The following is a 57671-nucleotide window of genomic DNA, read 5'->3' as shown; positions in this document are numbered from 1 at the left end:
TTGCACATTGCCAACTATGGGACCGATCTGAGCCGCTATGACCCGCCAGGTCCGTCAGACTTGGCGTTCGAAGGGCGTGAAATTTTTAAACGTGCCGTAACGGGTATGAGTGTCGCATGTGACGATGTACTCGCTCAGGCGAACTTGTCGCTGGATGATATCGACGTGCTGGTTCCACATCAGGCCAACCTGCGGATCATTCAGGCAATCCAGAAAAAACTGGATATTGCAGACGATAAAGTCATGGTGAACATCGATAAGTATGGTAATACCTCAGCCGCGACCATTGCCATCGCCTTATGTGAAGCCGTTGAACAAGGCCTAATTCAGCCTCATGCAAACATAATGTCAGCAGCCTTTGGCGCGGGTCTTACCTGGGCAGCCAGCTACATTAAATGGGGCGAGCGCGTAACACCACTGGCGCACTGTGATGAAACCCTGCCAACTTGCGAGCACTCCGGCATGGAACTCATCGCCGATGCCGTCAAGGCATGTCAACAGTAAAGGTCAGCCTCCTTTACAGGGCCAGTTAAGCGTTCGCGCCCAACTGGCCGCATCTACTCGACCCTAAACACCCGCCGATGGTAAACTCCCCCCACAATTTACCCACTTACCGGTCTGAAACTTACTAGCAAGCGTCCAGACTGGAAGACAATAGCTCAAATAAGGGGAACCCGGTGTTTAAACCTCATTCCGACATTGCCAATTTGGCACCTCAGATTGTATGGCAATTCTTTGACCAGATCTGTGCAATTCCACACCCGTCAAAACATGAAGAAGCGTTAGCCTCCTTCATTGTCGACTGGGCGACATCTCATGGCCTGGCCGTGCGCCGTGATGATACCGGCAACGTATTCATTAAAAAGCCTGCGACTGCTGGCATGGAAAGTCGAAAACCCGTCGTTCTTCAGGCACATATCGACATGGTGCCACAGAAAAACGACGACACTGATCATGACTTTACCAAAGACCCTATTCGCCCTTATATCGATGGTGAGTGGGTTACGGCTGAAGGCACAACTCTGGGCGCTGATAATGGTATGGGTATGGCGTCTTGCCTTGCCGTACTGGCTTCATCGGATATTCCACATGGCCCTCTGGAAGTTTTACTGACCGTAGACGAAGAAGCAGGAATGTCTGGCGCGTTTGGTCTTGAAGCTGGCTGGCTGGAAGGCGACATTCTGCTGAATACTGATTCTGAGCAGGAAGGTGAAATCTATATGGGCTGTGCCGGTGGTGTAGATGCCAGCATGACAGTCAATGTTGAGCGCCAACCCGTTGCAACCGGCCATCAGCTTGTAGAAGTCAGTTTAAAAGGGCTTAAAGGCGGACACTCCGGCGTCGATATTCATACCGGTCGCGGCAACGCCAATAAATTGCTGGCAAGGGTACTAAAGCATCATCTGAATGATGTGGACTACAACCTGGTCGCTTTTAAAGGTGGCTCACTGCGTAACGCCATCCCGCGTGAAGCTTATGCGACGATTGCCATTGCACCGGCGCAGCGCAGCATACTGGAACAGCGCCTGAGCGAATTCCAAACTGTGCTGAGTAACGAGTTGGGTGCCATAGAAACAAATCTGGCCTTTGCCGTAAATGACACAGACACCACCCTCGACGCCATGTCTGCAAACTCTCAGGATACTTTGTTGGCTCTGCTCAATGCCTGTCCGAATGGTGTTGTCCGTATGAGCGATGATATTCAGGGTGTTGTAGAAACGTCATTGAACCTGGGCGTGATCACCACTGATGCAGATAAAGTAGAAGTGCTTTGCCTGATCCGCTCTTTAATTGACTCAGGCCGTACAGATGTCGAAGGCACACTGAGTTCACTTGCAGCGTTGGCTGGTGCTAGCATCGAGTTTTCAGGTGCTTACCCTGGCTGGAAACCAGACCCTAACTCTGATCTGGTGCATATTTTCCGTGATATGTATGAAGGTATCTATGGTAACAAGCCAGATATCATGGTGATCCACGCGGGGCTGGAGTGTGGTCTGTTTAAAGAACCTTACCCGAATATGGATATGATCTCATTCGGTCCAACGATCAAATTCCCGCACTCTCCTGACGAGAAAGTGCATATTGCATCGGTTGGCCTGTATTGGCAGCAAATGCAGGCATTACTGCAAAATATTCCTGAGCGAGACTAATCCCGCTTAGTGAGTAAATCAGGCACCGAAAGGTGCCTGATTTATATTATCCCTGATGTTAACCCTGACAATGAACTGTGGCCTGCTTATTTCCCGAAGGCTTTAAACTGATTGTTGAGCGATGCCATCCATAAATAGACTGGCCGCCGAAAAATCGCTGTTCTGATTATTGGTACCCTGCCAGGTTGTGGTCCAGCCAACCGGCAATTTGTAAGCTCCAGAATTGCTTAGATAAATGAGGTAGTGCCGAAGACTCTGGCTCAAGCGGTGCCAGTTCAGCTCATTGCGACGTAAATACAGACAAAACAGTACTCAGAATAAGACTCTATCCTGCGACACTCTATAACTTTTTAAAAATTTAGCAAGCTAGCCTGTCCGCTTTTCCCCGTTTAGAGACATTAAAAAAGGGCCATCACGGCCCTTTTATCAATTTAACAGCTTATGACGCATAGCGCTGTTCAAGGTACGCAAAGGTGGCTCTTAAGCCAAGTCCTTCGCCGCCAACAGGTCTGCCCGGAAGCGAGCGTAAGTTCCAGGCCATCACATCAAAATGTACCCAAGGAGTCTGTTCTGGTTCAACAAACTCTTTCAGATACAGAGCCGCGGTAATAGAGCCACCAAACGGGGTTGACCCACAGTTCGCCATGTCAGCCACATCGCTCTTAAACAAAGCTTTATATTGGTCGAACAAGGGCAGCTGCCAGATAGGATCCTGAAGTGCGTTACCTTGTGCAATCATGGCATTGGCCACATCCTGATCGGTGCTGTAGAAACCTGGTAATTCTGTACCCAACGCAATTCGGCATGCACCAGTCAAGGTCGCAAAGTCGATTAACAGATCAGGCTGTTCCGATTGAGCTTCCGCCAGTGCATCACACAGTACTAAGCGACCTTCTGCGTCTGTGTTGTCAATTTCTACCGTCAGACCTTTACGCGTCTGGATAACATCTCCGGGGCGAAATGCGTTACGCGACACTGCATTCTCAACCGCGGGGATCAACACACGCAACCGAACTGGTAAATTGGCCGCCATGATCATATGAGCGAGGCCCAGTACGTGAGCTGCGCCGCCCATGTCTTTTTTCATGTTACGCATGCCAGATGCCGGCTTCAGATCCAGACCACCCGAATCAAAACAGACGCCTTTACCAACCAAAGTCAGCTTAGGTGCGTCCTCATTACCCCAATTCAAATCTAACAGCCGTGGCTTGTTTTCACTCGCTCTGCCAACCATATGGATGGTTGGGTAGTTGTTTTCCAGCAATTCATCACCCACAATCTGAGAAAACTGCGCGCCAAATTGCGCAGCCATCTCAATGCAGATCTCTGCCATATGCTGAGGCATCATGTCTGCAGCCGGGGTATTGACCAAATCTCTGACCAGATAAATAGCGTCGGCCTGATCCTGCAACTTTTTCAACATGACTTCTGACTCAATGGCCAGTTTGGCACTAGGCGCAGAAGCCTTCTTGTATGCGTCGAATGTATATGCGCCGAGTAAGTAACCAAGTGCGGCTTGTTCTACAAACGCCTCATCGCCTTGAAAAGCATAAGTGCCTTGCGGCAGCTGAGCGGGCAGTTCACCTGCCAACCACATATCATCGAGTGACTCAGTCAGACACAGTACGGCGCTGAGTTCGCCACTTTGAATATCTGGGATCAGCAGGGTTTTTTGTGCTTTATGCCTGGTCGCCAGCGTGATGTTTTTGGCTTGTGGTGCATTTTCCTCTAACCATTCGCCTAGCTGACTTTCCTTTATAAAATGTACCGGTATTCCTTGTGATGAGTGAACAAGTAAATGACTCATACGTGCCTCTTGAATTACATAAACCTGACAAGAGAATACCAAGGTGGGAAAAATATTTCACTCACTGGATGCATAAAGCTAGGTAAAAAGATTATATTCAGGGCGCAATTCTATTTTTGGTTTTTATCGCGTTATTTTTCTTTGCTTTTTGGCTTTTTATTCAATGAGAAAGAACTCGGCAACACATCAACCCCTAGCCATTGCCCGAGCTTAACAATCAAAGGGATGGTAACAGGCGCAAAAGGCAACAGAGCAAAGACACCAAGACCCAGCCCTTTTAAAATATCGACAAACTGTTGGTTTGCCGCAGACAGCTCTTGTTTAGACACCCCGCCTTGCGGATAACGTTTATAAATATCCAGCATTTCACGTGTTTCTTGTTTTTCCTGAGCCAACGCAAGCTTTAGGCCAACAAGCGCACGTCTAAGCCTTAATTGTTGGCGTTTTTTACCGATCCTTGCGACTCGAATTGGCGCTTTATGTACTACTTTAATTAATCGCATTCTCATACTTGGGGGAACCTTAGTACCCCCAATACTAGCAGAAATAAAAACGTGGCGTTAGCACGCTTAGAGAGACAACCACGCTGTCACATTTTACAGACAGAGTGAAACCTCACCACTCAATGCAGCTAACAAGATGAAGCTTTTAACAAGGCATGTTTTGAGTATCCCACCCAAGAATCACAGCAAAATACGCAATAATGCGAATTTAGTGAGTTTATTTCAACTTACTCAGTACCTAAAAAAACCACGGGAAAGCTCATTTTTTGCACCACAAACAAAAAGTTACTGGAAAATTTGACCTTGTAAAATTCACTGCTACCTTTAACTGTGCAGTGAACATATTTGCAATTATCTTTAATGGTGAGTACACACCTAGTTAAAAAACTAGATGCAAGTTATGTATATTGTGAATTATGACAACATATAATATCTGGGGAAACAGGATGAAACTACAAACACATGCGCTAAGTCGTGCGATTAAATTTGCTTTGGCGTCAACTGCAACAATGGGATTGGCTGTCACCAGTGTTCAGGCAGAAGAGGCTGACGCTGGCGCCGAAAACAAAAAAATTGAGAAAATTGCGGTTGTAGGCTCCCGCGCAGCACCGCGTTCCGTGGGTGATTCACCCGTACCAATCGACATTATTGGTGGCGACGACCTGAGTAAAGCAGGTGGCGACGACATGCTGGAATTGCTTAAAGGCTCGGTGCCCTCACTGAACGTTCACGCTAACCCAATTAGTGATGCAGCCAGCTTGGTACGCCCAGCTAACCTGCGTGGTCTGCCGGCAGACTCAACTTTAATATTACTCAACGGCAAACGCCGTCACCGCTCTTCTGTTATCGCATTTTTGGGCGGAGGCATTAACGACGGTGCTCAGGGCCCGGACATTTCCGTTATCCCCAGTATTGCACTTAAGCAAGTTGAAGTTTTGCGTGATGGTGCTGCTGCACAGTATGGTTCCGATGCCATCGCAGGGGTACTCAACTTTGTACTTAAAGATGCCTCTGAAGGCGGCAGTATCTCCGTCAAACAAGGGCAATACTATGAAGGCGACGGTGATACAACTACGGTAGAAGGTAACATAGGCCTGCCGTTCACAGATCAAGGCTTCGCAAACTTGAGTTTCCAGTATAAAGAAGCCGACCCAACCAGTCGAAGCGTGCAACGGCCGGATGCGCAAGCCTTTATGGATGCCGGTTTAGAAGGAGTGAGAGATCCGGCTCAGGTATGGGGTGCGCCAGAAATCAACGACGACATCACCTTGTTTGGTAATGTCGGACTTGAGTTGACCAACGACTCACAGTTTTACATGTTTGGTAACTATTCAGAGCGGGATGTGAAAGGCGGCTTCTACTATCGTAACCCAACTACACGCCCACAGGTATATGGCGGTGTGATCCGCAACGTTAATGGCACGCCGACCCGACGTCACCCAACTGATGAAGCACAGCAAGCTGCTTGGGATGCAGCGACGCCAACGGTTTTAGTGGGTTCATTAGACGGCTACGACCAGCAAATCAGCTGTCCGGTTGTAGAGTTGCAGGCTAACGGCTTGCCGGATCAGGCTGCTCTGGACTCGCTTGCCGCAGCAAACTGTTTTGCGTTCAACAACATACTGCCTGCCGGTTTCACGCCTTTCTTCGGTGGTAACATCACTGATACGTCTCTCACTATTGGTACCAAAGGTGAGTTTACAGACGGTTTTATGGAAGGAGCATATTATGACTTCAGCGGCTCAGTAGGCCGTAACGAATCTCGTTACTTCATTACCAACACCATCAATGCCTCTATGGGTCCAGACACGCCAATGGAGTTCAGCCCAGGCAAATACATTCAACTTGAAAAGAACTTCAACGCTGATTTTTCAAAAGGTTATGACTTTGGCCTGGCTTACGATGTCAACGTGGCAGGTGGCCTGGAGTGGAAAGAAGAAACCTTCGAGGTTATCCCAGGTGATGAAGCTTCGTTTATCGCAGGGCCTTTGACACAGCAAGGTTTCGGCATAGGTTCCAACGGTTTCCCTGGCTTTAAGCCCTCACAAGGCGGCGAGTTCTCACGTCGTAGCTACGCAGCCTATATTGATATTGAAACGCCGTTTACCGAAGAGTTCCTGATGGGCTGGGCACTACGCTACGAGGACTACGATACCTTTGGATCAACAACCAACTACAAGGTAACCTGGCAATATCACGTTACAGAGGACCTTGCACTGCGTGGTTCACTTAGCACAGGTTTCCGTGCCCCCACAGTTGGTCAGGCTAATGTTAGTAACGTTCAAACTAACCTGAGCAGCGGTGTACTGGTCGACTCTGCGCTATTACCGCCCACCAACCCAGTTTCACAGCTACTTGGCGGTAGCGAATTACAACCAGAGGAATCACAGAGCTACACCTTTGGTGCTGTCTATCAGTCGGGAGATTTGTTCCTGACCATAGACTACTACAACATCGAGGTTGAAGACCGTCTGAGCCAGTCGAACAAAATCGATTTAACTCTTGAACAAAAAGCGGCATTGAAAGCGGATGGCGTTCCAAATGTAGATAGTCTGGCACAGGTCTCCTTCTTTACTAACGACTTCGACACCACAACTCAGGGTGTAGATATAGTTGCAAACTATTCTATGGATCTGTTAGGTGGCTTTGCGACATTCAGTGCTGCATATAACTGGAATGAAACGGAAGTTGATAAGTTCTCAGACATTACCGGTGCCTTCAAGGTAGCGCGTTTGGAAAAAGACTTACCACAACACAGAGCGACCTACACCTGGACGCAACAGTGGGAAGACTTCTCGGGCTTCATTCGTTACAACTATTATGGTGAGTATCAGGGTGTACACGTAGACTATGATGCAACTGCTATCATGGCCGATCCTAACTTCACATTTGACGCTGAGCTGACTTATTTTGCTACCGAAAACATCAGTCTGACTGTCGGTGCAAACAATATCTTTGATCAGGATGCTGAGAAAGTGGTCGACTTCCTGGAGGACGGTGCCACAGAACTGACTCCTGCAAACAATTGGGGTGGTATCTACTACGAAACTTCACCATTTGGGATCAATGGCGGCTTCTACTATGTGAAAGCAACCTACACATTCTAACGACTTACTGTAACCCAGAAACAAAGGGGGAAGTAGCTATAGCTATTTCCCCTTTTTATTTCTATCATGTATGCAAAACTTTTTTAAAACCACATGCTACTGCTAGAAAGAGCCTCAGAATTACTCGAAGAAAATCGCTTACGCGAAGCCGAGTTCATGTTCAAACAAGTCCTGAAACAGAATCCCAAAAATGGCAAAGCCTTGTTTGGCCTTGGCAGGATCTGTATGCGATTAGAGCAATATGACAACGCCATATACTATTTGAAGCGCGCATGCGAACATTTACCCAAAATGCTCGATCCGTTATATGCTCTGGCCGATGCGTTTATTGCCGTCGGCTCGCCCGTTGATGCGAAAACCGTACTCGAATATACGTTGAGCGTTGCGAGACATAATGCACAGGCCCATTATCATTTAGGCCAGTTTTATCTGGACTATGGCTTTATTGACAATGCTCGCAATGTTTTCGAGGCAGGCTTATCCTGCCCTCATTCGGCGATTACCGTATTTATGATCCACGAGTTGATCACACTGACCGAGGGCGAGAAGCTCAATGACTATCTGGCACTGTTAGATTCACTGGATACCGATATCGACAATCCCAGGGTACATATAGTTGTTCATTACGCTAAAGCAAAGGCCTACGAGAAATTATCAGATGTAGACACTGCGTTCAGCCATTATCAGCAAGCGAATTCAGCCCAACTCCAAATGTGTGATTTCCACACATCTGCCATGCAACCTTTCTTCGAGTACCTAAAGCAGATATTTGACCAAGACTTCTTTGGCAAATCAGCGGATAAAGTAAAAGCAACTTTTACACCCGTGTTTATCGTCGGCCTGCCTCGGACTGGGTCTACCTTGCTGGAACAAATGCTGATCCAACATTCGCAAGTAGGCTCAATGGGTGAGAGTACGGTGATCAGTGACGATATTGTGCCCTACCTGAGTATGCGTAACGAAGCCCCGTTTCCAGACTGTGTTAAAACACTCAGCACCTCTATGCTCGATCATTGCCGTAATTTGTACGTTGATGAAATTAAGCGACATCGTGTGGCTGAAGAAGCCGTTATAAACAAGTTACCGGCCAATTTTCAGAATATTGGCCTGATCTACAGAATGTTTCCTGACGCTCGTTTTATACATATGACCAGAGAGTTTATGCCCAATGCCTGGTCGGTCTATAGCAATCATTTTGCCGAAGATGAGCCCTACTTCTGCTCTTTGCAGGAATACCAGCTATACAGCGATATGACCGATGATGTGATGTCGCATTTTAAAGCTATGTTGCCTCGTAATATTCACACTATAAGTTATGAAAAGCTACTTGAGGAACCCGAGCGAGAGATTAGAAAGGCATTGAATTTTATGTACCAAAAATACGAGCCTGAGTGTATGGAGTTCTACAAAAGCCACAAAGTGGTCACAACACTGAGCAAGGCACAGGTTCGCAAACCCTTGAATTCTGCGCCTCTGATAAACTGGAAAAAATTCGAGCCACAGATAAATAAGGAACTGGCGATGGAGCAACCTGGTGCTAAGTCGCCTGTGTGATCAGGCTTCTTTGTATTGTTCAAACCAGGCCAACAGGTCTGAAAACTGATCCTGACGCGCACCACTATGGGTCAGCATATTGATGTGATCATAATCATGCTGATGACCATAGCGCCGGCCATACACTTTGATCTCCTGAATCCCAGTGCCTGACTCAGCCATAAACTTTTTAATGTCAATGGGCTGCGCAAGTGCCTTATCTTTGACTCCTGCTATATGCAAAGTCGGCGGTAGCGCACGGTCCTTAAGTGCTGCCGCATAGTCAAAACCATCATCACTATCAACCCAGGGTTTTCGCTTTGCCCACTGTACGCTTTGTGCGTGAGACTTACGCGTCTCATTGTCCGACCCCCATTTAAGCCGCCGAGCCGGAAGATAGCCATGCTTTTTGACCTGCCAAAACGCCAGTGTGTACCAGATCAGATTGGCTTTGAGCAACTTTTCTGGATGGCGATTATACAGGCTACGTTTTGTCCCAAAGTAAACACAAGCACTGACATGTTCGCTCTCTTGCTCAAACCGAGCCAGTACACTGTTTAGCAGCACGCCCCCCCAGGAGTGAGCAACCCAAAACTGTGGACGTTTACCTGTTACTTTTGTGATATATCGCAAAATGGCGGGAATATCCTCAATGATAGATTCAGTCTGCCCATGCCTGTCTTCCTTGCTGATGGCCGGCTTGCTGTCTCCTCTGCCGCGCAAATCAGCCACAAAGCACTGATAACCCTGCTCTGCCAGAAAAGGGGCAAGCCCTTTATTACTATGGGTGTAAAAAATCTTTCCGTTCTCTACGGCACCGTGCAACATCAACACCGCCGGCCCCTTTGCCTGCTCATGGTAGATATGGCGAAGATGCAACCGGTGTCCATCAGACACTGACACATAGAGAGAGTTTTGCTTGATCATGTGAGATAAATTCATCATTGTTTAAACTCATCGTACCAGCCAGTCATAGTCATCGCAAGCACGCCGGCTTGTACCTGATGCCTGCTTACTTCGGTAAAGTAGCGGCGCGAGCAGCAGAATTTAGATATAATGCGCAATCCACCAAGTAAGAGAATTGACACATACCCAATGCACGTCAGAAATAAACACCGACAGGGCTACGATTTCGCCCAGCTTTGTATTGCAAACCCGGCATTAAAGCAGTACCTCATCACTAATCCTCGTGGAGAAGACACCATAGACTTTGCCGATCGAGCGGCTATCATTGCGTTAAATCAGGCACTTCTTTGCTGTGACTATGGCGTCAAGTTCTGGCAGCTACCAGAGCCTTTCCTGTGCCCGCCGGTGCCCGGACGTGCAGATTATATTCATGCCTTGGCGGACTTACTGGCCGATGATAATCAGGGGACTCCCCCGACGGGTAAACAGGTCCGCTGCCTTGATATTGGTACTGGTGCAAACTTGATCTACCCCTTGATAGGTCAGGCAGAATATGGCTGGCAATTTACGGGTTCCGACATCAACCCGATGGCAGTGTCGGTGGCGCAGACCATAGCCAAAGCAAATGGGCTGGGCATTAAAATCAAACAGCAAAAAGATGAACGTGCGATTTTTCGCGGGGTTATCTCTGCAAAAGATTATTACCAGCTGACATTGTGTAATCCGCCGTTTCATGAGAGTGAACAAGCAGCACAGGCGGGCACGGCGAGAAAATGGCGTAACTTAGGTAAAGTACCACAAAACGCTAAATTGAATTTTGGTGGTCACGCCCCTGAACTCTGGTGCCCGGGTGGCGAACTGGCGTTTATCAAAACCATGATCGAAGAAAGTCAGATGTTCGCAGAGCAGGTAGGCTGGTTTACTTCACTGGTGTCCAAAAAAGACAACCTGGCGGCGTTAAAAAAAGCCCTGCAAGCTGTCAAGCCAAGCGATATCAGAGTTATCGAGATGCAGCAGGGCCAGAAGGTCAGCCGCTTTATCGCCTGGCGCTTTTAAAATCAGGGCAGTGCTCAAAGCTTATTGAGCTCTGCCTTGTAATGTTTGCGACAAACAGATACATAACGATCATTGCCACCAATTTCAACCTGAGCACCATCCGCAATCGCGCGTCCCGAGGCGTCTAGTCGTAACACATGGTTCGCCTTACGGCCGCAATGACAAACTGTTTTGAGTTCAATTAGTTTATCCGCCCAGGCGAGCAAGTACTGTGCCCCTTCGAATAACTCGCCACGAAAATCGGTTCTTAGCCCGTAGCAAAGTACGGGTATACCCAATAAATCGACTACATCGGTCAACTGTGAAACCTGCTGCTTACTTAGAAACTGGCTTTCATCCACCAGGATACAGTCCAGCGATTGCTCATCATGGTGTTTGTTGATTAGGCTTAACAGCTCCGTGGCTGGCTCATAAGTATGCGCGTCAGCTTCAAGGCCAATACGAGAGGCGACTTTGCCTACACCAGCGCGGTCGTCAAGTGCCGCGGTAAGTATAAACGGATTCATTCCCCGTTCTCGGTAGTTAAATGCAGACTGCAAAAGCGTCGTGGATTTACCAGCATTCATTGCTGAATAGTAAAAGTATAATTGCGCCATGGTTTATGTATCAGCCGCTAAAAATTCGCGATAGTCTACCCAAACTGCCACAGATTAGCCAGCTTACTCAAACACATGCCATAACGGCCGCGAAGGCAACTTACTGCTATCTTGTGCATCACCGGGATAACTTTGCCTGTTTATATACGCAATATAAATATGATGAAGCTCAGTGGTACTCAACGAGGACCACAGGGCAAGTGCCGTGTCACTATGTTGCTCTCTGAACTGTTTGGAAAACGTAAGATAACCAAAACTGATGTCTAAAGGTGGATAAACGGCTTCTAATTGGCGACGATAAGGGAATGCAGATACCGCTTTGCCATCGACCTGGCACAAGCCAAAGGTACCGTGTACTTTGCCCTTTAGCACAAGCTCAAAGGCATCACTTTGGGAGTCGGTATTCAGTATGGTGTATTTATCACTGCCAACAGAGTCAGCCACCGAGTAACCCCTAGGCACAGCAAGATTAATCGGATAGTGCTGGGTGCTCATGGCTGTTTTCAATTGTGTCATGCCAACCAAACAGGTTCCCAGCCGACTGATTGAGCTAAGTGTGTTCGGCGACCCGTCTTCATTAAGCGGGTAAGACAAAAAAGACTCCCGAGCAGGACGATAGCTGGCGATAACCGCATCCACCCGATTTCGTTTAATTTCATAAAGGCAACGCTGCCAGGGTTTACGGACAAATTCAAATTGCACACCGCCAACCCGAGTCTCAAGCAGGCGTAAAATCTCAATGGTCGCTCCCGGGTTTTCTCTGGGTACATCCAGCCCATTGCCCAAAAAGAAAGGTGGGATATGCTTATCCTCATAACACAATCTGACAGACACTTTTGCGTTGGCCTGGTGAGAAACAAACAAAAACAACAAAGAGAATAAAATAAATCGCATTAAAACTGACTTTAAGTCGGGCTTTCTCTTAGTATATAACCCACCTGATGGCTTGGCTACGCGGCGCAAACATTACTGGGTAATTTTTATCCCCTCATGGGCAAGCAACCATGATTTTCTGTCCAATCCACCGGCATACCCTGTTAGTTTACCATTTGCGCCTATGATCCTGTGGCAAGGAACAATAATGCTAATTGGGTTCTTGCCATTTGCCGCACCAACGGCCCTGACGGCTTTGGGATTGTTTAGCGCTGTTGCCATCCAGCCATAGGTATTGGTTTCACCAAAAGGAATATCACACAGCAATCGCCAAACGGCCTGCTGAAAAGGAGTACCTTGCGTATCCAACATGACTTCAAAGCGTTTACGTTGACCATCAAAGTACTCCGTTAATTGAACACATGCTTGATCAAGGTGCGAGTTAGTCCCTTCTGGCAATCGTGTTTTGGGCGCAAAGCCGACATAGGAAAGCCCCTTATCACTCGCCTGTAAAGTGATCTCGCCTACCGGGCTTGTCAAATGTGTTTGAACCATCATAGTTTTGCTCCACTGAAATCATGCTGGCTTATGCTAACTGCTGCCATAACTGAAAAGTAAGATAACTTCTGAACGGGGCACAACCGGATACGTCTATCTGCCCCACTCGGTCAATCGCTTTTTGTACTCCTAAATCACCACCCAGATAGATATCAGGTGCGCTCAGACCACGCATTTTAGCGTAGTCTACGGTCCAGGGCCCTATTCCTTTGATTGCTAGCCAAGATTCGGGTGTACAGTCGGGCTCGGATGCGTAGTGCTGCGCCAACGCAATAATAGCGAGTTTACGACGTGCGGGCATTTTAAAAAATGTCAGTTCAGATCCTGCTATCGCCTGCGGACTTGGAAAGTGAAACGTGCCGTCCGCCTGCTGGTTGCCAAGCTGCTCCACCAGTTTGATCATCAAGTTCTTTGCTGCAACGACACTGATCTGCTGGCCCAGTATTGCCCGAATACCGGCCTCAAAAGGCGCCCATATCCCGGGTAGCCTGAGGCCGTCTTCCAACGCCATATCGGGACATTGCTGGCGTAAGTGCGATTTAATAAACTCAGTATCAGCATCCAGGTCTAGTACGCGACGAATATTACTCACAACCAGAGGCAACCCTTTGAGATCATTGATCTCAATACTGACCTTAAAACGATTGTTTTGCGCGTCAAACCTGGCCGTAAAGCGGCCTTGATAATCACCCAACATAAAGTTACGTCCATACGCCTTATCATCTAACCATTCAAGCGGTGTTACCAGCCGATGTGCCAAGAAACCTCTCAGAGCAGGCCAGTTATAAGGCGGACGAAATGACATCATCAATTCAATCTGGCGACTCGCCTGAGCACCATGACGCAAGCTCGACGGGGTGATCTGATAAAGCCTGCTGAATGCATCGTTAAAGCGCCGCTGGGAGTTAAACCCGCAGGCGTACGCTATCTCAGTGACAGGTAAGCTTGTTTGCTGTAACAACTGTTTTGCAAGATCGCATTGCTTATAAAGCGCATATTGTTTTGGCGCTATCCCATAATACTGCTGATATAATTTACTCAGGTAACGCGACGTTATTCCAAGCTTTTCTGCCAGTTGTTCTACACTCCCCATGCTCAGGAAGCCACTATCTATCAAACGCTTAGCCCTGACAGCTGTGGTTTGTGTCCCCAACCACGCATAGCTCCCTGGCGCACTATCAGGTCGGCACCGGATGCAAGGTCTGAAACCGGCCTGCGCCGCACTATGTGCATGCTGGTAATATTCAACATTGCCCTCTTTCGCTGCGGGCGCAGGGCAGATCGGTCGACAGTAAATTCCGGTACTCTTAACAGCGACATAGAATAAACCGTCAAAGCGGGCATCCCGGCTTTTACGCGCATTGGCGCATACTTCTGAAGACAACATGTCATCACTCTTCTTTGCAACTCACACCCAGTGTAGCCGAATCATGCTGCTACACTCGCCATATTCGGAACTCAATAAGCAACCGCAGTCTGCGATAATTATGATGCCATTATGCGCGCACTAGCCGCTAATTTATAGGTGTGATCGGGTATCACATTGCATATTGCCAAACTCTGTAAATCATCGGCAGCAAAACACACCGCTAGCCTATTGCATTTGATTGCTATTTAAAGTCCAAAAACTGAACTGGAATGAGAATAATAATCAATTTTTAATATATTGATTTATATAGCTTTTTTGTTGACATGTGAATTTATATACGTACACTGGCGACAATTTAGAACGAATTGAGGTGACACATATGCAAGGCAAGCAACAGGTAATCGATGCATTCAACGCGCTACTGGCTAACGAATTGGCGGCCATTGATCAGTACTTTATTCATTCTCGTATGTATGACGACTGGGGACTGAATAAGCTTTACGAGCGTCTTAATCACGAAATGGAAGAAGAGACCACCCATGCGGACTGGCTGATCAAGCGTATCTTGTTCCTTGAAGGTGTCCCAAATATGACTAAACGCCGCGATCTGCTGATCGGTAGCGATGTCAAATCCATGATGGAAAACGACCTCAAGCTCGAACTGGAAGTGGTAGAAAGCGTGAAACACGCGATCAAAATCTGCGAACAGGAGCAAGACTACCAGTCAAGAGCGGTTTTGGAAAAGCTACTGTTTGATACAGAAGAAGACCATGTTTACTGGTTAGAACAACAGATCGGGCTGATTGACAAAATCGGCATCCAAAATTACCTGCAATCTCAGCTGGCATAAGGAATCATAATGAAAGGCGATAAAGCAGTTATTAGTGCACTCAATACCGTGTTGGCGAACGAGTTAGTTGGTATTAACCAGTACTTCCTGCATGCACGTATGTTTAAAGATTTCGGTTTCACTCAGCTGGACAAAGCGGATTACAAAACCTCAATCCAGAAAATGAAAAATGCTGACCGACTAATAGAGCGCATCTTGTTTCTTGAAGGCTTACCAAACCTGCAAGACCTGGGTAGACTCAAAATTGGTGAAAACAGTGAGGAAATGATTGCGGCCAATATGGCTTTTGAGCAAGCGTCTTTAGGGGATTTGGTTGACGCCATCGCCTTGTGTGAAGAAAAGCAGGACTACATCAGCCGAGAAGCACTGGACAATATCCTCAATGAGCAGGAAGAGCAGATAGACTGGCTGGAAACTCAGCAGCATCTCATTAAAGTCACTGGCATTGAAAATTATCTCCAGACTCAAATGTAATACTAAAAAAGGGCCATAAGGCCCTTTTTCTCGAGAATGCTATTTTTATATCGGGTATTAAGCAACCTGCTCGGTGACATCGACGATATCAATCAGCTTTTCGTTCAGTATTTTCTTCGCACAGTTGCAGCACTTACCGCACTGTGAACCTACACCCAGCTCTTTGCTCAAATCGCGCATTGACCTTGCACCATCATCAATTGACTCGGCGATTTTTTTATCCGTGACACCGTGGCAAATGCAGATATACATAACTGAAAACCATTCTCAATAACTTTAACTGAGTACAATTTTAATCTAAACAAAAATGGTTATCAACAACAAATGCAGAAATAATGAGAATAATTCGTAGTTGCATTGAAGCGTGTTCTGATACACCTTTCAGTTCAATGGTTTATAATTGCGTTGTGGCAGGTTTTTTTTGTCAAAAAAGAGCTGTATGGCAGCATTTTTACGAAATCCCATTCTGCTCATCATATAAATTGGTATAATTAGCATAATCTGAGCAAAGTATGACTCAGCGAATGTTACTGCACAAAAACGTGAATGGACTGCTCACTGATGTGCGCCCAGGAACGTGTGAATGAACAACTGGTTCAAAGCAGTTATATTGTCCTTTTTATTTATGTGGCACGGTGTGGTTGCACAGCCTTATTATGCGAATCAGATCAGCCGACTGTCAACGCAAGAAGGACTATCCCAGTCCAGTGTCACCGGGTTTGCACAGGACAAATACGGCTATATCTGGATAGCAACCCGACAGGGCCTGAACCGCTTTGATGGTAACCAGTTTAGTGCTTTTCATGGCCAGAAAACCTTCTCTGGTAGTGACATTATATTGATCCGATTGTTAGATAATGACCAGCTTTTTATATCAACCGTCCAGTCAGGGGCCTTTTTACTCAATACCAATACGTTTTCCCTGATTAAGTTATTTTCCCAGGATAGTCGCCAGGGTATTGCGCCAGATGCCGCCGTCGGTGCAGTGACCCAATTTGGTAACAACTACGTCATTGCCATTGAAAACGTGCTGTATCAGATAGATACCAATACCTACACTTCGCAGCGCCTGGCGACCCTACCAAATGGTGCTTATATTCGAACTTTGCTAGCATGGCACGATACATTACTCGTCGGCACAGAAACGGGTCTCTTTCAGTTAAGCAATAGCCAGCTCGTTTCACTCAGTCATTTAGGTCACACCAAAAAGTCGGAGCTTAACAGCAATGTAAAACTGTTAAAGCCAGATCCCGCGTTGGGATTACTTGTGGGTACTGTGGAAGGCTTATTTGTCGTTCCCTCCAAAGACAAACAGTTACAAACCGAGCAGGCATACCAGCTGGTTCCAGAGCTGAATATTTGGGCACACGAACAGGGCCCTTATGGGGAGTACCTGGCAACAGACTCAGGGTTGTTTCTTGTAGACCGCCGCAACCACGCCGCCAGTAAGATATTTTCGTTTAGTGACAGTCGCTATCTGACTCCACAAAACACCATTCCAGCCATGCTATTGGATGACCATGGCAACGTATGGATGGGCTCCAACAATAGCGGCGCATTTATTTGGCCAACATCGGCTTACCGCTTTAAGTTACTGGCTTTTCACGAAGACAACTTCAACAATAACATCTGGGCCATACACCAGGACAACGACGGTTCGCTCTGGCTCGGGAGTGATGACGGATTGCATCATTTTTCAGCCAATAATCACACTAAACTAACGCAAAGTTATTTTAGAGCTGTTAATCACAAACCTGCTTATGGCAGTCATGCTGTGTATAACATCTATACCTCGCCTTATTTGGCAGACAATATCCTCCTGCTCGATACCAGATCAGGTGTTAAGCAGTTTGATATTAAAACCGGGCGGGTATCCAACCTGGCCGTATCTGGTACACATTCCCCTGTGGACGACTCGGAGCACCTTGTTGGCTCGTTTATGGTTGATCAACGTACTCTGTTGTTTCATACACATCACAATATTTATCTATATGACCTGGCACTGCAATCCATCACAACACTGAGTGAATTGGAAGCTCAACTCGATACCCTGCAGAGCCTGTTGTTTTTACCTGCCAGACCCAGTAAACCAGATGAACTGCTGTTTAGTACGCCCGAGGGGTTACTGAGTTATAACAGACAGAGTCACCAAGTGAGCACTATCTGGCAATCTAATAAAAAGTCGGGTAATGCATACCCCGCAGTAAACGACTGGGAGCAGGACAGCCAGGGGCGGCTTTGGCTGGCAACCAATAGTACGGGGCTAGTAGGCCTGGATACCAGCAGTTATCAACCCATTATACATATCACCGAAAATCAAGGGCTGCACTCGAACACCCTGTATGAGATTGAGCGCGATCTGCACAATAAACTATGGGTTAGCAGTCAAAGTGGTCTTTATTCTCTCAACCTGGCATCACTGCAACTCAACCATTATGACCACAGAAATGGGCTGGTCACCAATGAGTTTAACTTAGGCGCAAGTCGGGCCTTGCACTCGGGAGAACTTGTATTTGGTACACCCAATGGCGCCGTAAAGTTTAATCCCGACGCCTTTATCTTATCCGCCGAAGAGGAAAAAATCAGGTTTTCTAATGTACAAGTGATGTCCAGGCCCTTTCTGGTGTCACCGGCACAACTGCATGATCAGACTTTGCAGTTCGAATATGATGATATAGGGTTTCGATTTGAGTTTAGCCAGTTTAACCTGTTCGGCGTGCGGCAGCACTTTATTAATGCACGTCTGTCTGGTCCTGTTTCTGTCGACATCCAAAATATCAAAAATAACTATGTGTTTTTTAATAGCTTAAAGTCAGGTGAATACACGCTGTCGCTGTCGGAGTACAGGCCTGGAAGCGATGAAGTGCTCTCGAACTCTCAGCTGAACTTTCAGGTTAAACATGCCTGGTGGAACACACCGCAGGCAATAACAAGCTATTTGCTGTTTACCATAGGCTCTCTCGCGATTATCTATCGCAGACATCGCCTGAAGCAACGCGCTTTGCGGCAGACGTTTGATGAACTTGCCAATGCAAAAGCCCAGATAGACTTAGCGCTTAAAAAAACACAGAGCGGATTATGGAGTATGGATATCCAGACTCAGCAAATCTCCTTGCTCGGCAACTCGAAAGGTCCGAGTCAACGTAAGCCTCTATCTCTGGCGTCTTTCTTTGACAAGGTTCACCCACAGGATCGAGAAATGGTGCGACGTCAGTGGGCACGCTTTCTCGCCGCACCTGACAGCCAACTTTCTATTACGTACCGAATATATTCGCAACAACAAGGCTGGCTTTGGTATCACGATATCGCTAAAGTCAGTGAGTGGGCTCCCTCGGGAATGCCGCTAAAAGTCTCGGGGGTTTACAGCAATATCACTGAGCACAAAGCAAGTCAGCTGAATGCTGCCATGTTTGCGCAAGCCCTGTCCCAGATCCAGGATTGGTTATTGATTCTGGATAATAATCTACAGCTATTATCCGTAAACCAGAGTTTGTCCGCCGCATTTGCCCTCGGCGATCAAGACCCCCAGAAACAACTAACCCGCTCAAAATTAGCAAAATTACTGGGCCGACAGCAACTCAGTCAGTTGCTCGCCGTACTGCGAAAAATACAAGCACGCGAGAATATCAAGCAGGAAGTGGACATCACCTTTGATGATGAACGACAAAGCACAGTTCAGCTCAGTATTAACGCGATTGCCGATGAGCAAGGTGATATTGAGTTTCTGGTCATCGTTGGCTCGGATTTATCACAACAAAAGCAGGCACAAAGTGAGCTGCGTTACCTGGCTAATTTTGATGCCCTGACCGACTTGCCCAATCGTAACCTGATGCTACAACACATTGAGTTCGCAATTTATAATGCGACCAAAAATAACACCGGGTGCGCTTTGTTGTTTATCGATCTCGACAAGTTCAAGCCCATTAATGACGCCTATGGCCACTCTGCCGGAGATCAACTCCTCATCGCAGTCACTAAAAGGATCAACAGTGTACTGACGCAGCACTGTATACTGGGGCGGCAAAGTGGCGACGAATTTATTGTGTTGGTTAAGACCTTCGAAGACATTGCGCAAGTCACAGAACTGGTACAGCAGATGATCAACACTCTGTGTAGTAAATACGACGTGGATGGTATTTCAATGAGTATTTCGGCCAGTGTGGGGGTCGCTATCTTTCCATTCGATGAGCAAACTGCCGAAGGCTTACTGCGCAACGCGGATATCGCCATGCTCAGTGCTAAGCAAAGTGGCAGAAATAACTTCAAGTTCTTTACTAATGAGATGAACGCTCACCTGAGCAGAAAACTGAGTCTGGAGGCGGCTCTCAAAGAAGCTGTAGAAGAAAACCAGTTCTATAACCATTATCAGCCAATCATGAATACGACAAATCACTCTCTGACGGGGGTGGAACTCCTGATGCGCTGGCAATTAGATTCAGCGCCAGTTTCACCAGCTGAATTTATTCCCATTGCAGAGGATGTTGGCTTAATTGAGCGAATGACAACACAAGCCCTGCGTAATGCGCTGCAAGAGCTGGCTCCGTTTTTTCAGCAACAGAGTTCATTTTATCTGTCGCTGAATTTGTCACCTCAGCACATAATGCGTGATAATCTGGCAGCATCACTGAACAGCATTATCGCTGAGTTTGACCTGAGTAATCATCAGCTCAAGTTAGAGATCACCGAAACCAGCTTTCTGGCCGACAGGCATAAGGCCAGTAAAACCCTTTCTGAGCTTAAAAAGTTTGGTTTTACACTGCTTCTGGATGACTTTGGCACAGGCTATTCTTCTCTTACTTACCTGAGCCAGTTTCCTATCGATATTATCAAAATTGATCAAAGCTTCATTCGCACCCTGGAAACACATCCTCACAATCGCTCGATTGTGAAAACCATTTATATGCTTGCTCAAAATCTCAATATGGCCTGTATTGCCGAGGGCGTTGAAACCGCTCAACAACTCAGCTTTCTCAGGGATTTAGGATGCGAGTATATGCAGGGGTATTATTTTTCAAAGCCGCTTAGTGTAAAAGGGCTATTTGAAAAGTACCCACCCGATGTTGCACGAGTGAGTTAGATGACGGGCATACAATTGTATGCCCGAACAGGACTTGATTGTTTAACCCTGCCATCTCAGCAGGCATTGATACAGCGCGTCGGGCTCAATGGGTTTAGAAACGAAGTCATCCATACCTACCTGCAGGCATTTAACCCTGTCTTCGTTAAATGCATTGGCTGTGATAGCCACAATGTAGGGTGTGCCATACAGATCCGGGTTTTGTCTGATCCGACGCGTACAGTCAAAGCCATCCATATTTGGCATCTGACAGTCCATCAACACCAGAGGAATATTATTCCCTTTCAGCAGAGCCAGTGCATCCAGGCCATCATTTGCCTTGGTCAGGCTACACCCTGTATGATCCATAAGCTTAGCGGCAACGATCTGATTTATGGGATTATCCTCAACCAATAAAACATTTACCCCGCGTAAATTTGGTGCATTAACCTGTTGTTTTTCTTCATGCTGAGCTTCTCCTGGTTCAGCAGGAATAATCACAGAAAATGTACTACCCTGACCTGAGGCACTTTCCACCTCAATAGAGCCGCCCATGGCTTCTACCAACCGCTTGCAAATCGTTAACCCCAGACCCGTTCCACCGTATTTACGCGTGGTAGAGACATCTGCCTGGATAAACTCGCCAAACAGCAGCTTTTGTTTTTCCTTCGCAATACCAACGCCAGTATCTATGATGGCAATATGTAAAGCACCATTAATATATCGAGCATTCAGTTTAATACTGCCCTGCTCCGTAAACTTCCCCGCGTTGCTAAGCAAATTATTAATAATTTGCGTAATACGCAGCTCATCCAGCAACAGATATTCAGGTACAGAGGCGTCTACATCAGAACTAAACGATACCCCTTGCTTAACACCTGTTTTGCAAAATGAGGTTGTCAGAGCATGCAATACCTTATGAAAGGCAACATCCTGCTTGTCTAACTCTAGTGCTCCGGCTTCTATTTTTGAATAGTCGAGAATATCATTCAATATTAACAATAAGTTATGTGCCGACTGGTAAATAATCTGCAACGACTCAGCGGTAGACTGATCGAGTGTATTGCGCTGCATATCCGCAGTCATACCAATGATGCCATTGAGTGGCGTGCGAATCTCATGGCTCATGTTGGCCAAAAACAAACTCTTAGCAGAGCTGGCTTTGTTTGCCCGGTCAAGCGCATCAATCAGCTCTTCCGTTTTCTCCTGAACCTGCGTCTCTAACTGGGCATTAAAGTTTGTCAGCTGGGCATTAAGAGATTGATTTTCCTGATTCGCTTTTTGCAGCTTTTTAAAACTCATTGAGAGCTTAAATGCCAGTTGGGTAAATTGCTGTTGTAATGTAATGACTTCAAGAAAAGTCGCTTCTTCTTTGGGCGACAAGTCATCATTACGACTGGCAGGGTCAAAACTATTGAGCCGGCTACTCAAGTCATGCATTGGGTTAATCAACATGCGGGTCAGCTTACTCACCAGTACACTGCTGAGCGCGATAATAAACAAAGCAAGGAAGAAAGATTGCCCCCAGGCAGATGCAACCGCCATATTGACGTACTTGCGCTCAATTAAACTGATGACCTGCCAGCCAAACTGCTCGGAGCGAACGCTTCGCCGGTAAAACACTTCCTCTGTTTTACCGATATACAGGTTTTGATTGTCATTGGTTAACGTGTCCAATGTGGCGTCATTGATCTCATCGAGGGTATTAAAGTCAGACTTTAACGAGCTAAACACTACCTTATTATTGCTATCGAGTATCATCAGGTGCCCCATATGAGACAACACTCGAGGGATAAACTGCTCAAATGTATTAAAAAATACCGAGCCTTCCACTATTCCGTCAAACTCGCCTTGTTGATAAATAGGCGCCGATATCGCCACTATCGAATCATCACCAAAGCCTCTGCCACGGAATATCCCGGAAACGAATCCACCTGGGTAGTAAGGTGCCTGGATAAAATACTGACGATCGGAAACTGCGGGGACTTCCCCTGCCAGGCTCGTTCTTAGGGTGTCTGGATAAAAGTGAGTAACCAGCCCGGACTGCTCTGCCGTAATCGCTGTTCTGATATTAGGATAAGACTCGACCAGCCGGGTGATCGTCTGCTGCTTGTCCAATCCTCTTTCAATATTGTAGGCAGCATCGGCCAGCGCCCTGCGATGATTTCCCAAAAAGCTGTCTATGCGCTGTGCGGTTGTATTTGCCACGTCACTCAGCTGTGCCCTGACCTCATATTCAATGCGCTCATAGTGACTGTTAGTCAGCATAATCGTGGTGACCAGAACCACCAGAATGATAAGGTGGCTGATCATATAATTTAAAATGCGATACAAGGGCTTGGCTTGCCAAAGTTGTTTGAACAAAAACAACGACAGCAAATCAACAATAACCAGACAGATTGCGGCATTGATAAAATACTTAGCCAGTGCAGTCATGATCACAAGCAGATTGAGATCCAGGGCAAACTTGCCGAACAGGAAGAGCAGCGGGACACCAAATAGCACCCAAAATGCTAACCCCCGCATAAACAGAGGTTTATTGGGCCTGACACAAAACACCTGTAACCAGGCAATCTCTAACAGAAACACCATAGAGGGCCAACAGTGGCCCCAACGGTAAAATATAAACGCCGCGCCGATTGCTACGCACAAGAGCGCGTAGCGCCAACCTAACGACATTAATGCAAGAATTACAAACAGTTGCCCGAGCAAAAACTCGGAGCTATCCAGGAACCATAAAGGTAACAGGTTTGCAAACCCACCTAACAACCCGAGCAAAATCGCAATTGCTACCTTAGGTAATGCGTTAATTTTCTCAAACAATACTCAGGCTCCTCTGGCTCTAAACACTTTCATGCAGCTGTATAATACCAATTTCACTCAATACCTGGTCAATTTGAAGGAGCAAATATGACGCTAACGGTGTTAAAAATTTCTCATTTAGAACAACTAAATAGCAAAATTTTTGCCTGGTTATCGAGCATATTTTCTCGCCTCAAAATAGACCACTTAATTAAGCAAATTGGTATAAACAACCGCTTGCATCTATTCAAAACAAATGTCGCCTGATTGACGCTGACTTATGATTTAAATTTTACTGATACTGTTAAAAAGTAAAGGAAAAACTGAGTTTTGCCAAGTTTAGTGGTCGGGACAATCGTGGCTTTCTATTTGCAGAACACATTGTTTCACCGCAAACCCACTCATTAGGGTCCGCTCGACTTCTAAACGACAAGCCTCGTCGTGCATTTCATTGGTACAATGATGTTTCAGCACAATATGCGCACCAACCGTCAACTGGTTATCCAGCATAGTCACCGTGACATTATGAACGCTGTCGACATGCTCCGTTGACAGGATTGACTGTTCCAGTTTTTCAACATCGGGTAACAGCTGCGCTTTTTCTCTCAGCCCCTGAATGCAAGTATAAATAACCTTAATTCCGGTAAACAAAACAAACACCGAAATCAGCATACTAGAGACAATGTCAATGACTTCCCAGTTAGTTAGGTGAATAAGTACACCCGCGACAAAGGTAGAAATGGTGGAGAGTAAGTCAAAGAAGGAATGTAAAAACACCGCGTAAACATTGATGCTATCCTTGCGCCCTTTATATAGCACCCAGGCAGATGCACCATGGAACAAGAACCCAACCGCTGCAATACTCGACATCGCAAACGCATTGACGTTCAAATCATGACCTTGACCATGATGGCCAAGCCGCTCACTGCCTTCAAGCAGGATAATCACAGCGATGGACAAGTACAGCAGACCGTTAAGCAGACCGCCGGTATACTCGGCTTTCTTGTAGCCATCGTTGTATGTTTTAGCGAGTTTAATAGCAATAGTCGAAGCCAGTAGCGCAATAAACAAAGAGCTATTGTGCACAAATAGGTGCCCAGCATCGGCAAGTACCGCCAGCGAGTTGGCGTAATAAGCGCCAATAACCTGAATGATCATAAATGTACAGGTGAGTGCAAGTGCGATAAGAAGTCGATTACGAGACGCTTGGTGTGTAGTCAGATCGGTCATTCGAGCAGTTTAATGCCTTATAAAAAACAGCAGGGGAAATGATAAAGAGTCGCAATTGTACCCTGAATTCAATGACTGCGCATCAAAAATGTCTGTGCTGCGCTATATTTCAGGCACTGAGCCGCTTGTGGTGGTCACCATAGGCTAAAACGGCTTGTTCAAATAAGCGAGTTTGCTCATGGCTAAACTGACAGCGTGTATATCTGAGTATATCCAGTGCGACTTCATTCACAGTGCAACAATCAGCCGGCCGGGTTGGGCTAAACTCAGCCTCATCAGGAAAAACTGCAACCCAGCGTACGCCAAACGGCGTATTGAGTACACTGGCCAGTGTTGACGCACGTTGTGCCGCAGCAGAGAGTGGATTCGGCAGATAATGTGTTTTGTTTTTGTAGCGACAAGGCCAAACCTGACTGTCCGTTTCTACCGCAATAAGCCCCTTTTGGTCGATTACCACAATAACGAACACACCAAAAGGCGATAACACAACACAGTCGAGGGACAGCGCTTCTAACTGGTTCGGATATAGATGGCGGCTGAGGATAGTATAGTTTTTTGCATCTAGAGAGGTTGCCAGGTTTTGATAGACCTGCCATTTATGTTTTGCAGACTGCTCTTTGTCAGAGTGACGCTGTCGTACATACAAATATCGCCCCAGCGCCCATAACAAATAAACACAAAAACATAACGCAATCAGATTTAAAGCTGTGAAACTTGATACCTGCTCCATAACAGGTTGTACAGCAGTATCTGGCATGGCCGTTACGCCACAAACCACACTACCGATAACCCACAAGCAAGCCAAAATCCATCTATTCATGCCCTCACCTTAATTTAGCGTTGAGCCAATGCGTTAAGCGTCCACGCCTCCAAAATACCGTCACTACTTAGTGTCAGAAGTGAATTTCTATCGGCCGCATACATATCTATGATAGTGGCGCCATCGTGCACAAAGTTAATTTGCCATGTTCCAAGCTCTTCACCATTTTTTGTATTCCAGATACTTAAATGAGACTTAGACGACGACGTTGCCAGCAGTTCACTGCCTCTGATAAACAGAGCCTTACGAAAAACTTTAAACCGCGACATATACTGTAATTCACTGATACTCTGTCCGTCGGTCAGCGATGTAACCACTTGCTCATTCAAGGCATCGGAGGCAAACAGTGCCGAGAAATCATCACTGACAGCAACGCTGGTTACTCTGTGATTAAACTCTTTCATAAAAATAGGCTCTGCTGAGCCAAATTTCCACAGTGCCAGCTTGCCATCTTGTGCACCGGTAACAAATAGCTCTCCTTTTTCGTCCCAAAACACATGCTGAACTGGCCGGGAATGAGGTGCGAAGCGGTTATTTATCTGTGTATGTAAATCCGCCATATTGATGGTGCCGTCTGCCATAGCAACAATGGCCTTGTCATTTTTAGGCGAGATGGCCATGGCAGTGATCACTGCGCCAGGAGTCACACCACCAAAAGCAACTTTAGTCACCAGTTTACCTTTATCAAGCGACCAAAATGCCAGCTCAGTCTCACTGGCAATCACCAGCATCTGCAGGTCTTCAGACAGTGCCACATCTCGCACAAACCCGGGGGTTTTTGCTTGCGGTACGGTAAATTCCACATGCTGGGTAGCGACATCCCACACCTGGATTTGCTTTTGATTGTCAAACGTAACAAGTTTACTGCCGTCCTTTGAAAAATGGCCCAGTGCGATGCCACTTTCATTTAACCTGCCAACGTTACCCTTACTTAGCTGAACCTCTTCACTGCATGCACTCAAAAAGACTACACACAATGTCGCCAGCAACACCCTTAACCACATAATTTTACTCGTGACACCACAAAAAACGCCATTATACGTGCATTAAAAGAGAGTAAAAAGTACACATATAGATTGCCTGCAAAGAAACTCGCCTGTACGCCTACATTAACCAAAGCGAGACTCTGGCTCCATTACATCTCAATAACACACCACTCGAGGAATCAACAGCAAGAACCGCACCACTCACTGGCGGCCATTCACTAAGGTGCTGATCTGCCATAATTCAATAAAACCATCACTGCTCAGGGTGAGTAGTTCGCCGTGTGAATTGGTATGCATATCCAGTATTGTCGCGTCCCGGCTGTGTGCTTTGATAAAATAGGCGCCAATTTCCTGTCCATTTTGAGCATCCCATAGCGTCCACCAGGCTTTTGAAGAACCGGTCGCTAAATAGCGTTCATCATCACTGAATGCTGCGGCACGAAACCATCTGAAACGTTCCGGGTAACTCAGGCTGACGTCATACTCTGTGCCAGAATATAGCGAAAAAATACGCTGCTCATTAAGTGCATCGGATGCAAATAACCTGCTATTGTCATGGCTCTGTGCAATGCTGGTGATGCGGCGATCAAAAGAAAAGCCGCGCTTGGTTGCCAATGTGTGAGCATCAAACAGCAGCACCTGACCATCGTGACCCGCGCTCAGCAGAATCTGGCCCTGCGCACTCTTCGCGACATGTATCACTTTGCTGTTGTGGAGCTTGGCTTTTTTAACCAACTGATTGTCAAGATCCAGTAAATTAACGGTGCCATCGTTTAGTCCAACCAATAGATGATGTGGGCGAGTATATAAACGCAGTGCCGACACTTTTGCCAGCTCATCGCTGGGGTAAACAGTAACGGTTCCCAGCAGTTTTCCTTGCTCAATGTCCCACACTTCAACAAACTGACGAAAACCGATGGCAATTTGTGAGTTATCTTCACTGAGACTGAATGCCTGAATATTGCCCTTTGCAGCATCGCTGGCAGGAACGGGATCGGCTAGCTGAAACAAACGCATTTGCGTTGCAACGTCAAAAACGGCAAGTTTATCTCCAGGGTCATGTAGTACGGCATAACGACCGTCAACAGAAAACTGACCCTGAGCCCCGCTTTGATCTAAATTGACCAATTGAGTGTCATTGTCCTGAAGCGGTTCCTTACATGCGGTCAAATTTATGACGATAGCCATACACAAACCAACAAAGAGTTGTTTTGCTAATTGAGTCACCAGCCTCACCTCCTGTTAACGTGTAATGTGCTGTAATGTACAAATATTATACAGCACTATAAATTTTGACCTGCCTGCCGTGAACTGGTTCATTTGGCAACGTCTCTTATTTCCCCTGGCAGCGAGGTTTGCTGCCAGTCTTTTGCATCTGGGACTATACTTATATTGGTAAGCATAAACACATTGCCAACTTGGGAGAATAAACTGATTGCCGACTGTTAGGGGTTTCTCAACTTAGCGCAACTAAAGAGTCAATTTTGTCAGGCTATCGCCCATAGTGTATGGCATCTCAAGACTGGTTTTTATGTATGCGAATTAGTTTTAACTTTAAATGCTAATTCAGGAGGTTTCCATGCCCAGCCCCCCAAGGCGCACAGCCAAAGGTCATGTTTCTGATCATGGTGCCGCAATGAATAAGGCGCTTAGCGCTGACAAACGTAAAAAATTTGCCGAGAAAGCGAATCAGGCTTATGAAAAAAAACACCCAGAACAAACTAATATAAAGAAGGAAATTGCCAAAAACAAGGCGGAGAGAGAAGCTAAATCAATCGTTTACAAACTTGAGTTTGTACTGTTTGTTATTGTTCTGGTCGCCATTATTGTGCGCATTGTGTTTATGGATTAAGCAAGTAAAACGGGTCATGACAGCCGCCACATCATGACCCGTGAACGCTAATCTTCCAGCAATCGGTATAACCGGCTGGTCACCCCATTGGTCCAGCCGAAGCCTTGCTGTACCAGATATTCACCACCACCTGCGCGTACCCCAGGTTCAACCACGTTATACTTTTCCAGCAGGCAAGCGTGTTGCTCAAAGTCGCGCTCCAGCATAGCCAGCCAGCGTCTGGCCACTGTGACTGCCAGCTTCACATAACCATAATTCAGCATGCCTTTCACCGCAAACCATTGTAAGGGTGCCCAGCCATTTGGGCTATCCCACTGTTGCGCTGTATTGGTTAGCGTAGTCACCAGCCCCCCGGCTTTTAGAAAATCCAGTTCCAGCCTCTGCACCATAGACTCCGCCTGCAACTGACTTGCCAGTCCCAAAAACATAGGTACCACTCCAGCCAGCGACATCACCTGACTACGTGTTTGCAAAGCAATATGATAATCCATAAACCAGCCCTGCTCTTTGTCCCATAAATAGGCCTGGATGAGCCGCTTGCGTTGCTGGGATAGTTGCAGATAGCAGGCGCTCTGTGCGCTGTTGCCGAGCGCTGCGTAACATTCACTGAGCTGCCATTCCAGCTGTTGCAACAGGGCATTTAAGTCAACGGGTATGCGCTGAACCGTATTAATACTGCAAAGCTGCTCAGGATCGTCCAGCCAGCGGCTGCTAAAATCCCAACCCGACTCACACGCGGCGCGAATATTACGATAAAACAACGCGCGATATTCAGGCTCCAGCATACTGGCCGACTCAATATCCTCCTTGTAGGACTCAGGCCTTGGCTCCGCACAGTCATCCCAGAAGCGATTCATTACTCCGCCACATGGCATGCGCACGACCCTGCGGCTTTCAGTCAGTTCATCATTCAGTTGGTCGCTGTCAGCCATCCAAAAACTATGCTCCTTTTGCAGTGCATCAGTCACTTTACGCAACCATGCCTTGTCCTGATGATGCGTTTGCCAGAGTAAAGACACCATCAATGCAGTCACGGGCGGCTGTGATCGACTGGTGTAGTAGCTGCGGTTACCATTTGGCACATGGCCAATACGTTCAATCAGACTGACAAAGTTATCCAGCATATTCGACACTTGCCCGACGTGGCCAGCATCCATCAGACCCAAAGCCGTAAAATAACTGTCCCAGTAGTAAATTTCGTTAAAGCGACCACCCGGAACCGTATAGCTCGCGGGCAAATCAAGCAATGACGACGCATTACCCGTCTGAGGGTCACGCGCCAGACGTTGCCATAGCTGGCCGATATAGTCTTTGACCGAGGTGGCTTGGAGTTCAGTCAGTTCAGGCTGTGGCGCAAAGTCAAAATGACGTGCAACAAACTCAGTCAGTTCTTGAGGGCATTCGCTGTCATACAAGGCACAGGCCTGCTCCCAGCTCTGTTTTGGAATGGCATCTGCAAACTGTTTGCTATCCGAAAAAATGCCCTGCATCTGCACCGCTTTAAACAAGTTTGATTGTTCAAACTGCATCTATAACTCCTAGAGTGCGCAAGCGCTGGTCTGTGCCTTTGCGCGTCGCTTAAACAAAAATAACGTAACGGCAATACCGCTCATGGGGATCAAAGACAGATAAAACGCCTGCTGGCCACCAATGTATTCAAAAACAAATCCGGTGATTAATGAGCCCGTTGTGCCGCCCAGGGCAGAAAACACCACGATAAGACCTGTCATTGGCGCATGCTGACGTTCATCCAGGCTGCTCAGCATCACCGAGTTGATCACAGGATAAATAGGTGCCATCAGTAGTCCAATTAAAGGCATAAGGTAGGCTGCCAGCGGCGCTTCAAACAGGCTGTTCACTTCTTTTGGATGCAGATTTTCCGTCATAGGTAAGGTCAGTAATACCAGCGCCGCCATACCAACTAAACACACATTAAGTAGTTTGTACCAGTGGATATGCTTGAGTAACTGACCGGCCAGCAAACGCCCAACGGCCAGACTGGCTGCAAAAATACTGGTCAGCTGCACCGCGATATCCACGGGCAAATTCAGTACCTGATTGTTAAAGGTCGGCAGCCAGGTGCCTACGCCCTGCTCAATTAATACATATAAAAATGCCGATAACACAAAAACCAATACCAGGGGCTGATAGGTCAGTTTCAGCATACCTAAAAATTCGTCTTTTAATGGCTGCTCTTTGCTGTATCGGGGCTTCTTCATGGGGGCACTGATCACTAACAATGCGGTCACCAGGGTCAGTGCGCCCAGCAGGTAATAGACATTGAGCCATGCCAGTGAATCAGCCTGCTCGCCGATAAACGCGGCAAAGATCCAGTAACCACTGAGTACCCCAACCATAAACAGACCTTCAATGGTGTTAAGCAAACTCGAGTGCCCCTTTGCATCGTCTGTTACCTGACCTATTAACGCGTAAACCGTTACTTTGACTATCGCAAATGCACAGCCAACGCTTGCAAATAAGGCTTTTAAAGCCCAGAAGGCCCCAAGTACAGGCGTTAGCAAACACATCACCGCAACCACAAACAAAGCGCCTAATAACGCTAACCGATAACCGATCCGGGGAATAAACGAGGCAACAAGAAAGGACACAATGGCAATGGGGATATCTTTAAACCCTTCCAGGCTGGCAGCCTGGGCTTTTGACACTGCAAAGGTGTTAATAGCCTGCAAAATGACGGTGCCGACACTGTTGAGTAAAATCGCAAACAAAAAGTAGCAGGCCGCCATGGCCAGCACGACTCTGGTGTGCTTCATAGGATGACTCTGTAACTATTCAATAACAGTCAGTCTAGCCGCGAGAATTCATTTTTGCAATCGTTTGCAATTCTAAACTAAAAAAAATTGCTCAGTTTATTTACAGCGTCAACGGCCGTAATCAGCTTGACTGACGCATGACAAGTTCAACATCCAATTGGGCAGAATCAGGCTTATCGCCCTTTAACTGCTCCAGAAGCTTATCTACCAACACTTGCCCTGCCAGACGGGTATTCTGTTTGATGGTGGTCAGTGAAGGTGAGCTGATATCGGCCATCGCTATATCATCAAACCCAACCAGTCGCACATCATTGGGAATGCTGACATACCGCTCTTTAAGGGCTTTCATTGCGCCCAGAGCAACCATATCACTACAGGCAAAAATACCATCAAAGCTCAGCCCTTCTCTCAGTAAAGTCTGATTAATCACCTCATACGCCGCCAAACTGGTGATATCGATTTTCAATAGTGAAGCCGAAGCCTCAGGTTCTTTGCTGATTTGATCGCAAAACCCACGGTAGCGCTCTGCCAGCTCAGCGTGAGCAGGATCACCCATAAATAGCAAGCGTCGAGCTCCTCTGTCCAGTAAGTGCCGGGTCGCGGTGCAGCCAGCCAGATAATTATCACTTCCGACAATGGCATACTCTCCCTGTGTCTTGGGATCGCCCCATACCACCAGAGGGGTCCCCTCGATGGCGGCACGTTCGATGCGTGCCTGCTGTTTACCCTGACCGACCACTATCACGCCATCGGCTCGACGACCATCGATAAAGTACCCGTGCCAGTCGTCACCTGCCATGTAGGAATTAGACAGCAAGAGTTCATAGCCCTGGCGATTAACCGCCAGGTTAATATCGCTGACCACTTTAAGCAAAAACGGGTCGTCGATTGATTGCTCCGTTTCAGCATCAAAGTTAATTAATACCGCAATCACATTGGTTTTTTGTAATCTAAGACGGCTGGCCGCCGCATTGAGGCTAAAGTTGTGTTTTTTAGCCAGCGCCTGCAACTTATTGCGGGTTTCTTCTTTGATCAGCGGATTATTATTCAGCGCCCGGGACGCCGTAGACGTAGACACGCCTGCCAGTTTTGCCAGATCCGCCAGTTTCATTTTTTTTGACTGCATGTATAACGCACCACCAAAGAACCAATGTAACAATTTGAATATATTCATTTTTAAAACAGAGTCAATGCTCTGACCTGGCATTATAGCGCAGCGCCTGCTTACCTGTCGCACCTTTTCTCAACCTGTTTGGCCACTCATCCGTCCAGTAACCAGTTTGCCATAAAGTACGGAAAAAGTTGCAAACACCCTATTGCAAACGTTTGCATTACGTTCTATTTTAAAATGACGCCGCGTGCAACCTGACGCTTGTGCCTATCCTTTCGCAGAATGGTTAGGGAGTTTAAAGCCAAACTAACAGGCTATGGGCGGCGAATAACAATAGCAAAGAGCATGCATACACAAAGCTATGCAAAGACTGACAACACATATGACAACCAAGGGGGCAGTTCCTGTGAACCTAGGCAACAAATATTCTCTAATCGCATCAGCGGTAGCAGCGGCAATCACCGTATCGGGCACAGCACATGCGCAGCAGCAAGATACGAAGCAAGGCAAAAAAGTCGAAACCATCATCGTTTCTGGTACGCCTGGTGGTGCGGGTATTCGTAAGCTGGACGCCAGCTTTGCGGTTACCAACGTCGATGCCGTACAAATTGAACGTTTAGCGCCGAAAAGCACAGCTGATCTGCTTAAATCGGTACCCGGGATCTGGGTCGAAAGCTCAGGCGGAGAGTCTGGCGCCAATGTATTTGTGCGCGGATTTCCTGGTGGCGGCGATGCGCCTTTTTTGACAGTGAGCCTGCAAGGCTCGCCGATTTATCCTGCACCGACATTATCATTTTTAGAAAATTCATCGATATTCCGTCTTGATGAAACCATTGCCCGCATGGAAGGCCTGCGTGGCGGTCCAAACCCGGTCGTATCAAATGGTCAGCCAGGCCTGACAACGAACTTTCACCTTAAGCGTGGTTCAGAAGACACTGAGGGCACAGTTAAATATACCACTTCTGATTACGGGCTTCAGCGTATTGACGGCGTGTTAAGCGGCGAACTTAGCGACGATTTCTATTATATGATCGGCGGCTATGCAAAACGCTCCTCTGGTATCCGTGACGCTGGCTTTACTTCTGAAAAAGGTCATCAGTTTACCGTTAATCTGACCAAAGAATTCGATAAGGGTGAGTTTAATGTTTACACCCGCCAAACCGATGACACTGGCGCCTGGTACCTGCCTACACCACTAAATGTTGATGGCGTTGACGCAGGCTTTACCCAGCTAGGTACGCTTAACCGTCAGGCAACCATCCATGTTGCCGGACAGGACATGGAAATTGACCTGGGCGAAGGTCGTGGCTGGAAAGGCCACGTTTCGGGCGGTAGCCTGAAACTCGAATTACCCAACGGCTGGCAACTGATAGACCGCTTTAGCCTGACTCAGGGCGATGCCAATACCTATGGCCTGGTGCCCGATGGCGCAGCAACTAACCTGGCCAGCGTGGCAGACAATGGGACAAGTGCAGTAGGCTCTGTGACAGGCACTGTCTACGATGGCAATACCATGGTACAAAACTACGGCCGCTGGGTTGTACTTAAAGAGATTGATGCCTTCACCAATGACTTAGCCATCAGTAAAGAGTTTTCAAAGGTAAACAGCTCGTTTGGTATATACACGGCAACCACCTCAGCAAAAGACTGGTGGAGCCTGGGTAACTCTGCATATCATGTTCTGAGCGCCGGCGGTGAGGCCCTCACTGGTATCGACTGTAACAGCAGCGATGACGGCTGTGGCTTCAACTACGATATCAATAGTACCGGCGATGCAACCACAGTCGCCTTTTATACCACACACAGCTATCGCGCCACCGACGCGCTAACTCTTGACCTGGGCCTGCGCAGCGAAAAGCACGAAGTAGACTACTCTGTTGATGAAGATCTTGACGGCACCATCAATAAGTTTGTCACCTATGATGAACGCAAAACGTCCTGGACTCTGGGCGCTGATTTTAAACTGGACGACCAGAGTGGTGTATTCGCACGTATGAACAAAGGCTACAAAATGCCTTACTTCGACGACTTCCGCGACAACTATGGTGCTTATCAGGATGGGGAACGTCTGATCAAAGAAGTGACCCAGGCAGAAATTGGCTACAAATATATGGGTGAAAGCAGCGACCTGTTCGCGACCTTGTTTGCCAACGAAGTACAGGGCGACACCTTCGTCAGAAAACCAGGCGACCCGGCAGAAATCCTGACCAACGAAGCCATGGGTATTGAAGTCGATTATAACTTCAATCATAGCTCAGGCTTTAGCGTAAACATGAACGCCACGTGGCAGAAAACCGAAATCACTGAAAGTCCCGAAAATGTGGGCAACGAAGCACAGCGTCAGCCAGCCTGGCAGGTGCGTGTCACACCTAGCTATGAGTTTGAGCTGGGTGATATGTTTGCCACTGTTTACGGAACCATCTCGGCCGTTGATGACCGTTTTGGTAACAACGAAAACACGGTGGTACTGGATGGCTATGAAAAGTTCGATCTGGGCTTTACGCTGGAGCCAACAGAGCAGGTAAAACTCATGGTATCGGTGGACAACCTGACCGATGAGCAGGGTATCACCGAGGGCGACCCACGTAATGCCGACGCACCGAACGGCCGCTACATTATGCCACGCAGCGTCAAGTTCAGTGTAAGCTACAGCTTCTAGCTCCCTGAAAATCAGACAGCCCAGGCACTATGCTTGGGCTTTTTCGTTTTTATCACTAAACTCTTTATTACAACAATATGATCATAACTCTTTGCGCAGGTTCACTGACTAATGGGGTAGAAAAGATGAATATTGAAGATGTCCGCAATGGAGAATGGGTTGAGTATCACAAACACCCGGTCGAGGTGCTCAGCATAGACAAGCAGCATAACATGGTTACCATTTATGATGCGCGCTCACAAAGTAAAGTCGACGTACATATTGATGAACTCAAAGATGACCCGCAGTGTCACTGCGACTCCTATCTGTACTTTTGATTAAGGCATTAATCGTGTCAGGCCTGCCCTATTTTGACTCTGGCGGGCCCTGTTTTAGCCGACATTCACAACCGTTTCGTTAAATTGCGAACATGCGATTGATTTAATTGTGTTCTTCTTTTTAGAGAATAAAAACACCTGGTACTCCTTCTGATATTCCCTACTGGGCAGAATATCAATGCAGCCTTGGGAATGTCAAAAAGCCCACTTATGGCACTTTGCTCCGCAGCGCCATAAGTGTAGCAAGTCTTTTGTCTTTAACGTTGTTCTATCACCCACTTTGCATTGTCATTGCTGGCTTTACCATGACGGTTCAGGTGCAATTGCTGCGAGCTGTTATCAAGCCAGACATATTGCGCCCAGCGCGTGTTTTTGAGATTCCACACACCACCTTGATCAATCAGCTCAAAACCCGAGTCTTTTGCAGAATCCCACAGCTTTACGTAGCCGCTTGAAGAGGCACTGTAGCTCAGGAACAGCGCTGCATTTTCTCTGGCGCGAAAATACACTTGCTGGTTTTTACCGGTCACAATGATGAATTCAACGGGCGTATTACCACTGGCCTTAAGTCTGGCATGATTCTCCAGACCTGACTCGCTTGATACCGACAGTCCTGTTTCTGCACTTTTTAGGATCATAGCCTGGCCCGCATCCGCAGGTAAGTCTGGTGCCTGCCAGCCATCAGGGGCCGTTTTCCAGAAAGTTGATTTCCATTGCCAGTTGTAAGGCATATCCATCAGGGGATCGTTAAGGTCTTCATAGCCCTCTACGGCTTCAACATTATACAGGCACTGACGGCGCTCTTCGTCCAACTGAGCGACACGCTCCAGCTGGCTGACGGTTCCAACATTCAGCTCTGCCATACACTGTTCAAGAGACTTTCCTTTGCCTGATTCCCCCGGTGCCAGTACATAAGTGTGATCGCGACGACTTTCGTCATCATACCATTGACGCATAGCGGTTTCGTCAAATGATAACCAGGCATCAACCAGCATCTGAGCTTGCGTACGTGCATACGTTTCTCGTTGTTCAATCGGCGTTGCCATAGTGCGAATAAATGCCGCCCACAGATCTTTACTGGCTTCCAGTGCCACCAGCGCTACAGGCTTCATATTGCTCGGGCGATAACCATCCCAGCTACCATCTGTACGTGTGCCCGGGTACCAGATCACATCACCACTTTCATAACTGATGGCGTCTCCAGTGGCATGGGTATGCTGCTCAGCTCCTTCAGAGCACAAATAGGCTTTTACTTGCCAGACTTTTTCATAGTTGTCTTCAGGCAGACGTACCGTATGCTCAGGGCTAAATGAATCCTGGAACAGGTGCACAGCGCGACCAAACAGGAAGTAGTTATGATCCACCTCTACCGCGCTGGCATAGCCTCCCCCATCCCACACTTTAATCTGCTTGCTCTGCGCCATGGCAGCATTGACGAAATGATCAATAAACCGGGCTTGTCCGCGCTTTGCGGCATCTACACCACCTGCACCACCCACATCGTCATAGCGACGCATAAAGTGATCCTGCTGCAGATCAGCAGGCTCCTGAGCGACGGCGTTAAAACAGTTTGGACCCGTTGGGTCGATACTGGCATTAGTGACATTGAAACCGGCAATATCCACCCAGCGCTCACCGACTATCGCCGCGAAGATTGCGTCATATTCTGAGTAATAGGTATTATCATTGCGACGACTGGCAAGAATTTTTGCGACTTCAGTTTGTGCGATATTGAGTTCTGTTGATTTTGCTAAGCCTTTGTTCCAGCTCAGACGAGGGTCATTGGCATCTTCTACCTGAGTGCTTTGTGACAAAAGCTCAAGGGCTGAGGTTCGGGTTAACCATTCATGGCCAATGGGCATTACCCCGCTGCCGCCCAACTGGGTAAATGCCGTGACTTGAGCGCTTGCTGCAACGGCAACAAAACAGGCAAGAGATTTTAACTTCATAATTACTCCTTAATTAATTTAGCCGCATCATTGTCACACAATTGAAATATGAAATCTTTAATAAAAACATAAAAAATTCATATCAGGCATAAAAATAAGAATAATTAGTGACCCAATACCCCACATTCAGTATATAAATCCATCAAATAGCGGTTTAAGAAATAGCAGATTATTGAAAGCAAAAACGGTAGACCGTTTGCTCCTTTCATTGTCAGGGGACCGGACAGGTATTATCGAGCGCAGGGAATATCACGCAAAGTGGGGTGAGGAGGTCAGCAGACACAGTGCGTCTTGCCAACCTCACCAGGGAGTACTGATTAAAAATCTGGGTTATCAGCGTAAGTCAGCTGGTGTTGGGTAATCCGGATGGTCAACATTTTGATGGGACCACACGGCAGGGATGGCCGGCTCCCATTTCTCTTCAATCAACTTGACCAGGGTTGCCAGATCATGCTCAGGTTTCCCATAATAATCCAGCCAACCCGCAGGCACATCTTCAGGCTCTGCCGCCTGGATCACATGCGCCATCCATTGCTTTCTGAGTTCAGCCCATTGTGCCGATTGCTTTTCACTTTCGGCAATGCCTGCAACAGGCCGTAGCTCGATATAGATAGTGCGTCTTGGCCCTTCACTTCTTTTCGGTTCAGAACTATGCAGTATCATCATATCCTGCACTAAAATATCCCCCGCCTTCGCCGGTTGCTGCACGACACCGGGAATGTTCCAGCCATACTGACTTGAAAGCTCATAGATATCTAAAATCTCATGTTGCGAGTCAGGAATATAGCGCAGACAGCCATCATCCAAACCCGCATCATCCAGGTAAACGCCGACATTGAGATACGGATAATTCCTGGGATGTGGTGCACCGTGGTGCCAGGAAATATGTGGATGAGGATGCTGATATTTGTATACCAAATCAAGCTGCATAGGCACACAGCCCTCACCCACCATTTGCTCACAAATCGCCATCATAGTTGGGCTGGCAAGCAAGTCCAAAACAAGCTCAGGGTCATCAAACAGCAGATCATTGTAGCGAAACAGTTTAGGTTCACCTGATTCAGTAGATAGGTAGTACTGACTGCGTAATGCCCCTTTTGCCAAATCTTCCTTTGCCGACGCTTCCAGTTTGACAGACAAGTCTCTCAAACGCTTTAACAAGTCTTGTGACAACGCCTGCTCAAAGCGAACAAACCCATTTTGCGCATAAAAGCTCAGCTTTTGTTTTTCAATTGATGCCATAACCTGACTCTTTCTTTGTCCTTTAACCAATAACTTAGCATTACTTATCGTCATCAAAATAGCAATTACGCTTTATTACGCCTTTTTATTCATGTTTTTACGACTCAGGGCCACTGCTACTGCGATTCAAGCGATAAACTAAGCGCACTTTGTACATGCAGACTCGTGGTATCATAAAGGGGTATATCCAGCTCTGCGTCGCCAATAAGCAGCGCTATTTCAGTACAACCCAAAATAACCGCTTCGGCACCGGCGGCTTTCAGTGTCGCGATGATTTTTAAGTACTCGTCCCGCGAGCTGTCGACTATTTTGCCCAGGCACAGTTCCTGATATATCACATCATGAACGCGCTGCTGATCGGCACTATCTGGAACACAGACTTTCAGAGCGTATTTGTCTTCCAGACGCTGACGATAAAAAGTCTCCTGCATCGTAAAACGTGTACCGAGCAGCCCGACTTTCTTAATATTATCCCCTACCAGCGCCTGCCCCGTTGCATCGGCAATATGTAACAAGGGGACGGAAATGGCCTGCTGAACCTCGTCTGCTACTTTGTGCATAGTATTGGTGCATATCAACACGAAATCGGCTCCCGCAGCTTCGACAGACTGTGCCGCCTGAGCCAGTAACTCAGCCGCACCGTGCCAGTCACCTTTGTGCTGCTTCGCTTCTATCTCTGCAAAGTCAACGCTGACCAACACAATTTTGGCCGAATGTAAGCCGCCCAGCTGTGCTTTTACCCCTTCATTAAGCAAAGTGTAGTAGCTTAACGTTGATTCCCAACTCATACCGCCTATCAGTCCGATTCTCTTCATTGCTGTTATCCCATTGTGTTTGTTCTGATATTGCCAGACTCTCACAATTGACCAGGATAATGCAGCTTTTTTATCCCAGCCGCAGTTCAGGCCGTGCCAGCGGTATATTCTTCATGCCTGCCTCTGCGCTCAGTCAATATATCAATTGTGCCAATGCACTTGGCCAAGCCCTGTCATCAATTCGTTATTGTACCCGTTTAGATTGTTTTGTATTCGCTCCAAAACTCAATCAGCCAGAATGTGCAAACTCTGGCGACAATAATTAAAAGGATTCGACAATGAAACCTAGTACAAAACCCCTGCTGGCTTTATCGGTGATATTCGCCCTTGCGGCCTGCGATGGTGATAATGGAAAAGACGGACAGGCAGGAATTAACGGTGAAGATGGCATCAACGGTGTAAATGGCAATACCGGTGCGAAAGGATTGACCAGCCTGTTAAGTCAGGTATCCCTGTCTATGGGTGATCCCCAATGCTACTTTGGGGGCATAGCGTTGCACTCAGGTGTCGACATTAACAGTGATAACCAACTCAGTGGCGTGGAAGTCACCCAGACCAATTATGTGTGCCAACCATCTCCGCTTTCAGCACAAGGGTCTGCATTGCCTCATACCGCGCTACGCAGTGATCTACAAAATGGCGATATTGCGGGTAGCACCTTCGAAATCCGAAATGGCGGTTATGGTTCGGATATGGTTGCCCACCCAACCAATAAAACGCAGTTTTATGCTTTGACTGACCGCGGACCCAATGCCACATATACCGGGGAATACGGTAAAGGTAAGAAGTTTCCGACCCCTGACTATACGCCCCGCATCGGCTTATTTGAGCTGCAAAGCGACGGTCGCGTGGTCAAGTTGAAAGAAATTTTGCTCAAGCGCCCTGATGGTACACCAATCACCGGTCTGCCTAATAGCTCTGATCTCGGGGGCACAGGAGAAACCCCCTATACAGCAGAAGGTGCGCCCATTTTGGTTGATAACTCTCAGCCGTATCATGAGCAGGATAACCCGCTCAAACTAGACGATTATGGCCTGGACGGTGAGGGCCTGGTTGCCTTAAAAGATGGTAGCTTCTGGGTCAGTGATGAATATGGCCCGCATATTGTTCACTTTGATGCCAACGGCGTTGAACTGGCAAGAATTAATGCATTCGCAGAAGATAACCGGGTTGCACTACACCTGCCAGCTGAATTTGCCAATAGACGTGCCAATCGAGGCATGGAAGGCCTGGCAATCACACCAGACGAAAAAACACTGGTAGGTATAATGCAGTCTACCCTGTATAACCCCTCCAAGACTGTCAAAGATTTAGATATCGTTCGTATTGTAACCGTCAACCTGGAAACCAAAGCAGTGGGGCAATACCTGTACAAACAGGAAAAGAACCAGAATTCAAATTCTGGTATCGTCGCGCTATCTGACTCTGAGTTTCTGGTTATTGAACGAGATGGCGCATTTTATGGCACCAACCCGGATGCCATGAAACGCATTTATAAAATCAACCTCAGCGACGCTACTAACCTGGAAGAAATCGCTTCATCGCCGTTGATAACGCAAGATGACGCGCTCGGTTTGGTTATTTCAGGAAAAACACTGGAAGAAGTGATCATGGAACAAGGCTGGGAAGCACTGAGTGACGCTGGAGTTGTGCCTGTCACTAAATCTCTGGTACTCGATCTGATTGATCAGGTTGGTTATCCACACGACAAACTCGAAGGCATGTGGCTGATTGATAACACAAGGCTGGGTGTACTAAACGATGACGACTTTGCGACTTGGTCCACCGATGGTGTACTTGAGCAAAAATACCTGGATACCGGCAAAACACAAGTAGACAGTAATCGACTGTTTTTATTCGAAAACCTTACCCTGGTGACCAATTAACTTGCTACCGAATTTACACGGCTCCAATAACGTTAAAAGCCAGGATGTCCTGGCTTTTATTATTTAGTTTTTGAACAATCAGATACTTGGATCGGGGCAGTTCATAAACTCATTTGAATAGCAGTTCCCATTAGTAGGGCAACCATAAAAGACCGCCGTATTACAATGCGGTTGCATAGTTGGTCCACATAAAGGTGCAAAATCGGTCGGATAACCACCGGCCACTTTTGGTGTCATATTGTTTGGCAACGACTTGTCGTCAGCTGTCAGACCCTTGAGCTTTTTCTTATTAAGTGTCAGTTTCATGGTAATGTTCCTTATATAGACAAAGCCCAATTATGAACACAAAACAAATAATAACTCAACAAATAAATAACAAAGGTGATTTAACGGTTACAGCGCATTAAGTGCGTGGATCAGCTTATCTATATCTACACGGCTAACACCCAGGTGGGTCACCAGCCTCATTCCCTGATATCCAGGGGTAATTTGGATCCCCTGCTCGACCAGCTTTTTAGCAATCTTATGAATATCAATTTCACTGGCAACATCCACATAAACCAGGTTGGTTTGCACCTGATAAGCCGAAGTATTAAATCCATCCACTTCATTAAGTCGCTCAGCCAGATAACGCGCATTTTGGTGATCTTCACATAAACGCTCGACATTGTTTTCCAGTGCATACAAGCCTGCAGCAGCGAGTATACCTGCCTGGCGCATACCGCCTCCCAACATTTTTCTCAGGCGTCTAGCCTTGTAAATCAGTGCCTTACTTCCCAATAGTAAAGAGCCAACTGGCGCACCCAGGCCTTTTGACAGACAAATTGTCATAGAATCAAAATGCTGAGCGATTGCCCGAATGTCGACCTCTAACGCTACTGCCGCGTTATACACCCGGGCACCGTCAAGATGTAGCTGCAGTTTGTGAAAATCACAAAAGGCGCGTGCCTGTGCCAGATAGTCCAGGCTGAGAACCTGACCGCCAATGGTGTTTTCCAGGCTGAGCAGCTTGGTACGGGCAAAATGAAAGTCATCCGGTTTTATATACGTTGCCAGCTTTTTCAGGTCTAAACTGCCATCAGCTTCGTTTTCAACAGGTTGCGGCTGCACCGATCCCAGTACCGCTGCACCACCCGCTTCATAGCGATAATTGTGCGCACTTTGGCCACACAAATACTCATCGCCACGCTCACAATGCGCCAAAATGGCCAGCAGGTTAGCCTGAGTGCCAGAACTCACAAACACTGCCGCTTCGAACCCGTGACGATGCGCTGCAAACTGCTCAAGCTGGTTGACCGTCGGGTCATCACCATATACATCGTCCCCAACTTCTGCCTCCAGCATTGTTTGAAGCATGTTTTTGCACGGTTTAGTCACGGTATCGGATCTGAAATCTATCATTGTCGTTTTTCCTGTTTGCAGCGGTAAACTAAAGCGCCAGTAGAAAACATTTTTACCCTTTATACAAGTCAGAGGCTGTTACACAGATCGCTGTAACGCTTTTCTACCCGCCATGGCGGATTAAGGCGATTCTCACCAGCCCAGTATAATTTGATTTTATTACCTGATGGATCTGCCACAATGGTTTCGCGCCAGAGGTATGACTCTTCGGTGGGTGCCTGCAACAACGCAATGCCCCGCGATTCAATCAGTGCGATCCATTCATCCAGTGCCTGATGCTCAAAATAAATGGTGGTGTTATGCATGATTTCGTCTGTACTCAGGGACAAAGAGAAAGTCGCATCTCCCTGTGGACACGCAAAGCGTGCGTAATGGGGCGTATCGACAATTTGCGTAAAGCCCAGCTTAAGATAAAACGTGACAGCGTCATCCATATTGTTAACGCTCAATGTGACCTGATTTAAGTTCATATTTTTATCCTTTTTTATTTTTCATACGCGGTATTGCGCTGAAAGTGCAGCAAAGATAAAACCTCAACTTAGATTCAGGTCAATGACTTTTTATAAACTACGTTACTTCGTTCTCGATGACAGACTGCGGGATTATTTCGATGTAGTTTGATCGCCAGTGTCAAAGATATACCCAATTGTTCACCTCCTTTTCGTCATCCCGGCCAACGAGCCGGGAACCATTCAAAGTACAATTCAAATGCCACAGACGACAGTATGTGCTCTCAGATATCGAGCTAAAACTGCCAAACCGAGCCACCGGTAAGTAGATCCCGCATCAAGTGCGGGATGACAGGGGTTGTGCGGGATGACCGGGGGTTGTGCGGGATAAACGCGTATGAGGTCATTCCGGTGTTAAATTGGCTTCCAATACCAAAGAGCCCCCAACTCCTCACCTTCCCTCGTCATCCCGGCCAACGAGCCGGGAACCATTCAAAGTACGATTCAAATGCCACAGACGACAGTATGTGCTCTCAGATATCGATCTAAAACTGCCAAACCGAGCCGTCGGTGAGTAGATCCCGCATCAAGTGCGGGATGACCGGGAGTTGTGCGGGATGACCGCGTATGGGGTCATTCCGGTGTTAGATTGGCCTCCAATACCAAAGAGCCCCAACTCCTCACCTTCCCTCGTCATCCCGGCCAACGAGCCGGGAACCATTCAAAGTACAATTCAAATGCCACAGACGACAGTATGTGCTCTCAGATATCGAGCTAAAATTGCCAAACCGAGCCGTCGGTGAGTAGATCCCGCATCAAGTACGGGATGACAGGGGGTTGTACGGGATGACAGGGGGTTGTGCGGGATGACCGCGTATGAGCTCATTCCGGTGTTAGATTGGCCTCCAATACCAAAGAGCCCCCAACTCCTCACCTTCCCTCGTCATCCCGGCCAACGAGCCGGAAACCATTCAAAGTACAATTCAAATGCTACAGATAATAACGTTGAGTGTTAGATAACGAGATGCAGTGCGCTTTTAACTGAGTAAAGATTGCCAAACCGAGCCGTCGGTGAGTAGATCCCGCATCAAGTACGGGATGACAGGGGGTTGTACGGGATGACAGGGGGTTGTGCGGGATGACCGCGTATGGGGTCATTCCGGTGTTAGATTGGCCGCCAATACCAAAGAGCCCCCAACTCCTCACCTTCCCTCGTCATCCCGGCCAACGAGCCGGGAACCATTCAAAGTACAATTCAAATGCTACAGATAATAACGCTGAGTGTCAGATAACGAGATACAGTGCGCTTTTAACTGAGTAAAGATTGCCAAACCGAGCCGTCGGTGAGTAGATCCCGCATCAAGTGCGGGATGACAGGGGTTTGTGCGGGATGACCGGGAGTTGTGCAGAATGACCGGGAGTTGTGCGGAATGACCGCGTATGGGGTCATTCCGGTGTTAAATTGGCCTACAGTACCAAGTACGGTACTCAAATGAACAACCTAAGCTTTTACCTGCGATTCAGTCAAATGGTGTTGTGCCGCCAGCCCTCGGTCTTCGAGGATCACATACAGACAGGGCAAAATAAACAACACCAGGAATGACGAAGCCGCAATACCAAAGAGCAAACTCACCACCAGCGGCTGTAAGATCTGCGCCTGCAAGCTGGTTTCCAGTAGCAAAGGTAGCATGCCTGCGACTGTGGTTGCCGTGGTGATAAATACCGCTCTGAACCTTTCGCGTGCGGCCTGTACCGCAGCCTGGTGGGCATCCAGCCCTTCTTTTTGATGCTCCTTAATATAGGTGACCAACAAAATGGAGTCATTCACCACAATGCCCGCCAGGGATACAAATCCCATCATGCTGGGAATGGTAAAATCGTAGCCCAGCAACACATGCCCCCAAAGTGCGCCAATCAGAGCAAGTGGTATAGCCAGCATGACCATCACAGGCTCCATATAACTTCTGAACTGAAAACTCAAAATGATAAACACACCGACCAGACCCATCAGGAACTTCTTGCCGATAGATGAACCTGTACTGCCCCCTTCTTTCACCTCTCCTTCATAGCTAACTGACAGAGACGGATACTTATCCAGCAGCGGTGCGACGACGGTTTTGTCGACTGCGGCAATTATCTCGCCGGTATTGGCAATTGCAGCGTCGACATCACCAATAATGGTCACCGAACGCTGACCATCAACCCGATTAATCCGCGCATAGCCCCGGGCCGGGATCAGCTCTGCCACTGCCGATAACGGGATCTGCCTGCCATCGGCCAGTGTAATTGGGTAATTCTGTAACTGCCACCAGGATGCCTTATCTTCTTTTCTTAGTCGCACGTCCAGTTCAATGGTTTCGTCTCCACGCTGAAACTCATCGGCCTTTTGACCGAAAAAAGCGGTTCTAAGCTGATTGGCAATCGTTGCCCCATCCACACCCAAAGACATAGCCCCCGGCAACAGACGTACCAGCCACTCTTCCTTACCCGGGCGCAGATCATCCATCAGATTTTGCACACCATCATACTCGGCCAGCGCCTGCTGGATTTCAAACGAGGCACTAGATAACATGGCGAGATCATTGCCATACAAGCGGATCTCTATTGCCCGCCCGGCAGGGCCGACTGCTGGTTGCTTGAAAGCCAGCGCCAGCGCGCCCGGGATTTCACCAACTGCATCGCGCCAGCGATCCTGAAGTACCAGCAAGCTGGTATTGCGCGTTTCAGCCGTGAGTAAATCGGCACGTACAGTGGCAACATGGGTGCCTTCTTCACCGGCATCCTGATTGTTGTTGTACTCAACTATCACATTTTGCACCAGCGCCTGTTGCTCAGGCTGCGTTGGTGTAAACTCATGATTCAGCTTATTAAGTTCATCCACTGCGTGGGCAACCAACTGTTCAGTCTCGTATAACGGCGTGCCCTGCGGCATCAGCAGTCGCATTTCAAGAATATCGCCTTCCAGCTCGGGGAACGCTTTGAACTTTAAAAATCCCCCCGCCATTAAAGAAATACTGAGGAAGAACAGCGCCAGTACCCCACCAACTGCGGCATAACGGTAAGTCACCACACGTTCAACCCATTCAACCAGCACCTCTGTGCGAAAGCCTTCAAAGCGCTGATTAAACCGTGCTTTAAAACCAGACTCCGGCTCATCCTGATTTTTATGTAGTGAATGCAACAGATGATTGGGCAAAATAAGGAAAGCCTCGACCAGACTCACCACCAGCACAGCCAGCAGCATTTGCGGAAACACTTTCATGATTTGACCGATATCACCGGCGATAAAGGCCAGCCCGACAAACACTGACGCCGTGGTTAAAAAAGACGACAGTACGCCAGGCGCCACTTGTTTTACACCTTTAATCACCCCTTCATCAATGCTTTCACCTCGCTCAACATGGCTGGCAATACTCTCGGCAATCACTATCGCATCGTCCATCAGAATACCTATGGCCATGAGCATGCCAACCATAGAGATCATATTGATACTCACGCCCAGCACAGTCATCAGCCAGAATGCCCCAAGAAAGGAAATAGGTAACCCCATCGACACCCAAAAAGAATAACGCCAGGTGAAAAACAGCCACATTACCGCAAAAACCAGAAGAAAACCTTGCCAGGAATTAGTCGTCAACATGGCCAGGCGATCAGAAACAATTTTTGCCTGATCAGAGGTCAATGCCATCTCAATACCTGCCGGCATTTGCCGGCGCTCTGACTCAACAAAGTTATACACTTGCTCGACCAGATCGAGTGCATCCTGTGCTTTAGTTTTCTTAATTTTCAGCAATGCAGCCGGTTTACCATTAAACTCAACTTTCGCCTCATCCAGTTCAAACCGCTCCGTGATCTGACCAAGATCTTTCAATTTTAACTGCCCGCCAGACTGAGTGCTGGCAATCACCAGCTCGCCCAGCTCTTTGGCCGTCACCCCTTGCTGGTCAAAGCGAATTTGCAGGGTTTTACCTTTGGTCTCCAAATTACCTGCCGGCAGTTTGATATTTTGCCGCTCAATGTGGCTTACGACATCGTTGATAGACAACCCATATTGACGCAGTAAAGATAGCGACAACTCAACTCGTAGCTGTCGATCTGAAAAACCATGAATTTCTACCAAAGAAATATCGGGTAATCGCTGTAACTTATGCTTTACCGACTCAGCATAATCCTTGAGTTCCGCCGAAGGTAAGTCTGCGCTGATGGCCAAAGTGATCAAAGACTCGGTACGGCCAAGCTCCTTAATGACCGGGCTTTCAGCCTTGTCCGGAAACGTATCGATGGCATCTACCTCGGTTTTTACATCCGACATCAGTCGGGTGATATCACCACCTTCTTGCATCTCGACTATCATTTTGGCCATGCTTTCGCGCGCTTCACAGCTGATCTGCTCTATGTCGCTGAGCCCATCCATTGCTTCTTCCAGTGGCACACATAATGCCAGTTCCGATTCCTCCGGATTGGCCCCGGGATATGGCACACTGACCTGGATTTGACTGGGTGCAATTTCCGGAAAAGTTTCCCGCTTAAGCTGTGGCAGTGCGCTCAGCCCAAGTACAATAATGGCCAACATAAGCAAGTTGGCTGCCGTCGGGTGACGGGGAAAGTAGGCAATCATAACGTCTGCTCCTCGCTCACCTGATTTTGAGTGCGCAATGCACGACCCGGCACCGCGGGGATCACATCACTTACCACTATCACTTCACCTTCTCGCACACCGCTTCTGATCACAGTTCGGCCATTGGATTCAAATGCCACTTCAACGTGACGGATCGCTAGTTTTCCGTCTTCGAGCAGATAAAGCCTGCTACCATGAAGTGCGTCGGAAGGCACCGACAACAGCGGCCTTGGCGCACCTTTTACTTTAACCTGCACATACATATCGCTGATCAAAGGTGGCCGCTTGCCAGGCTCAAATGCTTTGTAATCAAACGCCACGTCGACAATCAAAGTGACCGTATTGCCTTCAGGGTCAATACTCTCACCCACACTGGTTAACTTGCCCTGCCAGCGATACTGTTTATTACCAATATATAAACTGGCCTCAGCATCGAGGTCCCAGGTTTGTACATCCGGAAACTCCCCTTTAATCAATTGAGGAGACAGGTATTGCCCAAAATGCCGCATATCGCTGAGTGCAACCTGTACCGGTATCTCCATCAGATCCGTTCGGTGCGCTGTAACCAGGCTTTCGCGCTCCGCAACAACCTGCTGCATCTCAACGTTCACATTGGCAATTCGCGCGTCAAACGGTAAGGTGATGGTGGTTTTTGCCAGTTTGCGCTCGGCTTCACTCAGCCTGGCCTGTGCCAGTTTAACTTTAGCCTGTGCCACTGCCATATTGTCGGGGTGCTGGTCCACAGCGTTTTTCACATCCAGCACTTTTTGTTCCTGAGCCCAGACATTCGCCTGTTCGGAGTCAACGGTTGATGCAGACACAGAGCCCGATTTTAAAAGCCCCTGCTTACGTTTCAGCTCCTTTTGCAACACACTCAGGCGCTGCTCTTCCAGTCGTAACGATAACGCCAGTTTTTCATCGTTAAGCTGAGTACGAGACAGCTCGGCTTCCGCGGAATTAAGGTCGGAGCGAGCCTGAGCCAGCTTAAGCTCATAATCAATGGGGTCGATTTTCAGCAGTACGGTGCCAGCGCTAAGCGCTTTGCCTTTTTCCAGCTTTGGATGTCGATAAATGACCCGGCCGCTGACTTCAGACAATGCCTGCCAACGCTCTTTTGGCCGCACCCTGCCAAACCCTGTCACATAAGGTTCGATCAGAGTATTTTTAACTTCAGCTGTCTCGACCAGCAAGGCATCTACGCCATTGCTGTGTTTTTGTGGCGGCTTTTTCCCCGACGCCAGGGCCACTAAAATGACAATCCCCAGCACAGGTAATACCAACAGCCAGCGTCTTTGTTGCCAGTTAATCTTCATGCTTTTCTCGCTCTTTAAAACAGCCATACTTGAACATATTGGCATTGTGGGTTGCCATTTTTGACAGTTGTTCATCGTTAAATTCAATGCCCATAGCTTTAGCCATGCCTTCACGCATATACCAGGGGAAAATCAACAACCCCATCAGGTTCAAAATGAGTAACCTGTCGTCCAGCTCATCTTTGATCAGCCCTTGCTGCTTAAACTGGGCAAGCATGCCGAAGAAAAACGGCTTGCGGGTGTTTTGTAGTTTGTCTATCAGATAGTCGCGGCAGATCCCCTGCTCAAGCACAATTTCCTTAAACATTAAAATAGGAAATGACGGCGACTGTTTGATCACGTCATAAAAGATGTGAAAGATATCTTCCAGGTCAAATGGCTTGTCGTCACCGATTGCTTGCTCAATGCCAGCAATAACCTCGCCGGTTACTTCCATAAACATCGCCTTATACAGGCCTTCTTTGTTTTCAAAGTAATAGCGGATCAAAGCGGCATCAACACCGGCTTCCTGCGCCAGCATACGCGTAGTAACCTGTGAATAGGGTGCCGTGGTAAAGCAACGTCTGGCAGCCAGCACAAGACGGGCTCTGCCATCTTCATCGTTTTTTTCGGGACGACCTCGGGTTTTCATAATGCTCCTGTATGTCTCTGCTCGTTACGTACCAGTCAATCGCCAGTCGCATGAGCAGTACGTTAATTCAACAGTTGATGAATAAAGTAATTCTAGGGCACTGATAATTTTTGACCACAGAAACAATTCTCCAATTCCCGGTGGTTTGATGAATAGCAAGGCTGAGGGTGCCTGTTTAGCGCTTCCTGCTCGGTGATTCGATCCTGAACTTCTCCACGGCTTCCGATACGCACATCATCCAGCTCACCTCTATTCTTCGTTCAGCTCACCTCTATTCGTCATCCTGCTAACCTCAATTTTTCGTCCTGCTCACCTTGTCATCCCGGCCAACGAGCCGGGAACCATCCTATAGCCAGCATGGTTCCTCAGATACCACTCAAACGTAGCCAAACCGAGTTGTCGTTAAGTAGATCCCGCATCAAGTGCGGGATGACAGGGAGTTGTGCGGGATGACGGTGTGTGGGGCTATTGCAGTGTTAATTTGATTACATGCGCTTATGAGCAATCGATACTAAAGCTCGTGCTTACAGGTCAAAAAAGCAACATTTTGATAACGAAAAACACGCTCAGCACAGCATCTTAGGGCTGGGTAGTAAGTTTCCCGTTAAATAAGTTACATTTAATGAACACATTAATATTCAATTAGGCTATGATTTAACAATATAACAACATGGTTGCATAACAATCTCTTCAAAAAATACGAACTAAAGGACATAGCAACCAGAGATACAACCCATTGAACAACAATACTTGAAGGAGCCAAGAGATGTTTGAACAATTTAAATCATGGGCCACATCGGCGCATAAGTCAGGCACAGACATGTTCACTTCCAGTCTGGTGCCACTGAGCGATGTACAGATTAAGACCGTTTTTAATCAAGGGGTTCACGATATTGCAAAATACTCCCGCAACGGCCGTTCGGTTTATATCAAGCATGTCTATCTGAATAAGCTTAACGACACAGTGAAGCCAAACATCAGTGCCAGCGATATCGACTTTTTTCGCTCATTAGACCAAATATTTCAATATTGTTATGTGCTAGTCTATGTTAAATGCGCGCGTTCAAATAAGTATGATACCGCGTTCTTTTTGGATGATTATGAAGCTATCAAGGGGATCAGTAAAAGCGAGGCCATGCTCCGCCAGACAGATTTAACCTCCATTGCCCGAATTATAAGAAGTGAGCTGCTTTAAACCAGCCCACTATACTGTGTTTAGGTTTGCCAATTTAACTTAATTAACTGCACCAGGTTGCAGGTCAGCAGCATGGCTATTTACCCCCGTACAATAAAGCAGCAAAACAATACCCATTATACAAACTAATTCACCTTAAGCTTACATTGCGCTAAAATACGCAACGACGCTTATTTCTGAGTGCTTTCCCGCACAGTTCTGAGCGTTTTTTGTTCTAAAAGTATAAAAAGTAGAAAAACCAAAGCGAACACAAAGTTGATAATTACATATAAGGCTTAAAACTGAGTAGTGATGAATGTTTTCATCAATTGCAGGACGCATGGTATTAAACATTGCAGTAACGTTACAACAAAGTAAAATCTAATCAACACAACTCTTACAGGAAATAATATGAAGAACAGTCCAGGGAAGAGAAAACGGCAAATTGACAAGTTTAAAGTACAAATGCAGCGATCTATCCGGCAAATGCGCATAGAGGTGGGCTTGAGTCAGAGGGAATTAGCTGCCAAAATGTCCTCAAAAGTTGACCAATCCACTGTGAGTAACTGGGAAAGTGGAAAAACAGAAATGACCAGTGCCCAATTACTGGACTTATTTCTGATCTTTGGTAAAGATATGGTGGCAATGTACTTCGGCTTCTTGAATAACGCAGAAAAAGAGTCAGACACCAAAAAAGAACAAGAAGAGAAGGAGTCTTAGGATGGATTTTATTGAACTACTCACTTATGCACCACTTCCATTGATGCTGATTGCACTTGTAACTACTTGGAAGTTTGAAAACTCAAGATATTTTTTAGCACTGCTTCTTGTCGTGGAAAGTGTTGATGAACTTCTGTATAAAACTAGCCTTAACTGGACTACACATCACTATCTGTATGTAATGGTCATGAACTTGGCATTTATGCTGCCTGTTTTCTTTAGGACCAATATTGCCCACTCAATTTATCAAAGTACGAAAATCGGATACTTCAAGAGAGTGTCTGAACAGAATCATTACGCCCTACAAGAGATTGGATTGATGATTCTCTTTTTCATTAGCTTCATATTACATTTTGTTGTTTACATAGAAGTCTGGTTATACAAGTGGGATGTAATCGATGTACTGTTCATAAAGAACTCAATTCGGCCTAGCGTGCAAACAGTTTTACATATACTCATGTGTTTTGCATTGCTAACATATACGATTAACACCCCTAAACGGGAAGGATTTTACAATGCAAAAACTGAAAACTAATCTATTAAAATATGTACAAGGTGGAGTTGGTGGTGGAACAGGAGATGGTCCACACGACCCAGCTATGGCACATATTGTTATAACAACCAAGCCACCCAAAGAGAAAAAGAAACCTCGCTCTGAAAAATAACCATTAAATAGTCTTGATTTCAGGTAAAGCTAACAAAGGTCGATTCGCTCCTATATACACATTGCTTACAGGCCCCTGAATTTTTCTCAAGTAAACTGATTAATATATTCATAGCCGAGCATCCGCTCGGCTCAACTTCTTAGAGCTTATTTAGTTAATTTCGTTCTCACCCCAAACCATCTCTACTACTCAGTATAGAAAAATTAATATATTCATTAAAATCAGTAGCCGCACCTTTACTTGTTGCTCAGCAGTTTACATTGTGTAAAATTCTTCTCCACGTAAAACTTGCGGATATAAGAATGACAACAACATCAGGGAAGCGAAAAAAGGAAATTGATAAGTTCAAGCTGCAGTTACAACGCTCTATTCGACAGATGCGCCAGGAGATGGGACTCAGTCAGCGAGAGCTCGCTGCCAAAATGACTTCAAAAGTAGACCAATCCACCGTGAGTAACTGGGAAAGCGGTAAAACCGAAATGACCAGTGCACAACTACTCGACTTGTTTCTAATTTTTGGTAAAGACATGGTCAGCATGTATTTTGGTTTTGTTACCAAAAATGATGCAGATAGTTCAGAAGATGAGCACGACGAGGAACATTGATATGACCATCCCATTAACTGACTATTTGTACCATCTGTCATTCATAATCATGATTGCAGCTCTAATTAGAACTTGGAAATATGAGTGTTCCCGCTATTTCCTTCTATTTATGTTGGTGTTAGAAGCCATTGATGAAGCAATATTACACATCACAATTACCTGGACTACTCACTACTACTTGTACTGTATTATCTTTGACCTTGTGTTCTGTATCCCCATAATTTATAGAAAACATATTGCACAGTGGGTCTATAACCTAACGGGGTGGGACTTCTTTAGGCGGGTTTACAATAATCATCACCTGGCTCTACAGGAGATTGGCTTTCTTTTTATTTTCTTCGTAGACATTGTTCTCAACATTATCATTTATGCTGAAGTTTGGCTTTATAAGTGGTGGATCATTGACAACCTATACTTGAAAGACTATTTCCGCCCAGTCGTACTGTTATTTATTTACTTTTTTACATGCTGTGCACTTGCCACTTATACGGTAAAAGCCAAAGCCAGAGAAGAGTTCTATCGTACGCATAAAACACCGGAATCATCGACGATTTAAAGCTAACTAGCCGTCATCCCGGCCAACGAGCCGGGAACCATCCTACATCCAGCTCGAGTGCCACATATAGCTGTATGGATTTTCAGATATCGCTCAAAATTTCCAAATCGCGTCGCCTGTACATAGATCCCGCATCAAGTGCGGGATGACGAGGAATGGTGCGGGATGACGGAGTACAGAGTTAACGCGGTGTCATTTTATCGCCTGTGCCAGCGTTCCCCCAGCACCTCACCTGCTCTCGTAATCCCGACCAACGAGCCGGTAACCATCAACAACCTCCGGGGCTGCCAGCCCTACAACCACCTAAAACCGATGCTCGGTTAGTTTTTGGTTGAGATATTCCACTACTGCGATATTGTGCTTAGACACATAAACGCCTTGATTACCCTTCGGGCTGGCACCTAAAACATCAAGCATTTCAAATTAGGCCCTGCGATTACCTGCCTTTTGCCACCGTATTCCAGTGCTCTCTTATTTGCTGGTATCGGCCAGTCTGAACCAGTTTTTTAAGGCTGGCATTAAATTCATCTCTTAGCTGGGCGTCGGCAAAAGCAACGTAAAACCACAGCGGATTATTCTCAAAAGGTAATAACACTTTACCCCACTGCTTGTTTATAACGACAGATGACGATTGATTGAGCTCAGACAAGTGCCAGTGCAGCAGCGTGTCATCAATCAGGATCACATCACACTTACCATTCAGCCAGTCAATAACCTGATCACGCTGCTTTGAAAACTCCAGGTAGTCTTCTTTGCCGGCCACGATTTCATTCAGTTTGAGGTGCTCAGATGCATTTTGCCATGCACAAATGCTATGGCTGGCCAATTCTTGCATAGAGTTAAGGGTAAAATCTGAGTTACTGCTATGTATTGCATAATTGCTGTAAGAGATAAATGGAACGGAATAATGCAACCCGGGTTGAGCCCGAGACATTTCAACGGCTACATCAATATCCCCACGCTCGACCAGGCGTTTCATTCGTTTGATTGATACAAACAATGTTTTGTACTGCCACCCCAGTGGCTCGGCTGCCTGTTTAAATAACTCAACACTGATCCCAGAGCCACTGCGCTCATCCACATAAGGCGGGCGGCTAAGACCAAAAGCCACCGTAAGCTCTTTTGCAAATACAGCTTGACAAACGAGTAACAGGTTTGAAGTGATAAGCAATTTAATCAACAACTTAAAACCATCAACCATATTGAAAAGGTGCCTTTTTAGAACTTATTCCAAGCTAGAGTTTAGCATAGAATTACCCAACACTCCGCCAGCGCCAGCTGTTAGGGTTTCCTGTTCGCCTCCCATAAACTGCGCAATAAGCCAATTTCTGAATGCCTGAACCTTTGGCCATTCAAAATGAGCAGCAGGCGCGACCAGATAGTACTTGTAACGACACGGCCACGAAAAGTGCGGATAAACATCAAGCTGGCCTAAAGATACAGCCTGTTCCAGTAAGCTCTTACGCAACATAGCTGCCCCCTGGCCAGCAACCGCTGCCTGTAACATCAGGGCGGCGTTGTCTATGCCCATCTGGCTGGGTTTCGGCTCGCGATTTCCCAAGTCATGGTTCAGTGCCGTCCAGGCTTGCTGTGCATCAGGGCAAATATCCTGAATAAAAGGCAATGACGCCAGTTGCGCTTTTAAAGGTTTATTGGGGTCAATCAGCCCGGGCTTGTATACTAACAGTACTGTGTCTTCGGCGATTAATTCGCTTTTCAACCCCGGATATTCGCCCAGCCCAAACCGAATACCAATATCGGCGTCGCCGTTTCGAAAGTCGGCCTGGGCGTCGCTGGGGTCTATACGCAACTGCAGGTGCGGATTCACCTGATTGAACAGTGGCATTTTGGGTAGTAGCCAGCAAGTTGCAAATGACGACAATACTGACAAGTTGAGTACATTAGGTTGAGGTTCAGCCTGAAGTGCCTCTATCCCCTGCTCTATTTGGGAAAACGCCTGCGTCAGATGTGGCAGCAATGCCATACCTTCTCGGGTAAGCGTGACTTTTCTGACCTGACGATCGAACAGCTCACACCCCAACGCCGATTCCAATGCCCTGATCTGCTGGCTTATCGCCGCCTGAGTCACAAACAACGCCTCTGCGGCGAGCTTAAAGCTCCCCAGCTGTGCGGCAACACGAAAGTACCATAACCCTTTAAATGGCGGCATTTTATATGCCATCTCGCACCTCATAATTAAGTTTTTCTTAACTATAGGAAACAATTCCTCGTTTGTCAGCTCTGCCTCACAGGGTAATACTTGCAGCTGTAAAACACACAACAGGAGCAAAACAATGAGAACCTATTTACTATTGGGGCTAGCATTATTTGGTTTATTGGTAAGTAACGGCGTATATGCCCAATCGACCGGTATGGCTGACAAGGTCTACACCAGCGAAGGATACCCATACAAAAACTTAATTATGAAAGCCAAACGCGTAGAACTAATCTACAGCGAAGAAGGCAGTACCACCACCTGCCGTGTTAAGGTGCATTCCGCCAACAAGGTACTGGAAAGTGACAACGTCAACGTTTCCCGCCAGGACTTTAATAATGCTCCAGTCACCCAATGTCTGGCACGTAAAACAGCAAAAGCATTTCTCGGTCAGCTTTAGGTTGGACTAGGCCGACACGCAGATTTACAGAAGACTGAAAAGTCACACCACTCCGCCCCCCACTTGTCATCTAACCTCCTTTCGTCATCCCGGCCAGCGAGCCGGGAACCATCCAACGGAGTCCCGAGTTAATGCGATGTCGTTTACTCACCTGTGTCAAAGGTGCCCCAATTCCACAACTCTTCTCGTCATCCCGGCCAACGAGCCGGGAACCATCCAAAGTACAATTCAAATGCCACAGACAACAGTATATGCTCTCAGATATCGCTCCAAAGTTGTTAAACCGAGTCGCCGGTAGGTGGATCCCGCATCAAGTGCGGGATGACAAAGAGTAAGTGCGGGATGACGGAGTGTGGTGTCAATACGGCAGTTTGATCGCCTGCGCCAAAGAAACCCCCAGTTCTTCACCAGCTCTCGTCATCCCGGCCAACGAGCCGGGAACCATCCCAAGTACAATTCAAATGCCACAGACAACAGTATGCGCTCTCAGATATCGCTCTAAAGTTGTTAAACCGAGTCGCCGGTAAGTAGATCCCGCATCAAGTGCGGGATGACAAGGAGTGAGTGCGGGATGACAGGGAGTGAGCGCAGGATGACGGCACATGGAGTCAATTCGATCTTAGTTTGATCGCCTGCACCAAAGACCCCCCCAGTTCTTCACCTGCTCTCGTCATCCCGGCCAACGAGCCGGGAACCATCCAAAGTACAATTCAAATGCCACAGACAACAGTATGCGCTCTCAGATATCGCTCTAAAGTTGTTAAACCGAGTCGCCGGTAGGTGGATCCCGCATCAAGTGCGGGATGACAAAGAGTGAGTGCGGGATGACGGAGTGTGGGGCCACTTTAATGACAGAGTGAGGGCACTTGGATGACGGCGCGTGGGTTCATTTCAGTGTTTAGAACATTATTAGCAACCATCATCATAAGCTCCAATTCTTAGGTCATCTAAACTTTGATCAAATCGAAGAGTACAAATCTCGCCAATCCTGGTTCATTTTTTCTATTAGTTCGATTTTCCAACGTCGTCGCCAGCGTTTTAGCTGCTTTTCTCGTTTAATTGCACTTTGAATGCTCTGGCTCGTTTCATAATAAACAAGGTTTAATACTTCATATCTTGCGGTAAAACACGATAAATCAATTTTACTCTTGTGCTGCCAGACTCGCTGCTTCAGGTTTGTCGTAACACCTGTATATAAAGTGCCATAGGGAGCCGAAGCCATGATGTATACATAAGCTTGCATCAGGATATCCTTTCCTTTTTCTAGTGATAGAATTTTAGCTTACAATCTCACCCACTGTTTCGTGATTTTATAAAAACCAGTCCTCCCGTCATCCCGGCCAACGAGCCGGGAACCATCCAAAGTACAAGTCAAATGCCACAGACAACAGTATGCGCTCTTAGATATCGCTCTAAAGTTGTTAAACCGAGTCGCCGGTAGGTGGATCCCGCATCAAGTGCGGGATGACAAAGAGTGAGTGCGGGATGACAGAGAGTGAGTGCGGGATGACGGAGTGTGGTGACAATACAGTCGTTTGATCACCTGTGTCAAAGGTGCCCCAATTCCACAACTCCTCTCGTCATCCCGGCCAACGAGCCGGGAACCATCCCAAGTACAATTCAAATGCCACAGACAACAGTAT

At 47.1% G+C, this 57671-nt stretch carries 46 protein-coding genes (1 of these 46 running past the window's edge); 18 read left to right on the top strand and 28 right to left on the bottom strand.

Annotation, left to right across the window (positions count from 1 at the left end; genetic code table 11):
* Both CWB99_RS00230 and CWB99_RS00225 read left to right on the top strand, forming a co-directional pair.
* A protein-coding gene (locus CWB99_RS00230) for a ketoacyl-ACP synthase III (RefSeq protein ID WP_138551987.1) crosses the window boundary here: on the top strand, positions 1 to 504 show its final stretch. Its footprint begins 564 nt before the window's first position; 504 of the gene's 1068 nt are visible here — the last part of the coding sequence; its start codon lies beyond the left edge, outside the window; it ends in the stop codon at positions 502 to 504.
* Positions 505 to 677: 173 nt separating this feature from the next.
* Positions 678 to 2150 carry an aminoacyl-histidine dipeptidase gene (locus tag CWB99_RS00225; protein WP_138551988.1) on the top strand — a complete coding sequence of 491 codons (1473 nt, stop codon included), beginning with the start codon at positions 678 to 680 and terminating at the stop codon, positions 2148 to 2150.
* A gap of 439 nt (positions 2151 to 2589) precedes the next feature.
* Here the strand turns inward: CWB99_RS00225 and CWB99_RS00220 are convergent, their stop codons facing one another.
* Complete coding sequence (locus CWB99_RS00220; RefSeq protein ID WP_138551989.1) at positions 2590 to 3957, bottom strand: leucyl aminopeptidase family protein; 1368 nt, start codon at positions 3955 to 3957, stop codon at positions 2590 to 2592.
* A gap of 131 nt (positions 3958 to 4088) precedes the next feature.
* Entirely contained in the window at positions 4089 to 4460 is a 372-nt protein-coding gene (locus CWB99_RS00215) for a hypothetical protein (protein WP_138551990.1), read from the bottom strand.
* Between the two features lie 446 nt (positions 4461 to 4906).
* On the opposite strand from CWB99_RS00215, the gene CWB99_RS00210 reads away from it, so the two are divergent.
* Both CWB99_RS00210 and CWB99_RS00205 read left to right on the top strand, forming a co-directional pair.
* On the top strand, positions 4907 to 7567 hold the full coding sequence (locus CWB99_RS00210) for a TonB-dependent receptor plug domain-containing protein (protein ID WP_138551991.1): 2661 nt from the start codon (positions 4907 to 4909) through the stop codon (positions 7565 to 7567).
* A gap of 93 nt (positions 7568 to 7660) precedes the next feature.
* On the top strand, positions 7661 to 9121 hold the full coding sequence (locus CWB99_RS00205; protein ID WP_138551992.1) for a tetratricopeptide repeat-containing sulfotransferase family protein: 1461 nt from the start codon (positions 7661 to 7663) through the stop codon (positions 9119 to 9121).
* Here the strand turns inward: CWB99_RS00205 and CWB99_RS00200 are convergent, their stop codons facing one another.
* A complete protein-coding gene (locus CWB99_RS00200) occupies positions 9122 to 10027 on the bottom strand; it encodes an alpha/beta fold hydrolase (protein WP_138552035.1) in 906 nt (301 codons plus the stop codon). It lies immediately after the preceding gene.
* Between the two features lie 168 nt (positions 10028 to 10195).
* Between CWB99_RS00200 and rlmF the strand changes: the two genes are divergently transcribed.
* The gene (gene rlmF, locus CWB99_RS00195) at positions 10196 to 11062 is read left to right on the top strand and encodes a 23S rRNA (adenine(1618)-N(6))-methyltransferase RlmF (RefSeq protein ID WP_171045222.1); all 867 of its coding nucleotides are present in this window, start codon (positions 10196 to 10198) and stop codon (positions 11060 to 11062) included.
* Positions 11063 to 11076: 14 nt separating this feature from the next.
* Here the strand turns inward: rlmF and CWB99_RS00190 are convergent, their stop codons facing one another.
* From CWB99_RS00190 to CWB99_RS00175, 4 genes are all read right to left on the bottom strand, one after another.
* Positions 11077 to 11658, bottom strand: a complete 582-nt coding sequence (locus CWB99_RS00190; RefSeq protein WP_138551994.1) for a thymidine kinase — start codon at positions 11656 to 11658, stop codon at positions 11077 to 11079.
* Between the two features lie 63 nt (positions 11659 to 11721).
* Positions 11722 to 12552, bottom strand: a complete 831-nt coding sequence (locus CWB99_RS00185) for an amino acid ABC transporter substrate-binding protein (protein ID WP_138551995.1) — start codon at positions 12550 to 12552, stop codon at positions 11722 to 11724.
* 72 nt (positions 12553 to 12624) lie between these two features.
* A complete protein-coding gene (locus CWB99_RS00180; RefSeq protein ID WP_138551996.1) occupies positions 12625 to 13089 on the bottom strand; it encodes a methylated-DNA--[protein]-cysteine S-methyltransferase in 465 nt (154 codons plus the stop codon).
* Positions 13090 to 13117: 28 nt separating this feature from the next.
* Positions 13118 to 14476 (bottom strand): DNA-3-methyladenine glycosylase 2 family protein, encoded by a 1359-nt coding sequence (locus CWB99_RS00175; protein WP_138551997.1) that lies wholly within the window; start codon positions 14474 to 14476, stop codon positions 13118 to 13120.
* Positions 14477 to 14837: 361 nt separating this feature from the next.
* Between CWB99_RS00175 and bfr (CWB99_RS00170) the strand changes: the two genes are divergently transcribed.
* Positions 14838 to 15308 (top strand): bacterioferritin, encoded by a 471-nt coding sequence (gene bfr / locus CWB99_RS00170; RefSeq protein ID WP_046003410.1) that lies wholly within the window; start codon positions 14838 to 14840, stop codon positions 15306 to 15308.
* Between the two features lie 9 nt (positions 15309 to 15317).
* A complete protein-coding gene (gene bfr, locus CWB99_RS00165) occupies positions 15318 to 15782 on the top strand; it encodes a bacterioferritin (RefSeq protein WP_138551998.1) in 465 nt (154 codons plus the stop codon).
* 57 nt (positions 15783 to 15839) lie between these two features.
* On the opposite strand, the gene CWB99_RS00160 is transcribed toward bfr (CWB99_RS00165), so the two are convergent.
* On the bottom strand, positions 15840 to 16034 hold the full coding sequence (locus tag CWB99_RS00160; protein WP_010380974.1) for a (2Fe-2S)-binding protein: 195 nt from the start codon (positions 16032 to 16034) through the stop codon (positions 15840 to 15842).
* A 331-nt stretch (positions 16035 to 16365) separates the two neighbouring features.
* On the opposite strand from CWB99_RS00160, the gene CWB99_RS00155 reads away from it, so the two are divergent.
* Positions 16366 to 20859, top strand: a complete 4494-nt coding sequence (locus CWB99_RS00155; protein ID WP_138551999.1) for an EAL domain-containing protein — start codon at positions 16366 to 16368, stop codon at positions 20857 to 20859.
* Positions 20860 to 20901: 42 nt separating this feature from the next.
* On the opposite strand, the gene CWB99_RS00150 is transcribed toward CWB99_RS00155, so the two are convergent.
* The 5 genes from CWB99_RS00150 to CWB99_RS00125 form a co-directional block, all read right to left on the bottom strand.
* A complete protein-coding gene (locus CWB99_RS00150) occupies positions 20902 to 23661 on the bottom strand; it encodes an ATP-binding protein (protein WP_138552000.1) in 2760 nt (919 codons plus the stop codon).
* A 318-nt stretch (positions 23662 to 23979) separates the two neighbouring features.
* Positions 23980 to 24870, bottom strand: coding sequence for a cation diffusion facilitator family transporter (locus CWB99_RS00140; RefSeq protein WP_138552001.1), 891 nt, complete (start codon positions 24868 to 24870; stop codon positions 23980 to 23982).
* A 109-nt stretch (positions 24871 to 24979) separates the two neighbouring features.
* Positions 24980 to 25690 carry a nuclease-related domain-containing protein gene (locus tag CWB99_RS00135; protein WP_138552002.1) on the bottom strand — a complete coding sequence of 237 codons (711 nt, stop codon included), beginning with the start codon at positions 25688 to 25690 and terminating at the stop codon, positions 24980 to 24982.
* Between the two features lie 14 nt (positions 25691 to 25704).
* Entirely contained in the window at positions 25705 to 26694 is a 990-nt protein-coding gene (locus tag CWB99_RS00130) for a beta-propeller domain-containing protein (protein ID WP_138552003.1), read from the bottom strand.
* A 183-nt stretch (positions 26695 to 26877) separates the two neighbouring features.
* A complete protein-coding gene (locus CWB99_RS00125) occupies positions 26878 to 27903 on the bottom strand; it encodes a WD40 repeat domain-containing protein (RefSeq protein WP_138552004.1) in 1026 nt (341 codons plus the stop codon).
* Between the two features lie 409 nt (positions 27904 to 28312).
* On the opposite strand from CWB99_RS00125, the gene CWB99_RS00120 reads away from it, so the two are divergent.
* On the top strand, positions 28313 to 28528 hold the full coding sequence (locus CWB99_RS00120) for a hypothetical protein (RefSeq protein ID WP_128064431.1): 216 nt from the start codon (positions 28313 to 28315) through the stop codon (positions 28526 to 28528).
* A gap of 47 nt (positions 28529 to 28575) precedes the next feature.
* On the opposite strand, the gene CWB99_RS00115 is transcribed toward CWB99_RS00120, so the two are convergent.
* The 3 genes from CWB99_RS00115 to CWB99_RS00105 all read right to left on the bottom strand — a co-directional run bounded on the left by CWB99_RS00115 (position 28576) and on the right by CWB99_RS00105 (position 32428).
* The gene (locus tag CWB99_RS00115) at positions 28576 to 30057 is read right to left on the bottom strand and encodes a trehalase family glycosidase (protein WP_138552005.1); all 1482 of its coding nucleotides are present in this window, start codon (positions 30055 to 30057) and stop codon (positions 28576 to 28578) included.
* 9 nt (positions 30058 to 30066) lie between these two features.
* Complete coding sequence (locus tag CWB99_RS00110; protein WP_138552006.1) at positions 30067 to 31302, bottom strand: MFS transporter; 1236 nt, start codon at positions 31300 to 31302, stop codon at positions 30067 to 30069.
* 121 nt (positions 31303 to 31423) lie between these two features.
* A complete protein-coding gene (locus CWB99_RS00105) occupies positions 31424 to 32428 on the bottom strand; it encodes a LacI family DNA-binding transcriptional regulator (RefSeq protein ID WP_138552007.1) in 1005 nt (334 codons plus the stop codon).
* Positions 32429 to 32819: 391 nt separating this feature from the next.
* On the opposite strand from CWB99_RS00105, the gene CWB99_RS00100 reads away from it, so the two are divergent.
* Both CWB99_RS00100 and CWB99_RS00095 read left to right on the top strand, forming a co-directional pair.
* Positions 32820 to 35072 (top strand): TonB-dependent receptor, encoded by a 2253-nt coding sequence (locus CWB99_RS00100; protein ID WP_249331565.1) that lies wholly within the window; start codon positions 32820 to 32822, stop codon positions 35070 to 35072.
* 125 nt (positions 35073 to 35197) lie between these two features.
* A complete protein-coding gene (locus CWB99_RS00095; protein WP_138552009.1) occupies positions 35198 to 35389 on the top strand; it encodes a hypothetical protein in 192 nt (63 codons plus the stop codon).
* A 257-nt stretch (positions 35390 to 35646) separates the two neighbouring features.
* On the opposite strand, the gene CWB99_RS00090 is transcribed toward CWB99_RS00095, so the two are convergent.
* From CWB99_RS00090 to CWB99_RS00080, 3 genes are all read right to left on the bottom strand, one after another.
* Positions 35647 to 37338 (bottom strand): hemolysin D, encoded by a 1692-nt coding sequence (locus CWB99_RS00090; protein WP_138552010.1) that lies wholly within the window; start codon positions 37336 to 37338, stop codon positions 35647 to 35649.
* A 333-nt stretch (positions 37339 to 37671) separates the two neighbouring features.
* Positions 37672 to 38580 carry a phytanoyl-CoA dioxygenase family protein gene (locus CWB99_RS00085; protein ID WP_138552011.1) on the bottom strand — a complete coding sequence of 303 codons (909 nt, stop codon included), beginning with the start codon at positions 38578 to 38580 and terminating at the stop codon, positions 37672 to 37674.
* Between the two features lie 116 nt (positions 38581 to 38696).
* On the bottom strand, positions 38697 to 39395 hold the full coding sequence (locus tag CWB99_RS00080; RefSeq protein ID WP_138552012.1) for an aspartate/glutamate racemase family protein: 699 nt from the start codon (positions 39393 to 39395) through the stop codon (positions 38697 to 38699).
* A 278-nt stretch (positions 39396 to 39673) separates the two neighbouring features.
* Here CWB99_RS00080 and CWB99_RS00075 point away from each other — a divergent pair, with 278 nt between their 5' ends.
* Complete coding sequence (locus tag CWB99_RS00075) at positions 39674 to 41281, top strand: esterase-like activity of phytase family protein (RefSeq protein ID WP_138552013.1); 1608 nt, start codon at positions 39674 to 39676, stop codon at positions 41279 to 41281.
* Between the two features lie 78 nt (positions 41282 to 41359).
* Here CWB99_RS00075 and CWB99_RS00070 read toward each other — a convergent pair whose 3' ends face one another.
* The 6 genes from CWB99_RS00070 to CWB99_RS00045 all read right to left on the bottom strand — a co-directional run bounded on the left by CWB99_RS00070 (position 41360) and on the right by CWB99_RS00045 (position 49693).
* Positions 41360 to 41587, bottom strand: a complete 228-nt coding sequence (locus CWB99_RS00070; protein WP_138552014.1) for a hypothetical protein — start codon at positions 41585 to 41587, stop codon at positions 41360 to 41362.
* Between the two features lie 87 nt (positions 41588 to 41674).
* Positions 41675 to 42682, bottom strand: coding sequence for a low-specificity L-threonine aldolase (ltaE, locus tag CWB99_RS00065; protein ID WP_138552015.1), 1008 nt, complete (start codon positions 42680 to 42682; stop codon positions 41675 to 41677).
* A 68-nt stretch (positions 42683 to 42750) separates the two neighbouring features.
* The gene (locus tag CWB99_RS00060; protein WP_138552016.1) at positions 42751 to 43152 is read right to left on the bottom strand and encodes a VOC family protein; all 402 of its coding nucleotides are present in this window, start codon (positions 43150 to 43152) and stop codon (positions 42751 to 42753) included.
* A 1480-nt stretch (positions 43153 to 44632) separates the two neighbouring features.
* A complete protein-coding gene (locus CWB99_RS00055) occupies positions 44633 to 47749 on the bottom strand; it encodes an efflux RND transporter permease subunit (RefSeq protein ID WP_138552017.1) in 3117 nt (1038 codons plus the stop codon).
* On the bottom strand, positions 47746 to 49062 hold the full coding sequence (locus CWB99_RS00050) for an efflux RND transporter periplasmic adaptor subunit (RefSeq protein WP_138552018.1): 1317 nt from the start codon (positions 49060 to 49062) through the stop codon (positions 47746 to 47748). The genes CWB99_RS00055 and CWB99_RS00050 overlap by 4 nt, the downstream gene beginning before the upstream one ends.
* Entirely contained in the window at positions 49052 to 49693 is a 642-nt protein-coding gene (locus CWB99_RS00045; RefSeq protein WP_138552019.1) for a TetR/AcrR family transcriptional regulator, read from the bottom strand. Before CWB99_RS00045 ends, CWB99_RS00050 begins: the two co-directional genes overlap by 11 nt.
* Positions 49694 to 50459: 766 nt before the next feature.
* Here CWB99_RS00045 and CWB99_RS00040 point away from each other — a divergent pair.
* The 5 genes from CWB99_RS00040 to CWB99_RS00025 all read left to right on the top strand — a co-directional run bounded on the left by CWB99_RS00040 (position 50460) and on the right by CWB99_RS00025 (position 52857).
* The gene (locus CWB99_RS00040) at positions 50460 to 50888 is read left to right on the top strand and encodes a hypothetical protein (protein ID WP_138552020.1); all 429 of its coding nucleotides are present in this window, start codon (positions 50460 to 50462) and stop codon (positions 50886 to 50888) included.
* 390 nt (positions 50889 to 51278) lie between these two features.
* Positions 51279 to 51587, top strand: coding sequence for a helix-turn-helix domain-containing protein (locus CWB99_RS00035; RefSeq protein WP_235577151.1), 309 nt, complete (start codon positions 51279 to 51281; stop codon positions 51585 to 51587).
* 1 nt (position 51588) lies between these two features.
* The gene (locus tag CWB99_RS00030) at positions 51589 to 52122 is read left to right on the top strand and encodes a hypothetical protein (protein WP_138552021.1); all 534 of its coding nucleotides are present in this window, start codon (positions 51589 to 51591) and stop codon (positions 52120 to 52122) included.
* On the top strand, positions 52103 to 52252 hold the full coding sequence (locus CWB99_RS23920) for a hypothetical protein (protein WP_171045221.1): 150 nt from the start codon (positions 52103 to 52105) through the stop codon (positions 52250 to 52252). Before CWB99_RS00030 ends, CWB99_RS23920 begins: the two co-directional genes overlap by 20 nt.
* 302 nt (positions 52253 to 52554) lie before the next feature.
* Positions 52555 to 52857 carry a helix-turn-helix domain-containing protein gene (locus tag CWB99_RS00025; protein ID WP_138552022.1) on the top strand — a complete coding sequence of 101 codons (303 nt, stop codon included), beginning with the start codon at positions 52555 to 52557 and terminating at the stop codon, positions 52855 to 52857.
* 992 nt (positions 52858 to 53849) lie between these two features.
* On the opposite strand, the gene CWB99_RS00020 is transcribed toward CWB99_RS00025, so the two are convergent.
* On the bottom strand, positions 53850 to 54524 hold the full coding sequence (locus CWB99_RS00020; RefSeq protein ID WP_171045220.1) for a substrate-binding periplasmic protein: 675 nt from the start codon (positions 54522 to 54524) through the stop codon (positions 53850 to 53852).
* A 114-nt stretch (positions 54525 to 54638) separates the two neighbouring features.
* Positions 54639 to 55595, bottom strand: a complete 957-nt coding sequence (locus tag CWB99_RS00015; RefSeq protein ID WP_138552024.1) for a LysR substrate-binding domain-containing protein — start codon at positions 55593 to 55595, stop codon at positions 54639 to 54641.
* Positions 55596 to 55707: 112 nt separating this feature from the next.
* On the opposite strand from CWB99_RS00015, the gene CWB99_RS00010 reads away from it, so the two are divergent.
* Positions 55708 to 56028 carry a hypothetical protein gene (locus tag CWB99_RS00010; RefSeq protein WP_138552025.1) on the top strand — a complete coding sequence of 107 codons (321 nt, stop codon included), beginning with the start codon at positions 55708 to 55710 and terminating at the stop codon, positions 56026 to 56028.
* A 958-nt stretch (positions 56029 to 56986) separates the two neighbouring features.
* Here the strand turns inward: CWB99_RS00010 and CWB99_RS00005 are convergent.
* Entirely contained in the window at positions 56987 to 57271 is a 285-nt protein-coding gene (locus CWB99_RS00005; protein ID WP_138552026.1) for a GIY-YIG nuclease family protein, read from the bottom strand.
* Positions 57272 to 57671 lie beyond the last annotated feature (400 nt).

It is taken from the genome of Pseudoalteromonas rubra (assembly GCF_005887095.1).
GTDB classification, from domain to species: domain Bacteria; phylum Pseudomonadota; class Gammaproteobacteria; order Enterobacterales; family Alteromonadaceae; genus Pseudoalteromonas; species Pseudoalteromonas rubra_E.
The sequence above is the reverse complement of the archived record's forward strand: the minus strand, read 5'-3'. Positions and strand labels throughout refer to the sequence as shown.

Bases quoted from the DNA above. Each gene is read 5' to 3' on its own strand.
- CWB99_RS00220 (WP_138551989.1), bottom strand. From the start codon at position 3,957: ATGAGTCATTTACTTGTTCACTCATCACAAGGAATACCGGTACATTTT.
- CWB99_RS00215 (WP_138551990.1), bottom strand. From the start codon at position 4,460: ATGCGATTAATTAAAGTAGTACATAAAGCGCCAATTCGAGTCGCAAGG.
- CWB99_RS00210 (WP_138551991.1), top strand. From the start codon at position 4,907: ATGAAACTACAAACACATGCGCTAAGTCGTGCGATTAAATTTGCTTTG.
- CWB99_RS00205 (WP_138551992.1), top strand. From the start codon at position 7,661: ATGCTACTGCTAGAAAGAGCCTCAGAATTACTCGAAGAAAATCGCTTA.
- CWB99_RS00200 (WP_138552035.1), bottom strand. From the start codon at position 10,027: ATGATCAAGCAAAACTCTCTCTATGTGTCAGTGTCTGATGGACACCGG.
- rlmF (WP_171045222.1), top strand. From the start codon at position 10,196: ATGCACGTCAGAAATAAACACCGACAGGGCTACGATTTCGCCCAGCTT.
- CWB99_RS00190 (WP_138551994.1), bottom strand. From the start codon at position 11,658: ATGGCGCAATTATACTTTTACTATTCAGCAATGAATGCTGGTAAATCC.
- CWB99_RS00185 (WP_138551995.1), bottom strand. From the start codon at position 12,552: ATGCGATTTATTTTATTCTCTTTGTTGTTTTTGTTTGTTTCTCACCAG.
- CWB99_RS00180 (WP_138551996.1), bottom strand. From the start codon at position 13,089: ATGATGGTTCAAACACATTTGACAAGCCCGGTAGGCGAGATCACTTTA.
- CWB99_RS00175 (WP_138551997.1), bottom strand. From the start codon at position 14,476: ATGTTGTCTTCAGAAGTATGCGCCAATGCGCGTAAAAGCCGGGATGCC.
- bfr (WP_046003410.1), top strand. From the start codon at position 14,838: ATGCAAGGCAAGCAACAGGTAATCGATGCATTCAACGCGCTACTGGCT.
- bfr (WP_138551998.1), top strand. From the start codon at position 15,318: ATGAAAGGCGATAAAGCAGTTATTAGTGCACTCAATACCGTGTTGGCG.
- CWB99_RS00160 (WP_010380974.1), bottom strand. From the start codon at position 16,034: ATGTATATCTGCATTTGCCACGGTGTCACGGATAAAAAAATCGCCGAG.
- CWB99_RS00155 (WP_138551999.1), top strand. From the start codon at position 16,366: ATGAACAACTGGTTCAAAGCAGTTATATTGTCCTTTTTATTTATGTGG.
- CWB99_RS00140 (WP_138552001.1), bottom strand. From the start codon at position 24,870: ATGACCGATCTGACTACACACCAAGCGTCTCGTAATCGACTTCTTATC.
- CWB99_RS00135 (WP_138552002.1), bottom strand. From the start codon at position 25,690: ATGAATAGATGGATTTTGGCTTGCTTGTGGGTTATCGGTAGTGTGGTT.
- CWB99_RS00130 (WP_138552003.1), bottom strand. From the start codon at position 26,694: ATGTGGTTAAGGGTGTTGCTGGCGACATTGTGTGTAGTCTTTTTGAGT.
- CWB99_RS00120 (WP_128064431.1), top strand. From the start codon at position 28,313: ATGAATAAGGCGCTTAGCGCTGACAAACGTAAAAAATTTGCCGAGAAA.
- CWB99_RS00115 (WP_138552005.1), bottom strand. From the start codon at position 30,057: ATGCAGTTTGAACAATCAAACTTGTTTAAAGCGGTGCAGATGCAGGGC.
- CWB99_RS00110 (WP_138552006.1), bottom strand. From the start codon at position 31,302: ATGAAGCACACCAGAGTCGTGCTGGCCATGGCGGCCTGCTACTTTTTG.
- CWB99_RS00105 (WP_138552007.1), bottom strand. From the start codon at position 32,428: ATGCAGTCAAAAAAAATGAAACTGGCGGATCTGGCAAAACTGGCAGGC.
- CWB99_RS00095 (WP_138552009.1), top strand. From the start codon at position 35,198: ATGAATATTGAAGATGTCCGCAATGGAGAATGGGTTGAGTATCACAAA.
- CWB99_RS00090 (WP_138552010.1), bottom strand. From the start codon at position 37,338: ATGAAGTTAAAATCTCTTGCCTGTTTTGTTGCCGTTGCAGCAAGCGCT.
- CWB99_RS00085 (WP_138552011.1), bottom strand. From the start codon at position 38,580: ATGGCATCAATTGAAAAACAAAAGCTGAGCTTTTATGCGCAAAATGGG.
- CWB99_RS00080 (WP_138552012.1), bottom strand. From the start codon at position 39,395: ATGAAGAGAATCGGACTGATAGGCGGTATGAGTTGGGAATCAACGTTA.
- CWB99_RS00075 (WP_138552013.1), top strand. From the start codon at position 39,674: ATGAAACCTAGTACAAAACCCCTGCTGGCTTTATCGGTGATATTCGCC.
- CWB99_RS00070 (WP_138552014.1), bottom strand. From the start codon at position 41,587: ATGAAACTGACACTTAATAAGAAAAAGCTCAAGGGTCTGACAGCTGAC.
- ltaE (WP_138552015.1), bottom strand. From the start codon at position 42,682: ATGATAGATTTCAGATCCGATACCGTGACTAAACCGTGCAAAAACATG.
- CWB99_RS00060 (WP_138552016.1), bottom strand. From the start codon at position 43,152: ATGAACTTAAATCAGGTCACATTGAGCGTTAACAATATGGATGACGCT.
- CWB99_RS00055 (WP_138552017.1), bottom strand. From the start codon at position 47,749: ATGATTGCCTACTTTCCCCGTCACCCGACGGCAGCCAACTTGCTTATG.
- CWB99_RS00050 (WP_138552018.1), bottom strand. From the start codon at position 49,062: ATGAAGATTAACTGGCAACAAAGACGCTGGCTGTTGGTATTACCTGTG.
- CWB99_RS00045 (WP_138552019.1), bottom strand. From the start codon at position 49,693: ATGAAAACCCGAGGTCGTCCCGAAAAAAACGATGAAGATGGCAGAGCC.
- CWB99_RS00040 (WP_138552020.1), top strand. From the start codon at position 50,460: ATGTTTGAACAATTTAAATCATGGGCCACATCGGCGCATAAGTCAGGC.
- CWB99_RS00035 (WP_235577151.1), top strand. From the start codon at position 51,279: ATGAAGAACAGTCCAGGGAAGAGAAAACGGCAAATTGACAAGTTTAAA.
- CWB99_RS00030 (WP_138552021.1), top strand. From the start codon at position 51,589: ATGGATTTTATTGAACTACTCACTTATGCACCACTTCCATTGATGCTG.
- CWB99_RS23920 (WP_171045221.1), top strand. From the start codon at position 52,103: ATGCAAAAACTGAAAACTAATCTATTAAAATATGTACAAGGTGGAGTT.
- CWB99_RS00025 (WP_138552022.1), top strand. From the start codon at position 52,555: ATGACAACAACATCAGGGAAGCGAAAAAAGGAAATTGATAAGTTCAAG.
- CWB99_RS00015 (WP_138552024.1), bottom strand. From the start codon at position 55,595: ATGGCATATAAAATGCCGCCATTTAAAGGGTTATGGTACTTTCGTGTT.
- CWB99_RS00010 (WP_138552025.1), top strand. From the start codon at position 55,708: ATGAGAACCTATTTACTATTGGGGCTAGCATTATTTGGTTTATTGGTA.
- CWB99_RS00005 (WP_138552026.1), bottom strand. From the start codon at position 57,271: ATGCAAGCTTATGTATACATCATGGCTTCGGCTCCCTATGGCACTTTA.